47 protein-coding genes, 1 tRNA gene and 1 pseudogene (1 of these 49 only partly in view) are annotated in these 57,671 nt (G+C 71.1%); 19 read left to right on the plus strand and 30 right to left on the minus strand.

What is annotated here, in order from left to right:
• Positions 1–710: 710 nt before the first annotated feature.
• The 4 genes from uvrC to rsgA all read right to left on the minus strand — a co-directional run bounded on the left by uvrC (position 711) and on the right by rsgA (position 8,108).
• Positions 711–2,699 carry an excinuclease ABC subunit UvrC gene (gene uvrC, locus ABZU25_RS27415; protein ID WP_355032243.1) on the minus strand — a complete coding sequence of 663 codons (1,989 nt, stop codon included), beginning with the start codon at positions 2,697–2,699 and terminating at the stop codon, positions 711–713.
• Between the two features lie 156 nt (positions 2,700–2,855).
• Positions 2,856–3,347, minus strand: a complete 492-nt coding sequence (locus ABZU25_RS27420) for a Rieske (2Fe-2S) protein (RefSeq protein WP_355032244.1) — start codon at positions 3,345–3,347, stop codon at positions 2,856–2,858.
• A 358-nt stretch (positions 3,348–3,705) separates the two neighbouring features.
• Positions 3,706–6,651 carry an excinuclease ABC subunit UvrA gene (uvrA, locus tag ABZU25_RS27425; RefSeq protein WP_355032245.1) on the minus strand — a complete coding sequence of 982 codons (2,946 nt, stop codon included), beginning with the start codon at positions 6,649–6,651 and terminating at the stop codon, positions 3,706–3,708.
• Between the two features lie 386 nt (positions 6,652–7,037).
• On the minus strand, positions 7,038–8,108 hold the full coding sequence (gene rsgA, locus ABZU25_RS27430; RefSeq protein WP_355032246.1) for a ribosome small subunit-dependent GTPase A: 1,071 nt from the start codon (positions 8,106–8,108) through the stop codon (positions 7,038–7,040).
• A 179-nt stretch (positions 8,109–8,287) separates the two neighbouring features.
• Between rsgA and ABZU25_RS27435 the strand changes: the two genes are divergently transcribed.
• Together ABZU25_RS27435 and ABZU25_RS27440 are read left to right on the plus strand one after the other, a co-directional pair.
• The gene (locus tag ABZU25_RS27435; RefSeq protein ID WP_355032247.1) at positions 8,288–9,004 is read left to right on the plus strand and encodes a maleylpyruvate isomerase family mycothiol-dependent enzyme; all 717 of its coding nucleotides are present in this window, start codon (positions 8,288–8,290) and stop codon (positions 9,002–9,004) included.
• Positions 9,005–9,011: 7 nt separating this feature from the next.
• A complete protein-coding gene (locus ABZU25_RS27440; protein ID WP_355032248.1) occupies positions 9,012–9,665 on the plus strand; it encodes an MBL fold metallo-hydrolase in 654 nt (217 codons plus the stop codon).
• A gap of 138 nt (positions 9,666–9,803) precedes the next feature.
• Here ABZU25_RS27440 and ABZU25_RS27445 read toward each other — a convergent pair whose 3' ends face one another.
• Together ABZU25_RS27445 and ABZU25_RS27450 are read right to left on the minus strand one after the other, a co-directional pair.
• Complete coding sequence (locus ABZU25_RS27445) at positions 9,804–10,412, minus strand: VTT domain-containing protein (protein ID WP_355032249.1); 609 nt, start codon at positions 10,410–10,412, stop codon at positions 9,804–9,806.
• A 102-nt stretch (positions 10,413–10,514) separates the two neighbouring features.
• Entirely contained in the window at positions 10,515–11,210 is a 696-nt protein-coding gene (locus tag ABZU25_RS27450; protein WP_355032283.1) for a 50S ribosomal protein L11 methyltransferase, read from the minus strand.
• A gap of 181 nt (positions 11,211–11,391) precedes the next feature.
• Here ABZU25_RS27450 and ABZU25_RS27455 point away from each other — a divergent pair, with 181 nt between their 5' ends.
• Positions 11,392–11,595 (plus strand): cold-shock protein, encoded by a 204-nt coding sequence (locus ABZU25_RS27455; RefSeq protein WP_007462771.1) that lies wholly within the window; start codon positions 11,392–11,394, stop codon positions 11,593–11,595.
• A 49-nt stretch (positions 11,596–11,644) separates the two neighbouring features.
• Here ABZU25_RS27455 and ABZU25_RS27460 read toward each other — a convergent pair whose 3' ends face one another.
• The 5 genes from ABZU25_RS27460 to ABZU25_RS27480 form a co-directional block, all read right to left on the minus strand.
• A complete protein-coding gene (locus ABZU25_RS27460) occupies positions 11,645–12,925 on the minus strand; it encodes an MFS transporter (RefSeq protein ID WP_355032250.1) in 1,281 nt (426 codons plus the stop codon).
• The gene (locus tag ABZU25_RS27465) at positions 12,922–13,497 is read right to left on the minus strand and encodes a helix-turn-helix domain-containing protein (RefSeq protein ID WP_355032251.1); all 576 of its coding nucleotides are present in this window, start codon (positions 13,495–13,497) and stop codon (positions 12,922–12,924) included. The genes ABZU25_RS27460 and ABZU25_RS27465 overlap by 4 nt, the downstream gene beginning before the upstream one ends.
• 111 nt (positions 13,498–13,608) lie before the next feature.
• Positions 13,609–14,481 carry a hypothetical protein gene (locus tag ABZU25_RS27470; RefSeq protein WP_355032252.1) on the minus strand — a complete coding sequence of 291 codons (873 nt, stop codon included), beginning with the start codon at positions 14,479–14,481 and terminating at the stop codon, positions 13,609–13,611.
• Between the two features lie 159 nt (positions 14,482–14,640).
• Positions 14,641–16,323 (minus strand): CocE/NonD family hydrolase, encoded by a 1,683-nt coding sequence (locus ABZU25_RS27475; protein ID WP_355032253.1) that lies wholly within the window; start codon positions 16,321–16,323, stop codon positions 14,641–14,643.
• Between the two features lie 3 nt (positions 16,324–16,326).
• A complete protein-coding gene (locus tag ABZU25_RS27480) occupies positions 16,327–16,842 on the minus strand; it encodes a MarR family transcriptional regulator (protein WP_355032284.1) in 516 nt (171 codons plus the stop codon).
• Between the two features lie 123 nt (positions 16,843–16,965).
• Here ABZU25_RS27480 and ABZU25_RS27485 point away from each other — a divergent pair, with 123 nt between their 5' ends.
• Positions 16,966–19,140 (plus strand): efflux RND transporter permease subunit, encoded by a 2,175-nt coding sequence (locus ABZU25_RS27485; RefSeq protein ID WP_355032254.1) that lies wholly within the window; start codon positions 16,966–16,968, stop codon positions 19,138–19,140.
• Here ABZU25_RS27485 and ABZU25_RS27490 read toward each other — a convergent pair.
• The gene (locus ABZU25_RS27490; RefSeq protein ID WP_355032255.1) at positions 19,031–20,449 is read right to left on the minus strand and encodes a DedA family protein; all 1,419 of its coding nucleotides are present in this window, start codon (positions 20,447–20,449) and stop codon (positions 19,031–19,033) included. The two genes, ABZU25_RS27485 and ABZU25_RS27490, sit on opposite strands and share 110 nt — an antisense overlap.
• Positions 20,450–20,582: 133 nt before the next feature.
• Between ABZU25_RS27490 and typA the strand changes: the two genes are divergently transcribed.
• Both typA and ABZU25_RS27500 read left to right on the plus strand, forming a co-directional pair.
• Positions 20,583–22,451, plus strand: coding sequence for a translational GTPase TypA (typA, locus tag ABZU25_RS27495; RefSeq protein WP_355032256.1), 1,869 nt, complete (start codon positions 20,583–20,585; stop codon positions 22,449–22,451).
• 172 nt (positions 22,452–22,623) lie between these two features.
• On the plus strand, positions 22,624–23,481 hold the full coding sequence (locus tag ABZU25_RS27500; protein ID WP_355032257.1) for a serine hydrolase: 858 nt from the start codon (positions 22,624–22,626) through the stop codon (positions 23,479–23,481).
• Between the two features lie 49 nt (positions 23,482–23,530).
• On the opposite strand, the gene ABZU25_RS27505 is transcribed toward ABZU25_RS27500, so the two are convergent.
• Positions 23,531–24,328, minus strand: a complete 798-nt coding sequence (locus tag ABZU25_RS27505) for a tyrosine-protein phosphatase (RefSeq protein WP_355032285.1) — start codon at positions 24,326–24,328, stop codon at positions 23,531–23,533.
• 44 nt (positions 24,329–24,372) lie between these two features.
• On the opposite strand from ABZU25_RS27505, the gene ABZU25_RS27510 reads away from it, so the two are divergent.
• Together ABZU25_RS27510 and ABZU25_RS27515 are read left to right on the plus strand one after the other, a co-directional pair.
• A complete protein-coding gene (locus tag ABZU25_RS27510) occupies positions 24,373–25,470 on the plus strand; it encodes a dipeptide epimerase (protein WP_355032258.1) in 1,098 nt (365 codons plus the stop codon).
• A 105-nt stretch (positions 25,471–25,575) separates the two neighbouring features.
• Positions 25,576–26,454: an NlpC/P60 family protein gene (locus tag ABZU25_RS27515; RefSeq protein WP_355032259.1), complete on the plus strand. Its 879-nt coding sequence runs from the start codon at positions 25,576–25,578 to the stop codon at positions 26,452–26,454.
• Positions 26,455–26,491: 37 nt separating this feature from the next.
• Here the strand turns inward: ABZU25_RS27515 and ABZU25_RS27520 are convergent, their stop codons facing one another.
• The gene (locus ABZU25_RS27520; protein ID WP_355032260.1) at positions 26,492–27,490 is read right to left on the minus strand and encodes a TerC family protein; all 999 of its coding nucleotides are present in this window, start codon (positions 27,488–27,490) and stop codon (positions 26,492–26,494) included.
• A 355-nt stretch (positions 27,491–27,845) separates the two neighbouring features.
• Here ABZU25_RS27520 and ABZU25_RS27525 point away from each other — a divergent pair, with 355 nt between their 5' ends.
• On the plus strand, positions 27,846–28,139 hold the full coding sequence (locus ABZU25_RS27525; protein ID WP_355032261.1) for an antibiotic biosynthesis monooxygenase family protein: 294 nt from the start codon (positions 27,846–27,848) through the stop codon (positions 28,137–28,139).
• Positions 28,140–28,261: 122 nt separating this feature from the next.
• Here the strand turns inward: ABZU25_RS27525 and ABZU25_RS27530 are convergent, their stop codons facing one another.
• From ABZU25_RS27530 to uvrB, 4 genes are all read right to left on the minus strand, one after another.
• A complete protein-coding gene (locus ABZU25_RS27530; protein ID WP_355032262.1) occupies positions 28,262–29,119 on the minus strand; it encodes a helix-turn-helix transcriptional regulator in 858 nt (285 codons plus the stop codon).
• 223 nt (positions 29,120–29,342) lie between these two features.
• Positions 29,343–29,711: a VOC family protein gene (locus ABZU25_RS27535; protein WP_355032263.1), complete on the minus strand. Its 369-nt coding sequence runs from the start codon at positions 29,709–29,711 to the stop codon at positions 29,343–29,345.
• Between the two features lie 81 nt (positions 29,712–29,792).
• Positions 29,793–30,722, minus strand: coding sequence for a helix-turn-helix domain-containing protein (locus ABZU25_RS27540; protein ID WP_355032264.1), 930 nt, complete (start codon positions 30,720–30,722; stop codon positions 29,793–29,795).
• An 82-nt stretch (positions 30,723–30,804) separates the two neighbouring features.
• A complete protein-coding gene (gene uvrB, locus ABZU25_RS27545) occupies positions 30,805–32,913 on the minus strand; it encodes an excinuclease ABC subunit UvrB (protein ID WP_355032265.1) in 2,109 nt (702 codons plus the stop codon).
• A 299-nt stretch (positions 32,914–33,212) separates the two neighbouring features.
• On the opposite strand from uvrB, the gene ABZU25_RS27550 reads away from it, so the two are divergent.
• Entirely contained in the window at positions 33,213–35,174 is a 1,962-nt protein-coding gene (locus ABZU25_RS27550) for a hypothetical protein (protein WP_355032266.1), read from the plus strand.
• 9 nt (positions 35,175–35,183) lie between these two features.
• On the opposite strand, the gene coaE is transcribed toward ABZU25_RS27550, so the two are convergent.
• Both coaE and rpsA read right to left on the minus strand, forming a co-directional pair.
• Positions 35,184–36,365, minus strand: a complete 1,182-nt coding sequence (gene coaE, locus ABZU25_RS27555) for a dephospho-CoA kinase (protein ID WP_355032286.1) — start codon at positions 36,363–36,365, stop codon at positions 35,184–35,186.
• A 260-nt stretch (positions 36,366–36,625) separates the two neighbouring features.
• Entirely contained in the window at positions 36,626–38,137 is a 1,512-nt protein-coding gene (gene rpsA / locus ABZU25_RS27560) for a 30S ribosomal protein S1 (protein WP_272612601.1), read from the minus strand.
• A gap of 481 nt (positions 38,138–38,618) precedes the next feature.
• Between rpsA and ABZU25_RS27565 the strand changes: the two genes are divergently transcribed.
• The 4 genes and pseudogenes from ABZU25_RS27565 to ABZU25_RS27580 all read left to right on the plus strand — a co-directional run.
• Positions 38,619–39,425, plus strand: a complete 807-nt coding sequence (locus ABZU25_RS27565; RefSeq protein WP_355032267.1) for a class I SAM-dependent methyltransferase — start codon at positions 38,619–38,621, stop codon at positions 39,423–39,425.
• A gap of 56 nt (positions 39,426–39,481) precedes the next feature.
• Positions 39,482–40,084, plus strand: coding sequence for a Uma2 family endonuclease (locus ABZU25_RS27570; protein WP_355032268.1), 603 nt, complete (start codon positions 39,482–39,484; stop codon positions 40,082–40,084).
• A gap of 44 nt (positions 40,085–40,128) precedes the next feature.
• A complete protein-coding gene (locus ABZU25_RS27575; protein WP_355032269.1) occupies positions 40,129–40,347 on the plus strand; it encodes a DUF2945 domain-containing protein in 219 nt (72 codons plus the stop codon).
• A pseudogene (locus tag ABZU25_RS27580) lies at positions 40,334–40,672 on the plus strand (DUF3140 domain-containing protein); the annotation flags it as partial. The gene ABZU25_RS27575 and the pseudogene ABZU25_RS27580, both read left to right, overlap by 14 nt.
• A gap of 189 nt (positions 40,673–40,861) precedes the next feature.
• Here the strand turns inward: ABZU25_RS27580 and polA are convergent.
• The 8 genes from polA to ABZU25_RS27620 form a co-directional block, all read right to left on the minus strand.
• Positions 40,862–43,561, minus strand: a complete 2,700-nt coding sequence (polA, locus tag ABZU25_RS27585) for a DNA polymerase I (protein ID WP_355032270.1) — start codon at positions 43,559–43,561, stop codon at positions 40,862–40,864.
• Between the two features lie 134 nt (positions 43,562–43,695).
• Positions 43,696–44,409 (minus strand): ABC transporter ATP-binding protein, encoded by a 714-nt coding sequence (locus ABZU25_RS27590; RefSeq protein WP_355032271.1) that lies wholly within the window; start codon positions 44,407–44,409, stop codon positions 43,696–43,698.
• Complete coding sequence (locus tag ABZU25_RS27595) at positions 44,396–45,337, minus strand: ABC transporter ATP-binding protein (RefSeq protein WP_355032272.1); 942 nt, start codon at positions 45,335–45,337, stop codon at positions 44,396–44,398. Before ABZU25_RS27595 ends, ABZU25_RS27590 begins: the two co-directional genes overlap by 14 nt.
• Positions 45,330–46,487: a branched-chain amino acid ABC transporter permease gene (locus ABZU25_RS27600; protein WP_355032273.1), complete on the minus strand. Its 1,158-nt coding sequence runs from the start codon at positions 46,485–46,487 to the stop codon at positions 45,330–45,332. The genes ABZU25_RS27595 and ABZU25_RS27600 overlap by 8 nt, the downstream gene beginning before the upstream one ends.
• Positions 46,484–47,467 carry a branched-chain amino acid ABC transporter permease gene (locus ABZU25_RS27605; RefSeq protein WP_355032274.1) on the minus strand — a complete coding sequence of 328 codons (984 nt, stop codon included), beginning with the start codon at positions 47,465–47,467 and terminating at the stop codon, positions 46,484–46,486. Before ABZU25_RS27605 ends, ABZU25_RS27600 begins: the two co-directional genes overlap by 4 nt.
• Positions 47,468–47,533: 66 nt before the next feature.
• Positions 47,534–48,685, minus strand: coding sequence for a branched-chain amino acid ABC transporter substrate-binding protein (locus ABZU25_RS27610; RefSeq protein WP_355032275.1), 1,152 nt, complete (start codon positions 48,683–48,685; stop codon positions 47,534–47,536).
• Between the two features lie 365 nt (positions 48,686–49,050).
• Positions 49,051–50,238, minus strand: a complete 1,188-nt coding sequence (locus tag ABZU25_RS27615; protein ID WP_355032276.1) for a hypothetical protein — start codon at positions 50,236–50,238, stop codon at positions 49,051–49,053.
• Between the two features lie 69 nt (positions 50,239–50,307).
• Positions 50,308–50,931, minus strand: coding sequence for a response regulator (locus ABZU25_RS27620; RefSeq protein WP_088991522.1), 624 nt, complete (start codon positions 50,929–50,931; stop codon positions 50,308–50,310).
• A 105-nt stretch (positions 50,932–51,036) separates the two neighbouring features.
• Here ABZU25_RS27620 and ABZU25_RS27625 point away from each other — a divergent pair.
• The 3 genes from ABZU25_RS27625 (at position 51,037) to ABZU25_RS27635 (ending at position 52,638) form a co-directional block, all read left to right on the plus strand.
• Positions 51,037–51,113: transfer RNA gene (locus ABZU25_RS27625), tRNA-Leu, on the plus strand.
• Positions 51,086–51,895: a transcriptional regulator gene (locus ABZU25_RS27630; RefSeq protein ID WP_355032277.1), complete on the plus strand. Its 810-nt coding sequence runs from the start codon at positions 51,086–51,088 to the stop codon at positions 51,893–51,895. Before ABZU25_RS27625 ends, ABZU25_RS27630 begins: the two co-directional genes overlap by 28 nt.
• 92 nt (positions 51,896–51,987) lie before the next feature.
• Complete coding sequence (locus ABZU25_RS27635; RefSeq protein WP_355032278.1) at positions 51,988–52,638, plus strand: NAD-dependent epimerase/dehydratase family protein; 651 nt, start codon at positions 51,988–51,990, stop codon at positions 52,636–52,638.
• 11 nt (positions 52,639–52,649) lie between these two features.
• Here ABZU25_RS27635 and ABZU25_RS27640 read toward each other — a convergent pair whose 3' ends face one another.
• Positions 52,650–53,801: an aminotransferase class I/II-fold pyridoxal phosphate-dependent enzyme gene (locus tag ABZU25_RS27640; protein ID WP_355032287.1), complete on the minus strand. Its 1,152-nt coding sequence runs from the start codon at positions 53,799–53,801 to the stop codon at positions 52,650–52,652.
• Positions 53,802–53,912: 111 nt separating this feature from the next.
• Between ABZU25_RS27640 and ABZU25_RS27645 the strand changes: the two genes are divergently transcribed.
• Together ABZU25_RS27645 and ABZU25_RS27650 are read left to right on the plus strand one after the other, a co-directional pair.
• Positions 53,913–54,392 (plus strand): Lrp/AsnC family transcriptional regulator, encoded by a 480-nt coding sequence (locus ABZU25_RS27645; protein ID WP_355032279.1) that lies wholly within the window; start codon positions 53,913–53,915, stop codon positions 54,390–54,392.
• 60 nt (positions 54,393–54,452) lie between these two features.
• A complete protein-coding gene (locus tag ABZU25_RS27650) occupies positions 54,453–55,475 on the plus strand; it encodes an LLM class flavin-dependent oxidoreductase (RefSeq protein ID WP_355032280.1) in 1,023 nt (340 codons plus the stop codon).
• Positions 55,476–55,675: 200 nt separating this feature from the next.
• Here the strand turns inward: ABZU25_RS27650 and ABZU25_RS27655 are convergent, their stop codons facing one another.
• Positions 55,676–57,671 carry the 3' portion of a cellulose binding domain-containing protein gene (locus tag ABZU25_RS27655; protein ID WP_355032281.1) on the minus strand. The gene runs 320 nt beyond the window's last position, so the window shows 1,996 of its 2,316 coding nt (coding positions 321–2,316); its start codon lies off the right edge, out of view; it ends in the stop codon at positions 55,676–55,678.

Raw genomic sequence — 57,671 nt, forward strand, 5'->3', positions numbered from 1 at the left:
GACCCGGCGGGTGTTCCCGGGGGCCGACGGCCACGGGGATGTAACCGCGGCGACCCGGCGGGTGTTCCCGGGGGCCGACGGCCACGGGGATGTAACCGCGGCGACCCGGCGGGTGTTCCCGGGGGCCGACGGCCACGGGGATGTAACCGTGGTCAGCTGGCGGGTGTTCCCGGGAGCCGACGGCCACGGGATGGTGACCGCGGTGACCTGGGGGTTGCCGCACGCCACGACCCGAGGTCGCGGCGGCATGCCAGGTATAACGACCCCGCCCCACCCAAGATTCCGCGACCGGGGTAACCCCGACCACGGGACACCCCCGGCAAACCAGACACCCACCCCACAACCGCAGGCGTGAACCCGACACCACGCCCAGCAACCCACACCGAACACGATTCAAGATCTGAGCAATATCAGGGATAGTGCTGCCTCAGATCGCAGCGAGGCAGCACTTTCCCTGATGTTGCGCGGATCTTGGGACCGGGGTGGTGGTACCGGACGCCGCCACCGGCACACCCGGGATGGCGTAACCCCCAGGATCGCGCTCGATCCAGGAAACAGGTCCCTCGCCGTGCGGACGAGACCACTACAACCAGGACCGAGCACGATCATGTGCGCCGCGACTGACCGCCGAGAGACGAGGGCGACGAAAGGCAAGGGCGACGAAAGACGAGGACGGCGAGAGACTAGGACGGCGAGAGACGACGGCGACGTCAGGTGCCGGGGGTCGCTTCCGCGTTTTCGTCGGTCTTCGTGTCCTTGTCGAGGGCGGCCAGGATCGCCTCGGCGGTACGTCGACCCACCCCGGGCACCTCGGTGATCTCCTCGACTGTCGCGGCGGAGAGCCGCTTGAGGGACCCGAAGTGGCGCAGCAGTGCCTTGCGCCGCACCTCCCCGAGGCCGGGCACGTGGTCCAGCGCCGACTCGGTCATCCGCTTGGATCGGCGCTGCCGGTGGAAGGTGATGGCGAACCGGTGGGCCTCGTCGCGGACCCGTTGCAGCAGGTAGAGCCCCTCCGAGGTGCGTGGCAGGATGACCGGCAGCTCGTCGTCCGGGAGCCAGACCTCCTCCAACCGCTTGGCCAGTCCACACAGCGCCACGTCGTCGATGCCCAGGTCGGCGAGGGCCTGCGCGGCGGCGGCGACCTGTGGGGCACCGCCGTCGACGACCACCAACTGCGGCGGGTACGCGAATTTCCGCGGCCGGCCGGTGGTCGGATCGATCAGGACACCGACCTGAGGCTCCACCGCATCCTCCGGGGCGGCCGCGTCGTCGGCCGACTCCACCCCCACCTCGCCCGTCTCGGCCCTCGCGTCCAGGTATCGGGCGAAACGCCGGCGGAGCACCTCGGACATGGCGGAAAGGTCGTCGGTGGCACCCCGGACGATGAACCGCCGGTACTCGCTCTTGCGGGGCAACCCGTCCTCGAAGACCACCATGCTGGCAACCACGTCGGTGCCCTGGATCTGGGAGATGTCGAAACACTCGATGCGCAGCGGCGAGGTGCGCATGCCCAACGCCTCGCTGATCTCGTCCAACGCCTTGCCCCGGGTGGTCAGGTCACCGGAACGCTTCAGCTTGTGCCGGGCCAGCGCGTCCTTTGCGTTGCGCTCCACCGTCTCCATGAGTGAGCGTTTGTCGCCGCGCTGCGGCACGCGCAGCGACACCCGGCTGCCCCGGTGGTCGGAGAGCCACTCCGCCAGCGCGTCGGCGTCGGCGGGCAGCTCGGGGACCAGCAACTCCCGGGGCACGTCGGTCTCGCCCTGCTCGCCCCCGTACACCTGGGTGCAGAAGTGGTGCACCAGGTCGCCGGTGGTCAGGTCCTCGGTCTTCTCCACCACCCACCCCCGCTGGCCGCGGACCCGGCCGTCGCGAACGTGGAAGACCTGCACGGCCGCCTCAAGCGGATCGTCGGCGAACGCGACCACGTCGGCGTCGGTGCCGTCGCCCAGCACCACGGTCTGCTTCTCCATGGCCCGGCGGAGCGCCGCCACGTCATCCCGCAGCCGGGCGGCACGCTCGAACTCCAGCTGCTCGCTCGCCTCGGTCATCTCGCGCTCGATCTTGCGGACCATGGTGTCGGTGCGCCCGGCCATGAAGTCGCAGAACCCGTCGACGATCGCGCGGTGTTCGTCGGCGGAGACGGTGCCGACGCACGGCGCCGAGCACTTGCCGATGTAGCCGAGCAGGCAGGGACGGCCGACCTGGCCGGCCCGTTTGAACACACCGGCCGAGCACGTCCGGGCCGGGAACACCCGCAGCAACAGGTCGAGGGTCTCGCGGATGGCCCAGGCATGCGAGTACGGACCGAAGTAACGCACCCCTTTGCGCTTGGCGCCGCGCATCACCTGCAACCGGGGGTATTCCTCGTTGAGGGTGACGGCCAGGTAGGGGTACGACTTGTCGTCGCGGTAGCGGACGTTGAACCGGGGGTCGTACTGCTTGATCCAGGTGAACTCGTGCTGGAGCGCCTCGACCTCGGTGCCGACGATGATCCAGTCCACCGACTCGGCGGTGGTGACCATCTGCCGCGTGCGCTCGTGCAGATTCCAGACGTCGCCGAAGTAGGAGTTGAGCCGGCTGCGCAGGTTTTTCGCCTTGCCGACGTAGATCACCCGGCCGGTCCCGTCGCGGAAGCGGTAGACCCCCGGTGACTCCGGGATGGTGCCGGGTGCGGGACGGTAGGTCGAGGGGTCAGCCACGCCAACAAGCCTAGTCCGCACCACCGACAGCCCGTTGCAGGCGCTAGATCCACTCGGTTTTCCGGGAAGTCGGGGTGTCGGCAGCCGCGGACACCCCGACTTCCCGAAACGCGAGTCGATCATGCGGTGGGGGCGCTGGCCGCTCCCCCAGGTCGGTCAGGCCAGCGAGATCTGGTCCCCGGTGACCTTGATGTCCCTGGGGGGCAGCGGCTTGGTGGCGGGGCCGGCCTTCACCGAGCCGTCCTCGATCGAGAACTTGCTGTTGTGGCAGGTACAGTTGATGGTGCCGCCGTCGACGTTCGTGACCGGGCAGTTCTGGTGCGTGCAGATCGGGCTGAAGCCCTTGAACTGGCCGGCTACGGGCTGGGTGATGACCACACCCTGGGTGGCGAGGACCTTGCCGCCACCGACCGGGATGTCGGCGGTGGTGGCCAGCGACTGCGCGCCCTGCCGGTCGCCGCCGCCCGCGTCACCGGTGCTGGGCACCGCCGGGCCGCCACTGGTGGGGGCACCGCTGCCACTGCCGCCGTCGCCGTCGTCACTGCCGCAGGCAGCCAGGACGACGGCCGCGCCGACCGCCCCGACGCCGGTGAGCAGGGTGCGACGTGTCTGCGTACCCGGACCGGTCAGCGCCTGATCGTCACTCATGCCTCGCCTCTCTCTAGCCCGCCGCGCCGGTCAAGAGCCGGCCACACATTGTCCACACGAGCAACTGTGCCGGATGGTTCACCGTGGCATCCGTTCGAACCGGAAATGGGACGAGGCGGACCCCGGTCGATGAGCCCACCTCGTAACGGACACCACGAGCCCAATCGTGGACCCCGCGCACGGCAGCCCGACCGGACCGCGGCGCACACAAGCCGACCGGGACCGCCGCGCACGGAAGCCCGGCCCCGCGCACGGAAGCCCGGCCCCGCGCACGGCAGCCCGACCGGACCGCCGCGCACAAAAACCGGGGGGACCGCCGCGCACGAAGCCGACCGGGACCGCCCTCGGGAGATCCAGGTCAGCGCGCGGCGGCGGGCGCCTTGCGGCTCGCCCGCGCCTTGCTCACGCCGTTGGCCTTGGCCGCCCGGGTGGTGGCGGCCGCCGCGCCCTTGGCTTTGCCGTCGAGCTTGAGCACCTGGCGCAGGAACTCGCCGGTGTGGCTCTCGGCCACCTCGGCGACCTCCTCGGGGGTGCCGGTGGCGAGCACGGTGCCGCCCCGGTGACCCCCCTCCGGACCCATGTCGATCAACCAGTCAGCCGTCTTGATCACGTCGAGGTTGTGCTCGATGGTGATCACCGTGTTGCCCTTGTCGACAAGCCCTTCCAGCACCATCAGCAGCTTGCGGATGTCCTCGAAGTGCAGACCGGTGGTCGGCTCGTCGAGCACGTACACCGTCCGTCCGGTGGAGCGCTTCTGCAGCTCGGACGCGAGCTTGACCCGCTGCGCCTCGCCGCCGGAGAGGGTGGGCGCGGGCTGACCGAGGCGTACGTAGCCCAGGCCGACGTCGACCAGGGTCTTGAGGTGCCGGTGGATGGCCGGGATGGCGGAGAAGAACTCGGCGGCCTCCTCGATCGGCATCTCCAGCACGTCCGAGACGGTCTTGCCCTTGTAGTGCACCTCCAGGGTCTCCCGGTTGTACCGGGCGCCCTTGCAGACCTCGCAGGGGACGTACACGTCGGGCAGGAAGTTCATCTCGATCTTGATGGTGCCGTCGCCGGAGCACGCCTCGCAGCGCCCACCCTTGACGTTGAAGGAGAACCGACCCGGGCCGTACCCGCGAACCTTCGCCTCGGTGGTCTCGGCGAAGAGCTTGCGGACGTGGTCCCAGACCCCGGTGTAGGTGGCCGGGTTGGAGCGTGGCGTCCGGCCGATCGGCGACTGGTCCACGCCGACGACCTTGTCCACGTGCTCCAGACCGGAGACCCGCGTGTGCCGGCCCGGCACCAGTCGGGCGCCGTTGATCTGATTGGCCAGCACGGCGTACAGGATGTCGTTGACCAGCGTCGATTTGCCCGAACCGCTGACCCCGGTGACCGCGATGAGCTGGCCCAGCGGGAACGAGACGGTCAGGTTACGCAGGTTGTGCTCACGCGCGCCGTGCACCACCAGCTCCCGGGCCGCATCCTGCGGGCGGCGCGTCGACGGCGTCGGGATCGACCGACGCCCGGACAGGTACGCCCCGGTGATCGACTCCTTGTTCTTCAGCAGTGCGGGGACCGAGCCGCTGTGCACGATCTTGCCGCCGTGCTCACCCGCGCCGGGCCCGATGTCGACGATCCAGTCGGCGGTGCGGATGGTGTCCTCGTCGTGCTCCACCACGATCAGCGTGTTGCCCAGGCCACGCAGCCGGATCAGCGTCTCGATCAACCGGTGGTTGTCGCGCTGGTGCAGCCCGATCGAGGGCTCGTCGAGCACGTAGAGCACGCCCACCAGGCCGGAACCGATCTGGGTGGCCAGCCGGATGCGCTGTGCCTCGCCGCCGGAGAGTGTGCCGGCCGGCCGGTCCAGGGAGAGGTAGTCCAGACCGACGTCGAGCAGGAACCGCAGCCGGGCGTTGATCTCCTTGAGGACCCGCTCGGCGATCAGCTTCTGCCGGTCGGTCAGCTCGATGCCGGCGAGCAGGTCGGCGCACTCCCCCACGGACAGGTTGCAGACCTCGGCGATGCTCTTGCCGGCCAGGGTGACCGCGAGCACCTCGGGCTTGAGCCGGGCACCGCCGCAGGCCGCACACGGCACGTCGCGCATGTAGCCCTCGTACTTGTCGCGGGACCACTCGGACTCGGTGTCGGAGTGCCGGCGCTCGATCCACTGCACCACGCCCTCGAAGCCGGTGTAGTAGGAGCGCTCGCGGCCGTACTTGTTGCGGTAGCGCACGTGCACCTGGTCGTCGGAGCCGTGCAGGATCGTCTTCTGCGCCCGCGCCGGCAACGCCCGCCACGGGGTGTCGACGTCGAAGTGCTGGGCCTCGCCGAGAGCCTCCAGCAGGCGCAGGAAGTATTCCAGGTTGTGCCCGGTGGCCCAGGGCAGGATGGCGCCCTCGCGCAGGCTGCGCTCCGGGTCGGGGACCAGCAGCTCCGGGTCGACCTCCTTCTTGGTGCCCAGGCCGGTGCACTCCGGGCAGGCGCCGTAGGGCGCGTTGAAGGAGAAGACCCGGGGTTCGAGATCCTCGATGGCGAGCGGGTGGTCGTTGGGGCAGGCCAGGTGCTCGGAGTAGCGCCGCTCCCGGTCCGGGTCGTCCTCCGGCAGGTCGACGAAGTCGAGCAGCACCAGCCCGCTGGACAGGCCCAGGGCGGCCTCGACCGAGTCGGTCAGCCGCTGCTTGGCGCTCGCCTTGACGGTGAGGCGGTCGATCACCACCTCGATTGTGTGCTTCTCCTGCTTCTTGAGCTTCGGCGGCTCGGTCAGCGGGTGCACCACGCCGTCGACCCGGGCCCGGGCGTAGCCCTTGGCCTGCAACTCGGCGAAGAGGTCGACGTACTCGCCCTTGCGACCACGGATGACCGGCGCGAGCACCATGAACTTGGTGCCCTCGGCCATCGCGAGGACCCGGTCGACGATCTGCTGCGGGCTCTGCCGGGAGATCCGCTCGCCACAGACCGGGCAGTGCGGCTCGCCGATGCGGGCGTAGAGCAGGCGCAGGTAGTCGTAGACCTCGGTGATGGTGCCGACGGTAGAGCGCGGGTTGCGCGAGGTGGACTTCTGGTCGATGGAGACGGCGGGGCTCAGGCCCTCGATGAAGTCGACGTCTGGCTTGTCCATCTGGCCGAGGAACTGCCGGGCGTACGACGAGAGCGACTCGACGTAACGGCGCTGCCCCTCGGCGAAGATCGTGTCGAAGGCCAGGCTCGACTTGCCCGACCCGGACAGCCCGGTGAACACGATGAGTGCGTCCCGGGGCAGGTCGAGACTGACGTCACGCAGGTTGTGCTCGCGCGCGCCACGGATGATCAGTCGGTCGACCACGGTGCGTGTACTCCCGGGAGAAGACGAAGCGAAGGATCTGTCCCGCTCTGGGTGTTCTGAGCGGTCGTGCGGGCGCGGAAAACACGCCTCGGCAACTCTAGCCCCGAGGTATGACAGTTTCCCCCGCCCGCACATTCCCCCAGCTCAGCCCGGTCGGCCGCATCGGAGCACAGCCTCCCCCGCGCCGGGCACGAACGCCGCCGCACACCGCCCGCAAGCGCCGCGCACACCCCCGGCAAGCACCGCCACACGCCGCCGCCCGCAAGCACGGCCACACGCTGCGGCCGCAAGCGCAGCCACACGCTGCCGCCCGCAAGCACAGCCACACGCCGCCGCCCGCAAGCGCCGCCGCACGCCCGCCGACAAGCGCAGCCACACGCCGCCGCTCAGTACCCCCCGGGCGTCGGGGGCCGGGCAGCCCGTCGCCGGGCCGAACGCCACCCGCCGCGCCGCTCCGCCGCCACCCGCGCCTCCCGCCGCCGGCTCTCCTGGGCGACCTCGCCCTGCAGCCGCCGCCAGCTTTCCCACCGGCGGGTGGGGAGTTCGCCGGTCTGCAGCGCCTCGCGGACCGCGCAGGCGGGCTCGCCGTCGTGGCCGCAGTCGGCGTACCGGCAGCCCTCGGCCAGCCCGGCGATATCCGCGAACGCCCGGTCGAGCCCGACCGCGCCGTCCAGCAGGCCCACCGCACGTACCCCTGGCGTGTCGATCACGGCCCCACCGCCGGGGATCGGTACGAGCGCCCGCCAGGTGGTGGTGTGCCGACCCTTGCCGTCGACGCGCCGGATCGCCTGTGTGGGCATCATCACCGCCCCGACCAGGGCGTTGACCAGGCTCGACTTGCCGGCGCCGGAGGGCCCGAGCAGGCCGAGCGTGCGGCCGGGCGTCACCTCGGCGCGCAGCGGGTCCAGCCCGACGCCACGTTCGGCGCTGACCGGCAGCACCGGCACCCCGGGGGCGACCGCGGCAAGCTGGCGGGCCAGCGCGGCCGGGTCGGCCGCGAGGTCGGCCTTCGTCAGCACGACCAGTGGCCGGGCACCGGACTCGTGGGCCAGGGCGAGCAGTCGCTCGATCCGGCCCACGTCCGGCTCGGGGTGCACCGGCTCGACCACGGCGACCGCGTCGAGGTTGGCGGCCAGCACCTGGCCGCTGGCGTCCTTGCCGGCGGTACGGCGGATCAGCGCGCCCCGCCGCGGTAGTACCGCCTCCACTGTGACGCGGCGGTCCGGCCAGTGGGTGAGCAGCACCCAGTCTCCGGCGCACGGCAGCGCCGACGGGTCCCGGGCCGCGGTGGCCAGCACCGCGCCGCCCAGGCTGGCCCGGACCGGGCCGGTCGCCGTGAGCACCGTGCAGACCCCCCGGTCGACCCGGGCCACCCGGCCCGGGTGGTGCTCGCCGCGTCGCGCGGCGTACGTCGCCCGCTCGACGTCCCAGCCGAGCGCGGTCAGATCGATCGTCATGGCATCCTCATCGGTGTCGGAGCAGGTGATGGCTGAACACGCGTACCACGTCCGGCATGATCACCACCTCCGTCCGATGTCCCGGTGCCGCGTCTGCCGCTGACGGTAGGTCGCACGCCGACGCGCCGAAAGCGATTTCCCCGGCGACGGCGCGGGCGGCGGACCGCTAGGGTCGACGGGTGACCACGGATCCGCTCCTGCTGATGGGCGAGGTGGACGCGGCCACCAGCCGACTCCTGCGTACCGCAGCGTCTTTCGACGCCACCGACCTGGCCGCCGCGTCGCTGCTGCCGGGCTGGACGCGCGGCCACGTGCTGGCGCATCTGGCGCGCAACGCCGACGGCTTTGTCAATTTGCTCACGGCGGCCCGCACCGGCGAGGCGCTGCCGATGTACGCCTCGCTGGCGGCCCGCACCACGGACATCGAGACCGGCTCGGGCCGGCCACCCGCCGAGCACCTGGACGATCTGCGGCGCACCGCCGACCTGTTCGCCGAGGCGGTCGCGGCGATGCCCGCGCAGGCCTGGGCGGCGACGGTGCAGGCGCGTAAGGGCCCGTGGCCGGCCGCGCTGCTCGTGTGGGGTCGGCTGCGCGAGATTGAGGTGCACCACCTCGACCTGGCCGCCGACTACCGACCCGCGGACTGGTCGGAGACGTTCGCCCACCGGCTGCTGCGCGAGGTGGCCAGCCACCACGCCACGGGTCCGACACCGCCGTCGTTGGTGCTACGCATGGACGGCAGCGAGCACGAGGTGGTGATCGGGGACCGCGTCGGCGCTCCGATCGTCTCCGGTGCCGTGCCCGACCTCGCCGCCTGGCTGATCGGCCGTGCCGACGGCGGCCCGCTCTCCGTCACTCCCGACGGCCCCCTGCCTACTCCACCGGAATGGATATAGAAGCGCCATGACTTATAGCGGAGACGTCACCCACGGCGGCGCGCCGGCGGTGCGTGAGCTGGACGGGCTGACCATCAGCAAGCTGTCGGTGGGTCCGATGGACAACAACGCGTACCTGCTGCGCTGCACGGGCACCGGTGACCAGGTGCTTATCGACGCCGCGAACGAGGCGCCCCGGTTGCTGGACCTGATCGGCGACGGCGGGCTCACCGCCGTGGTGACGACCCACCAGCACATGGACCACTGGGTGGCCCTGGAGGAGGTGGTCGCCAAGACCGGCGCGCGGGCCCTGGTGCACGCCGACGACGCGGACGGGCTGCCGATCGAGGCGGAGCGTCTCGGCGACGGCGACACCGTGCCGGTCGGCGACTGCGCGCTGGAGGTCATCCACATCAAGGGGCACACCCCGGGCTCGATCGCACTGCTCTACCGCGACCCGGCCGGCACCCCGCACCTCTTCACCGGGGACAGCCTTTTCCCAGGTGGTGTTGGAAACACGGACCGGGACCCGGAGCGCTTCGCCGCACTGATCGACGACGTCGAGCACAAGCTGTTCGACCAACTTCCGGACGACACCTGGTTCTACCCCGGCCACGGCAGCGACAGCACCCTGGGAGCGGAACGCCCCGCCCTCCCCCAGTGGAAAGCAAGAGGCTGGTAACCCAGCACCCCACGAAATACCAAACGCCGACCGTTCACCCTGAAGATCTATTACCCAGCGGCGGGCGCGGCACGACCGCACGAGTCGGAACCACGACGGGGGCGGGGCCTGCCCCAGCCCCCGCCCAGCAACCAGAACTCAGCCAGCCACCGCGAACAACCGCCGCCGTGCCCCCAGCAGCACGACGGAAGCCAGCAGCATCCCGACTCCCATGGTCACCAACAGCGGACTGGGATCCCCCGGCAGCAGCCCGGCCAGCGATCGGGACGCGGTGCCCAGCGCGAGGTAGAGACCAGCCCAGGCGGCGGCGCCGAGCGCCGCGCAGCCGAGGAATCGCCGGTACGACATCCGTAGCCCGCCGGCGGCCAGCGGAAGCAGCGCGTTGAACACGGGCAGGAACGGCGCGACGACCATCATCCGACCGCCACCGCGACGCAGGATCCCCTCCGCGGCTGTCCAGCGCGCCTCGCCGATCCAGCCGCCGATCCGGCTGTGGCGCAGCCGCTCGGAGTAGCGCCGGCCGATCAGGAAGCTCAGCGACCAGCCGGCCAGGCAGCCGACCAGCACCGCGGTGAAGGTCGCCAGCCCGGTGGTCGGGCGGCCCACCCCGACCGCGGCCAGGATCGCCACGTCGCCGGGGACCAGGACACCCAGCAGGGGTACGGCATCGAAGAGCATGACGAGGCCGAGCGTGCCCATCAGCAGCAGAACGGGTAGTTCTCCGATCTGTGCCAGCCATTGCGTCATGCTCCGTACGCTATGGCCACGGCACCACGTCGGACATCCGGTTTCAGCCCCCAGGCCCCCCTGGTGTCGGTCTAGGGGTCGTCCCTGAGGTGGCGTCCGCACTCAGCAGGGTCGCAGCACCTGCACGCGGCGTAGCGACGAGTCGACCGAGGGTTCGGTGGTGGGCACCGGATAGTCGGCCAGGACCGTCAGGCGGTCCGCCGGTAGATGCCCCCGGCCGGGGTCGCCGACCAGCACCTCGGCGCCCCTGGCGGCGGCCCTCTGCAGGAAGGGCAGCATCTTGTCGGCCATCGCGCGGTCGTAGAAGACGTCCCCGGCGACGACCAGTTCGGCGTCCGTGTCGGTGTTGTCGAGCAGGTCGTCCCCGGTGACGTCGACGGCGACCCGGTTGGCCCGCGCGTTGAGGGTGACGGCCGCGACGGCGTACGGGTCGATGTCGTTGGCGACCACCTCCGCGGCACCGGCCAGCGCGGCGGCGATGGCCACCAGTCCCGACCCGGAGGCGAGGTCGAGCACCCGACGACCGGCGGCCAACTCCGGGTGGTCCAGGAGGTGGCGGGCCAGGGCCTGGCCGCCGGCCCAGGCGGACGCCCAGTATGGCGCCGGCAGGGCGTGCCCGGCGGCAGCCTCCATCCGAGCCCACCAGACGATCGCGTCCTCGGCCAGGTACAGCCGCACCTCGGGAACGAACGGGGTGGGCACCAACCGGAGCCGGTCCAGGCCGGCGCCGGGCGCGTCGATCTCGCGCTCCAACTCGGTCAGCACGTCGGCTGCGGCACCTCTCATCGGCGCAAGCATGCCCCAGCGGCGGGTGCTCGGGGCAGGTTTCACCTCCCGGCGCGCAGAGTTCACCCGACTTCACACAAAGACCTACGGCACTTCGGCCAGCGGATCGGGGTTTCGCCCGTTACTGTCGGACAGGTACGGGCGATCATCGGCCAGAGGCCGAGGGTCAGCCGCTTTGAACAGGGAGAGATGCATGGCAACCGGCACGGTTAAGTGGTTCAACTCGGAAAAGGGCTTCGGTTTCATCGAGCAGGACGGTGGAGGGCCGGACGTGTTCGTCCACTACTCCGCCATCGCCTCGAGCGGCTACCGGGAGCTCAACGAGGGCCAGAAGGTCGAGTTCGAGGTGACCCAGGGGCAGAAGGGTCCGCAGGCGGACAACGTCCGCCCGATGTAGCTCCGTGCCGGTGACGGCGGCTGGTTCTCCAGCCGCCGTCGCAGCGCACTCAAGACGCCGCCGGGGCGGCGGGCAGGTCCCGCCGCCTCCGGATCGGCCCGATCAACAGAATCAACGGGGTGAGCGCCAACCAGGCGGTCATCACGAATATTGCTGTCCTGACGCCGTAGCGCGCGCCGAGCGCACCGGCCAGCACGGCCGCCAGCGGAATCGTGCCGTAGTTGAGCAGATGCATGCTCACCGTCACCCGGCCGAGCAGGTGGTGCGGCGTGTAGGTCTGTCGGAAGGTGCCCTTGACGACGTTGCCGATGGCCACGCCGAGGCCGATCAGCAGGCCGCCGAGGGCTGGCCAGGCCAACCCGAGGCCGGGTGCGGCGAGCGGGATGAGCAGCGCGGGCGGGCCGGTGAACGCCGCAGCGATCAGCAGCGCCCGCGCGGTGCCGCAGCGCCGGCCCAGCGTGGTGGCGAGTAGCGCCCCGATGATCCCTCCGGCGCTCATCACGCCGACCAGCGCGCCCACCAGGCCCGGTTCGAGCCGAAGCTCCCGGACCAGGAAGACCACCAGAACGGCCTGGTAGCCGGTCAGCCCGATGTTGCTGGCCGCGCCGAAGACCGCCAGCACCCGCAGGTACGGGTCTCGGGCGACGAAGCGCAGCCCCTCGGCGATGTCCCGGCGCAGTGAGCGGGACTGGTCCGCTCGGCGTACGCGCGGTTCGACGGTGCGGATCCGCAGCAGGAGGATCGCGGAGGCCAGAAACGTGAACGCGTCCAGCACCAGCGCGGCGACGGCACCGGTGAGCTGGGCGATCAGGCCGGCGAGGCCGGGTCCGACGACGTAGCTCACGGTTTGGGTCGCCTCGAGTTTCGCGTTGCCCTCCGGCAGTTGCTCGGGTCGCAGCAGCACCGGCAGGTACACCTGGTCGGCGGTTTCGAAGAAGACCCGCGCGGCACCGGTGCCGAGGGCGACCACCAGTAGGTGCGCCACGGTGAGCCGGCCCAGCACGGCGGCCAGGGGGACGCTGAGGAAGGCCAGTGCGCAGAACAGGTCGCACACCACCATCACCGACCGCCGGGGCAGCCGGTCCACCCAGGCGCCGGCGGGCAGGCCGATCAGCAGCCAGGGCAGCCAGGCAGCGGCGGTGAGCACCGCCACCTGGAAGGTGCCGGCATCGAGCACGGCGACGGCGACCAGCGGCAGTGCGACGGTGGTGACGTTGCTGCCGATGCTGCTGACGGCCTGACCGGCCCAGAGCAGCCGAAAGTCCCGGTGTCGCAGCAGCCCGCCCCGTGGACGGACCGTCCCCGGGTCGGTAGGGGCGACAGCCGTCACGGTCGGGCCGGAATTCCGTGTGCGAACACGAACACGGGCTGTCGTTCGTGGCCGTCCTCGGGCGGCGGACGGTCGGCCCAGCGGGCCAGCAGGTCGGCCACGTCGCGGCTCAGCTCGAACAGTTCGTCGGGGGTCAGGTGCAACCACCTGTCGGTGGAGAACGGGCCGTCCTGCCAGGCGGCGTGCGCCGTGTCGTCGGCGGCGTGCCAGGCGCGGGCCAGTGCGACGTGCCGGTCGAGGTTGAGCGAGGTGGCGGCGTCGGCGACCGCTCGGGCGGCCGGGTCGGCGTCGAAGTCGCTGCTGGACCAGCTCAGCCCTCGGGTGACCAGCCTCCACCACCGCTCGCGCCGGTCCCGGGCCAGCTCGGGGGCCTCGGTGACCAGGTCGGCGGCGGCGAGGACCTTGAGGTGGTGGCTGACGTTCGCCGGCGCCTGGTCGGTGCGCTCGGCGAGCAGGCCGACGGTCGAGGGCCCGTGCACCTTGAGCACGTCCATCAGCCGGCGACGCAGCGGGTGGACCATGGCCGCCAGCACCCGCGAGTCGGTGACGTGGCGTACGTCGGGGGTCTCCATGCCGCCATGATGCCATCCGCAACAACTCTTGCGCAATAGTTGTTGCCCAAGAGTTGTTGCGGAGTGGACGCGCGGGGAGGGGCGACCCGGCGGCTACGGGCCGCCCCCCGCTCAGGCGACCAGCCGGCGGGCCAGCTCGTCGGCGACCTGTTTGGCGATGGTGGGCGGGATGGCCGCGGCGATCTTCTCCGGCGTCAGCGAGGCCAGCACACCCTGGACGATCGCCGCCTCGTCGGTGAAGTCCTCCCCGGCCAGTGCGTTGAGCGTGGTCTGCAGGGCGGTGAGCTGCTTCGTCATCGCCTGCAGGTTCCAGTTGCCGATCACCGGGGCACCGGTGTCGTCCCGACCCTCCGCCATTCGGGTGTAGATCTGTCCGATCGGGTTTCGGCCGTCCAGCACTGTGAGGTTCTTGTGGACCGTGGCCAGCCAGTTGTGCTCTTCGGGGGTCATGTCGTCGTCCTCCAGGAGTCCGATGGAGCTGAGGTAGCGGCGGAACAACGGCCGCTGGTCGCGGCCCGCCTTGATGGCGTCACGAAAGAAGCTGACGTGGGTGTGCCAGCGGTGCGAACTGTCGCCGGTGCTGCGCTTGCCGAGGCGGTCCCACCGCTTCACAGTGCTGCCGTCGGGGCTGTAGATGACCTCGCGGATGTCCCGGGTGTCGGCCGCGCTCGCGGCGCACTGGCCCACGCACCAGAGCGAGAAGCTGGCCAAGGTGTGCGTACCGCCACCGGAGCGGACCTCGAACTGGCCGACGTCCAGCGCCGCCGCGTCGAGGGTCAGTCCGGCCCGGTCCCGGGGTGACTCGACCACCGAGTAGTCGTTGGTGACCACCCGGTCCGATCCGCAGTGGTATCCGCCGCGGTGGGCCGGGTCGCCGACGATGCCGACCTCCGCCGGATCCAGGTCGTCCGGGCCGGGGGCGTTGTCGAGGTGAGTGAGGAGCAGGCTTCGGAGGGCCAACAGATTAGCCGGGGCCCGGGTCATGGGGTCCCCCTCTCAACTGGGGCGGGGACCGGGCACGACGTCACACCGCGTACGCGGTGCTGGGCTTCGGACGAGCCCGGTCTGCTGATGCACGGCGCCGGGCGTTGAACCAACCATAGCCCGCATTTCCGGTGAATGCCCAGCTCAGGGGGGCTCTGTTCAGATTGGAGGCGAGGCCGGGGCAGAGTGGACGATCGGCAACAGCAGCACCGAGAGGTGCGTCGGGTCATGCAGAACCTGCCGCCAACCGGCACACAGCGTCACCGCCGTACCGAGAGGTTCCCCGGTGCCGGGGTTGCGCGCCCACCGCGGATGGGCGCCGCCGGCTACCTGCACCCGCAGCCGGTGCCCGGTCGCGAACCGGTACGCGGTCGGCCAGAGCGCCACCGGGATCCGCAACGCCCCGGACGAGTCGGCGGGGAAGCGCTCGGGTGTCACCCGCACCAGACCGTCGCACACGTTCCACGATCGACCGCGTCGGTCCACATCGCACAGTCGCACGAAGACGTCCAGGTGTGGCAGCTCACTGCGGACGTGGAGCACGGCGCGTACCGGGCCGATCACCTCGACCGGCCCGGCCAGCGGGGCGCTGGTGTAGGTAAGTACGTCGGGGCGGGCTTCGACCTGCCGGTTGTCCACCGGACCGGCTCGCTGGGCGACCAGCAGCGGCCCACCCAGCGACGGGGTGGGGTCGGCCGGGTCGTACCGGAACTCGTCCGGGGCCGACGCGACCGGTGGGCGTACCGCCAGCTCACCTCCCGGATGCAGGTGCCAGCTGGTCTCGACCGCCGGCGGTGGCCAGTCCGGCAGGTCCCGCCAGCCACCGCCGTGCCCACCCACGTGCAGCCGGACCGGGGCGGACGCGGCGCGGCGCGACCGCCGGCCGACCGGTGGCGCAGCCGGCAGGTGCTCGTCGAGCCAGGCCAACCCCTCTCGCAGGGCAGCCACGAACAGCCCGGGGCTGCCGTGTGTCCAGGGGCCGATCACGAGGCGTGGCGGCGTGCCGGCGGCCCGCAGGGTGGCGTGATCGTCGAGTTGGGCGGGCAGGAAGATGTCGTGCCAACCGCTGACCATGACCACCGGCGCCCGCACCCGGGCCACCCGGTCGGCGAAGACGCGCTCGCGCCAGTACGCCGCCTCCGGGGTGTGGTGGCGCAGCCACTCCTGGAAGAACGGGATGGTCACCCCGGTCGCCACCCGGTCGGCATCCACGAGCGGTAGGTGCGCGAGCGCGGCGGCCAGCCGGGGCTGGCCACGCTTGAGTTCCCCCTGCCGGGCCAACCACGGCACGGTCTGCGCGTGCAGCAGCTCCGCCCAGGTCAGCACGGTGTCCAGGGCGAAGGACTCCCCCGCGTACGTCGAGTCCCGAGTGGCCGAGGCGGTCACCACCGCGACCATCGCGCGCAACTCGTCGCCGGCGTCGGCGGCCAGCGCCCACTGCGCGAACCCCTGGTAGCTGACCCCGAACATGCCCAGCTGGCCGGACCACCAGGGCTGGCGACGGAGCCAGTCCAGGGTGTCCACTCCGTCGTCGCGCTCGTGCACCAGCGGTGCGAACGTGCCACCGGACCCTCCGGTGCCCCGACAGGCCTGGATCACCGCGTGCCGGCCCCGCGCGGCGAGCAGCCGGCCGAGCAGCCGCAGCGGTCCGCCCCGCCCGTACGGGGTGCGGATCAGCACGGTCGGCGCGTCCCGCACCCCCGGGGCGTAGTGGTCGGTGCGCAGCACCACACCGTCGCGGGCCCGGATCGGGATGTCGCGGGTGACCCGCACCGGGCTGGGACGGGTCGGTGGCAACCGCAGCGCGACGCCGGCGAGGCGGGTGACGAGCCGGTCGGGCACCGCTCAGCCCGTCGGCCGGCGGGGTGCCTCGGACCGGGCGGCGCGCACCGCGTCCCGGTGCCCCCGCAGCGACTCGCTCATCTCCGCCATGAACCGGTGCACCACCTCCAGCTCGTCGTCGTCGAAGCGGGCCATCACCGTGTCGGTACGCGCGCCCAGCGGCTGGAAGAACTCCATGGCCAGGGTCGCTCCCTGGTCGGCGTAGTGCAGCAGCACCTTGCGCCGGTCGGCGGTGTCCCGGTCCCGGCGGATGTGACCGGCGCGCTCCAGCCGGTCGATCAGGGCGGTGACCGAGCCGGAGGAGAGGTTGAGTTGCTCGCCGAGGCGGCCGGGGGTGATCGGATCACCGAGCAGCTCGGCGTCCATCACCGCGATCAGGGCCTGCAGGTCGGTCGGGTTGAGGCCGTGCAGGTTGGCGAAGGCGTGACCGACGTGCTGGGCGTCCACCGCGTACCGCCGGAGGTTGCCTGTGATCTCCGCGACCAGCTGCTCGCGGAGCGTGTCGCGCCGCCGGTACATGCCGTGAGTCGCCACCTCGCGCCGCTCTTCCCGTCGTCGGTCTCTCGGGTTGCAGCATAGAACAGCCCTCGATAATCTCGGCTATCAAGATACTCGGCTGCCGAAGGACTTTGGGGTCTTCTGATGTCTCTGTTCACCACTGTCGCGCGCGGCCGGCTGACCGCCTGGCTCACCGTGGCCGCGGCGATCGTCGTCGGCGCGGTCGTCTTCGGAACGCCCCAACCGGACAACCCGGCCCCGGTCTCCGCCACCGGCCTGTCGGCGCAGTGGCAGTCGACCCAGGTGGAGCGCCTGCAGGAGCAGTTGCCGTCCAGCGAGGTCCAGCCAGCCATCGTGGTGGTGAGTCGAGGTGACGGCGGCGCGCTGAGCGAGGCCGACCGGGCCACCGTCACCGCCCGCTCCGGCGACCTGGGCCGCTTCGCGGTGGGCGGGCGGGTCAGCCCCCCGCAGCTCTCCCCGGACGGGGCGGTCGCGCTGGTCGCCGTGCCGGTCGACACCAGCGGTGGTCAGGACGAGGTCACCGACACCGTCGATCAGCTGCGCGCCGCGCTGGCCGACCTGCCCGGCGGGCTGACCGCCGAGGTGACCGGTGCCCCCGCCTTCACCGCCGACCTGTCCTCGGTGTTCGACGGGGCCGACGTCACCCTGCTCGCGGTTACCGCTGCCGTGGTGGCGGTGCTGCTGCTGATCACCTACCGCAGCCCGTTCCTGTGGATCGTGCCGCTGGTCGTGGTCGCCGCGACCGAGCAGCTCACCCTGCGCGCGGTCGACGCCATCGTGCCGGCCGTCGGTATCAACCTCCAGCAGGGCCAGGTCACCGGCATCGCCAGCGTGCTGGTCTTCGGCGCCGCCACCGACTACGCGCTGCTGCTCATCGCCCGCTACCGGGAGGAGTTGCGGCGCGAGCAGGACCGGTACGCGGCCATGCGCGCCGCGTTGCGCCGTACCGCCGAGCCCATCCTCGCCAGCGGCGGCACCGTGGTGCTCGGCGTCCTCACCCTGCTGCTCAGCGAACAGGAGACGAACCGGGCACTGGCGGTGGCCTGCGCCACCGGCGTGGTCTTCGCCATGCTCTCGGCGTTGTTCGTGCTCCCCGCCGTGCTGGTGCTCCTCGGTCGCGGCCTGTTCTGGCCGTTCGTACCCCGCGTCGGTGGCCCGGCCCGGGAGGGACGGCTCTGGGGACGGCTCGGCGCCGCCGTGCAACGCCGCCCGGTGGTGGTCGCGGTGCTGGCCACAGTGCTGCTCGGTGGCCTGGCGCTGGGTGGGCTCGGGATCCGCACCGGCCTGTCCGAGACCGAGCAGTTCCGCGCCGAGCCCGAGGCGGTGACCGGGGCGCAGACCCTGGCCCGCGCGTTCCCCGCCGGCAGCACCCAGCCGGTGGCCGTGCTCACCAACCCGGCGGCGGTGCGGGCGGTCACCGACGCCGCCACCGCCGTGGCCGGGGTCGCCTCGGCACGCCCCGGTGACGCCGGTGACGCCGTCGCCCAGGTCGACGTCGTCCTGGACGCCGAACCCGGCACCACCGCCTCGGACCGCGCGATCGAGGCGCTGCGCGACGCGGTCGCCGCCGTTGCCGATTCCGCTCCTCCGGCCGCCGCCGGCGCCGACGCGCCATCCGGGGCGATCGTCGGTGGCTCCGTGGCCGCCACCTACGACTCCGACGAGGCCAACGACCGCGACCTGCGACTGATCCTGCCGATCATCCTGTTGCTCGTCGCCGCCGTGCTCGTGCTGCTGCTCCGCGGCCTGCTCGCCCCGCTGCTGCTGGTGCTCACCGTGATCGCGTCGTTCTTCGCCAGCCTCGGCGCGGCGTGGCTGCTCTTCGACCACGTGCTGGGCTTCCCCGCACTGGACAGCGGCGTGCTGCTGCTCGCCTTCGTGTTCCTGGTGGCGCTCGGGGTGGACTACAACATCTTCCTGGTCACCCGGGCCCGGGAGGACGCGCGCAGCGCGGGCACCCGCGACGGGATGCTCTCCGCCCTGCGGGTCACCGGCGGCGTGATCACCAGTGCCGGGGTGCTGCTCGCCGCGGTCTTCGCCGTGCTCGGCGTGCTGCCACTGATCACGCTGACCCAGATCGGCATCATCGTCTGCATCGGCGTGCTGCTCGACACCCTGCTGGTCCGCACGGTCCTGGTGCCGGCGCTGGCGTTCCTGCTCGGTGACCGCTTCTGGTGGCCCGGACGGATCAACAAGGCTCCACCGGGCGGCGGCGCCCCTGCGGCGGCGTCCGCGCCTGGTCGTCCGGCTCCTCCAGATCAGCCACCGCCCGGTCCCGGGTGGCCCAGGCGACAATGAACACCACCGTCCAGAGCACTCCGAGCAGCACCGCCGCTGCGGTCCCGCTCGCCGTGTCCAGGCCGAGGTAGAGCCGCGCGCCACCGATCCCGAGCATCCCCGCGGCGGCGGCTGTCCACGCCGCCACCGCCACCGGCCACCGGGCGCTGCGCGACACCAGCCAGGCCAGGGTGCAGAAGCTCGCCGCGACCACGGCGTTCTGGGTCGAGAGCGGGGCCACCTCACCGCCGCCCGGTGTGGTGCCGTGCGCGCCGGTCACCTCGGCGGCCACGGCCAGCACCACCAGCGGCACGAACGCGCCCACCGTGCCGACGACGCTGAGCAGGTCCGCCCGCCATGGTCGGCTGCGCCACGCCAGCACCGCCGCCACCAACCCCACCAAGGTGATCAACACCGACCCGCGTACCACCGACACCACGACCATCGTGGCCTCGGCGGCGTGGGGGGTACGCCGGGCGGCGAACCACGCCGCGACGGCGTCGTCCAGCGCGGCCAACCCACTGTTGCGGATCGCCAGGGCGAGCAGGCCGGCGATGGCGAGCCCGGCGGCGAAGAGCAGCAGGAGCCCGGCGGCCAGATTGAGCAGCAGCGTCCAGGCCGGCCCGATCCGCACGGTTACCAGGAAGCACAGCACTCCGTAGCGGGCGGTGAGCCACCGCACCGGGGGTAGCGCGCCGGCCCGGGACAGCAGCGCGCGGACCGGATCGGGATTGCGACCCAACCACCGGCCGACGAGCACGACTCCCAGCAGGCCGGCCAGCAGCAGCAGCGCCACGCCGGTGGCCCGGCCGAGCAGCCGGGAGACCGTGTCGTACGACTCACCGGCGAGGTGACCGAGCAGGACCGAGCCGCCCGCCCAGGTCGCCACCCCGGCCAGGTTCCACGGCGCGAACCTCCGGTACGGCATGCCGGCCGCACCGGCCAGCCGGGGCACCAGGGTGCGGGCGAAGGCCACCCAACGGGCCAGGAACACACCCCGCCCGCCGAGCCGGGCGAGCATGGCATCGGCCCTGGCCCACCGCTCGGAACCGACCCGGTGACCCAGCCCGGCGCGCAGCCGGGGCCCGTAGCGCCGTCCGGCGCGGAAGGCCAGCCCGTCACCGAGGGCCGCCGCGACGATCATCGCGAGCAACGCCGGTCCGAGCCGCAAGGTACCGTTGTAGGTGAGGAAGCCGACGAGCAGCAGGGTAGCCTCACCCGGCACGAGCAGGCCGAAGATCACCGCGGTCTCGCCCGCCACGATCAGCGCGGCGACCAGGTAGATCCAGAGGGTGGGCAGACTCTGCACCCAGGTCAGCAGGTCGTGCACTCAGGCCCCCGGAACACGGGAGTCAGCATGCCAGCCGGGGGAACCACCCGAACAGCAGTTTCACCATAGATCAGGGGCACCTGGGGGTGACCCCGACGCGGCCTGCGCGAGCGCAGGCGGAAGGATAGAGGGTATGCAGCTTCGCACCGACCTCCGCAACGTCGCCATCATCGCTCACGTCGACCACGGCAAGACCACGCTTGTCGACGCCATGTTGCGGCAGGCCGGGGCGTACGGCGCCCGGGGCGAGAACACCGAGCGGGTGATGGACTCGGGTGACCTGGAGCGGGAAAAGGGCATCACGATCCTGGCCAAGAACACCGGCGTGCGTTACCTGCCGGCGGACGGCTCCGACCCGGTCACCATCAACATCATCGACACCCCCGGCCACGCCGACTTCGGTGGCGAGGTGGAGCGCGGCCTGACCATGGTCGACGGCGTGGTGCTGCTCGTCGACGCCAGCGAGGGCCCGCTGCCGCAGACCCGCTTCGTGCTGCGCAAGGCGCTGCAGGCGCGGATGCCGATCATCCTGGTGATCAACAAGGTGGACCGCCCCGACGCCCGGATCAAGGAGGTCGTGGACGACACCTACGAGCTCTTCCTCGACCTGGACGCCGACGAGCAGCAGATCGACTTCCCGATCGTCTACGCCTGTGCCCGCGACGGTGTCGCCTCGCTGACCCAGCCCGCCGACGGCTCGGTGCCGGACGACAGCACCTCCCTGGAGCCGCTGTTCCGCACCCTGCTGGACACCATCCCGCCGCCCTCGTACGACGACGGCGCGCCGCTTCAGGCACACGTGACAAACCTCGACGCCTCGCCGTTCCTCGGCCGGCTGGCGCTGTGCCGGGTCCGCCAGGGCACCATCACCAAGGGTCAGACGGTGGCCTGGTGCCGCACCGACGGCAGCACCCAGCGGGTCCGCATCTCCGAGATGCTGATGACCGAGGGCCTGGAGCGCAAGCCGGCCGAGAGCGCCGGCCCGGGCGACATCATCGCGGTCGCCGGCATCCCGGAGATCATGATCGGTGAGACGCTCGCCGACGCGGAGAACCCGGTCGCGCTGCCGCTGATCACGGTCGACGAGCCGGCCATCTCGATGACCATCGGCACCAACACCTCGCCACTGGTCGGCCGGGTCAAGGGCGCCAAGGTCACCGCCCGGATGGTCAAGGACCGGCTCGACAAGGAGCTGGTCGGCAACGTGTCGCTGCGGGTGCTGCCCACCGAGCGGCCGGACGCCTGGGAGGTGCAGGGCCGCGGCGAGCTGGCGCTGGCCATCCTGGTCGAGCAGATGCGCCGGGAGAGCTACGAGCTGACCGTCGGCAAGCCGCAGGTCGTGACCAAGGAGATCGACGGCAAGACCTGCGAGCCGGTCGAGCGGCTGACCATCGACGCCCCCGATGAGTACCTGGGCGCGATCACCCAGCTCCTCGCCACCCGCAAGGGTCGGATGGAGCAGCTGGTCAACCACGGCACCGGTTGGATCCGGATGGAGTGGCTCGTTCCGGCGCGTGGCCTGATCGGCTTCCGCACCGAGTTCCTCACCGACACCCGGGGCACCGGCATCCTGCACCACGTCTTCGAGTCCTACGAGCCGTGGTTCGGTGAGCTGCGGACCCGCAACAACGGCTCGCTGGTCGCCGACCGGGCCGGCGCGGTCACTGCCTTCGCGATGACCAACCTGCAGGAGCGCGGTCAGCTCTTCGTCGAGCCGACCACCGAGGTGTACGAGGGCATGATCGTCGGAGAGAACTCCCGCTCCGACGACATGGACGTCAACATCACCAAGGAGAAGAAGCTCACCAACATGCGGCAGTCGACCTCCGACGAGACCGAGAAGCTGGTCCCGCCGCGCAAGCTCACCCTGGAGCAGGCGCTGGAGTTCTGCCGCGAGGACGAGTGCGTCGAGGTCACCCCGGCCACGGTGCGCATCCGCAAGGTGGTGCTCGACCAGCAGCAGCGGGGCCGGGCCGCCGCCCGCCGCAAGCACGCCGGCTGACCGCAGCAGCACCCGACACCGGGCGCGTCGACCGCTTGCGGTCGGCGCGCCCGTCCGTTTCCGGCAGGGTACGCGGGCCGCCCCGAGCGGCAGGGGTACGCGGGCCGCCCCGAGCGGCAGGGGTACGCGGGCCGCCCCGAGCGGCCCTCGCCGATCGGCTACGGTCACCGGCATGACCTGGGATGATCTCGACGCCCACCTGGACGGGGTGCCCGGCACCGTCTCGGCGTACGTGGGACGGCTCGACGCGCCGCCGACCTGGACCCGCCACCCGGACGTCGCCCACTACGCGGCGAGCACCATGAAGGTGGCGGTGCTCGCCGCGCTGCACCGGGCCGCCGAGGCGGGCACGCTGGACCTGGACGCCCCGGTCGCCGTGGTCAACGAGTTCGACTCCGCCCAGTCCGGTGCACCCCGGTTCTCCTGCGCGCAGCCCTACGACAACGATGACGCGGTCTGGGACCGGCTGGGCGGCTCGGCGCCGCTGCGCTGGCTGGCCGAGCGGATGATCGTGCGCTCCAGCAATCTGGCCACCAACCTGGTCATCGGGCACGTCGGGCTGCCCGCGGTGGCCGAGGTGTGGGCGCTGGTCGGCGCCCGTGCCAGCGTGACGGGTCGGGGCATCGAGGACTTCGCCGCCCGCGCGGCCGGCATCACCAACACGGTCACCGCCGCCGACCTGGCCGCCCTGCTCGGCGCGCTGGCCACCGGGGCCAGCGCCCCGGGCCGGCTCGCCTCGCCGGCGGCCTGCTCGGCCATGCTGGACGTCCTGCTCGCCCAGGAGCACCGGGAGGACCTGGCCGCCGGCCTGCCCGAGGGCACCCGCATCGCGCACAAGAGCGGTTGGGTACGCGGTGTGCGCCACTGCGCCGGCGTGGTGCTGCCCGCCGACGCCCCGCCGTACCTGATCGCCGTCTGCACCACCACCGAACCGACCGACGGCAACGACGACGACGAGACCGAGGCCGACGCCTGCCTGCTGATAGCGCACCTCTCCGCGCAGGTCTGGGCCGCACGCCACCAGCTCTGACCCCGTACCCGCCGCACGCACCGGAGACCCGGGGTGGCGGGCGCGCCGGTCACTCCAGCAACCGCTCCCGCAACGCGCCGAGGGTCTCGTTGGTGAGCCCGAGTCCGTCGCGCAGGTACGCGTCGAACGACCCGTGCACCCGGCGCACCTCGTCGTAGGCGGCGTCGAGGTACTCGGCGCGGACTTCCAACACCGGCAGCACCGCGTCGACGTCCAGCTCCGGCTGCCGCCGTCGCATCGCCTCGACGATCACCACGCGCAGGCTCTCGGTGAGCTCGTTGTTGCGCAGGTAGTCGGCGCGGACCGCCGCCTCGTCCACCCCGAGCGCCGTCAACAGGATGACGGTGAGCCAACCGGTGCGGTCCTTGCCCGCGGAGCAGTGGTAGACCAACGGCAGGTTCTCCGGCTGCGCGGCGAGCCGTACCGCCTCGGCGAAGCCGACCCGAGCCGACTCCCCGGTGACGAACCACCGGTAGATGGCGGCCATCGCCCCCGCGGTGCCCTGCCGGGCCAACTCCGCGTACGCGTCCAGGTCGTGGCCCAGCAGCACCGCCGATACGTACGTGAAGACCGGGTGCTCCGGGTCGTGCACCGGGAGGCACACCACCCGTGGCTCGCCGGCCAGCCGATCCGTCGGGGCGACCGCGATCTCCGCGGGGGCGCGCAGATCCAGCACGCACGCCGGCCCCAGCTTCGCGAGCACCGGCAGGTCCTCGTCGGTCAGCCGTCCCAGCGCCGGAGTCCGGATCAGCTGCCCCACGCGAACCCGCCGGCCGTCGGCGCCGACCAGCCCGCCCAGCTCACGCGCGTTCGGTGCGCCCACCAGCTCCCAGCCCTGCCCGGTCATCCGCTCCCCCATCCTGCCGCGTGCCTGCGTATAGGGTGCCTGACATGACGATCTCGGAGGTACGCACCCACCGGGTTTCCGCCCCCCTACACACCCCGTTCGTCACCGCGCTGCGGCGTACCACCACAGTGGACACGCTTGTCGTCGAGCTGGTTGACACCGACGGTCGGTCCGGCTTCGGCGAGGCGCCCCAGGTCTGGCAGGTTACCGGTGCGTCGGTCGCCGGCGCACGGGCCTGCGTACGTGAAATGCTCGGTCCGCGGTTGATCGGTCGTGACCCGGACGACCTGGTGACCCGTTGCGCCGAGGTGCAGCGCGCCGTGGCGGGCAACGAGGCGGCAAAGGCGGCGGTGGACGTCGCCCTGCACGACCTCGCCGCCCGGCGGCTGGGCGTACCCCTGGTGCGGTTGCTCGGGGGCACCACGCTGCGGGTGCCGACGGACGTCACCCTGGCGGCGGGCGACGCGGTGGACCTGGCGGCGGCGGCGCGGCAGCGGCAGGCCGACGGGTTCGGCGTGCTCAAGTTGAAGGTCGGCACCGATGCGAGCACCGACCTGGACCGGGTACGCGCCGTCCGCGCGGCCGTCGGCCCCGGGGTCAAGATCCGGCTCGACGCCAACCAGGGCTGGACACCCCGGGAGGCGGTCCGGGTGATTCGTGGCATCGAGGACGCCGGGCTCGACGTGGAGTTGGTCGAGCAGCCGGTGGCCCGCTGGGACCTGGACGGGCTGGCCTGGGTGAGCGACCGGGTGTCAGTGCCGATCCTGGCCGACGAGGCGGTCTTCGGGGTCCGTGACCTGGTGGAGGTGATCCGCCGTCGGGCCGCCGACCTGGTCAACGTCAAGCTGGCCAAGTGTGGCGGGCTGCACCCGGCGCGTACCCTCCTCGAACTGGCCACCGCCCACGGGCTCGGCACGGTGGTCGGTTCGATGATGGAGAGTCAGGTCGGCATCGGGGCGGCGGCGAGCCTGGTCGCCGCGTACGGCACCACAGCGGTCGCCGACCTGGATGCCGCCTGGTGGCTGGCCTGGTCGCCGGTGCAGGGCGGGATACGCTACGACGGGGCGACCGTGGTGCTGCCGAACGCCCCTGGCCTGGGCATTTCCGGGCTGACTGAAGCAAAGGTGCAGGCCCATGCTTGATGAGTGTTGGTTTCTTTCATAGGGTTTCCCTGGACAACCGACCGACTCGATCTGGGGGTTGACGTGGAGCTGCAACCGGGCCGCGAGGCCGTCGTTCGAGTCGCTGTGGCAACACTGTGGACCTCGCCCGAGGCGATCCGGCCGGTCGATCGCCCGGCGCTGACCGCCGGCGCCGACATCCCGGCCTGGGTCTCCGGTCTCAGCACCGAGCAGCAGGTCGGCGACTGTGTGCTGAGCCAACTCCTGCTCGGCGAGCGGGTCCTCGTCAGCGAGTTACGACCGGACGGCTGGGCCCGGGTCGTCGCCGTCGAGCAGCCAGCCGCCAAGCTGGACCCACGCGGCTACCCGGGCTGGCTCCCCGCCGACCAACTGGCAGTTGTCGACCCGGCCACCGGCACCGACCGCCCGCTGGTGGTGGACGCCACGGTCACCGGGCTGCACGCCACCCCGGGCGGTCCGGTGGTGTTGCCCGGCGTCGTCGTCGGCACCCGCCTGGTCCCGGCCGGGCCCGCCCGCGACGGCTGGCGGCCGGTGCACGCCCCGGGGCAGGCCGCGCCGCTCTGGCTGCCCGACAGCCACCTGGTCCCGGCATCGGCGGCGTCACCGAACGCCGAGCAGGCGCTCGCGGTGGCACAGCGACTGCTGGACGTCGTCTACATCTGGGGTGGTCTCTCCGCGCACGGCATCGACTGCTCCGGCCTCGTGCACCTGGCCTGGCGACGGTTCGGGGTGCTGCTACCGCGCGACGCCGACGACCAGGCCGTCGCCACCACCCCGCTGGCGTTGGGGGCGGAACGCCCCGGTGATCTCTACTTCTTCGCCCGGCCCGGCCGCAAGATCCACCACATCGGCATCGTCACCGCCCCACCCGGGAACGGCGGCGAGCGGCGGATGCTGCACGCCTGCTACCGGCGGCGGCGGGTCATCGAGGAGCCGCTGCCGGCCGATCGGACCGCCACGCTGGTCGGCGCGCACCGGGTCTGACCGGCCGGGCGCCTCGGGGCACCCGGCCGGTGCCCGGTCAGCGTCGGGCGTCGGCCAACTCGCGGCGTCGGTCCCGGGCGGACTTGATCAGGCTGGCGGCGGTGGCGACGCCCAGCGTGCCAATGATCACCAGCAGCGACAGCCAGATCGGGATGTGCGGCGCCCAGCCAACGTGCTCACCACCGTTGATGAACGGCAGATTGTTGTCGGCCAACGCCTCCAGCACCAGCTTGACCCCGATGAAGCCGAGCACGACGGCCAGGCCGTAGCTCAGGTAGATCAGGCGGTCGAGCAGGCCACCGAGCAGGAAGTAGAGCTGACGAAGGCCCATCAGCGCGAAGACGTTCGCGGTGAAGACCAGGTAGGGCTCCTGGGTGATGCCGAAGATCGCCGGGATCGAGTCCAGGGCGAAGATCAGGTCGGTGGTGCCGATCGCGATCATCACGATCAGCATCGGGGTGAACAACCGCTTGCCGGCCGCGTGGGTGGTGAGCTTCGCGCCGTCGTACTCCTTGGAGATCGGCAGCGCCTTGCGGCTCCACCGGATCAGCAGGTTCTCGGAGAACTCGTCCTCGTCCGGCTCACCCTGCCGGGCCAGGTTGACCGCGGTGTAGATCAGGAACGCGCCGAAGATGTAGAAGACCCAGGAGAACTGCGAGATCAGCGCCGCACCGGCGGCGATGAATCCACCGCGCATCACCAGCGCCAGCACGATGCCGACGAGCAGCACCTTCTGCTGGTACTGCCGGGGCACCCCGAAGCGGGCCATGATGATCACAAAGACGAAGAGGTTGTCGACCGAGAGGCTGTACTCGGTGAGCCAGCCGGTGTAGAACTGCCCGGCCGGGCTGGCGCCGGCGGTCAACCAGACACCCGCCCCGAAGAGCAGGGCAAGCCCGACGTAGAAGGCGACCCAGAGGCTCGACTCCCGCACACTCGGCTCGTGCGGGCGCCGACCGATGATCAACAGGTCGACGAGCAGGACCGCAGTCAGTGCGACAAGCGTCCCCGCCCACACCAATCCGGACACGTCCAACGTTCATTCCTCCGGCAGACACGCGGCGTCGGGCACACCGTACGCCCCCGCTGGGGCCGGCGTGCCGCTGTCGCTCACTCTGGTGACTGTCGGAGGTCTCTTCCGCCGCCGCCCCTGCACCAGGGGTGGCGACCTACGGGGCCGGGTCGGGCCGCCGTGGTTCCGACGGTCGACCGTGCTGACGACTCCGTTGCGGGGGAATACTCCCCTCCTCGGTGACCATTGTTGCCCACCACGCCCCGTGATCACACCCCGGGCAACCGGTGTCGCAGAACACCTGCGGCCCGGGACCACGTCGACGGCGGAGCACACCCCCACCCAGGGCCGCCACCGCCCGTCGTGGGAGGCTTCCGACATGGTGCTTGAGGTCGCGCTGATCGACGTACTGCCCGGACACGAGGACGCGTTCGCCGCCGCGTACGCCGAGGGTCACCCAGTGCTCGCCGGGGCGACCGGCTGCCGGTCCGTCCGGATGACCCGGGGCATCGAGTCTCCGACGCGCTTCGTGCTGCTTGTCGAATGGGACTCGGTCGAGGCGCACGAGCAGAACTTCCGGGCCACCGAGCGGTTCGAGCAGTGGCGGGCGTTGATCGGGCCACACTTCGCCGGGCCGCCCTCGGTCGAGCACTTCCTCGACGTACCGGCCTGAGCGAATCTGTCGTACCCCGCGGTTACCGTGCTCTGCGCACGCGCCGGCCGCCGGTCCCGACGGGCTCGGGGGCGCCGGGCACGGTGGCCGCGCGGCGTGCCACCCTGCGCGCCAACCGCCCGCTACTCGCCGGCGCGACGGGCCAGCGCGGTGACCGTCTCCTCCGGTGACAGCGCAGCCACCAGCAACGCCTCGGTCATCCGCTCGTAGCGGCCGACATCGAGCACGGTGGCCAACCGGACGTCGGTGGTCAACGCCTCGATCATCACCGTCCGCGGGTCCGCCGGGTCGGGAAAGGCATAGCAGGAGTACGGCGTGAGCGGGTGCAGCCCACCACCGGCCGCCCCACGTGGCAGCAGCCGCACCGTGACATGGGACAACCCGGTCACGGTGACCAGGTGCCGCAACTGCTCACGCCACACCGCTTCCGGCAGGTCGCCTCGATCGCAGACCGCCGCGGCGAGCACCGCCGTGTAACGCGGCGGATAGGCGCGCCGCAACACCTCCTGCCGCAGCGTACGGGCGCGCACCTCGGCCTCCACATCGAGCTCCGGTGTGAACTGCGCGCCGGCCTCCACCAGCACCCGGGTGTACGCGGGTGTCTGGAGCAGCCCCGGCACGACCGTCGGCTGGTACTCGACGATGTCGGCCGCGCCCGCCTCCAACTCGGCGTAGGTGCGCTGTCGTTCGCTCATCTCGCCGAGCGTCTTCCACCAACCCCGGCTGGTCGCCGCGTCGCGAGCGATCACGATCAGCGCGTCCCGGGTAGGAGTGGGCACCTTGTAGATGTCCAGCAGATCGAGCACGTCCGCGAGGTCCGGACGACTCTGACCCAGCTCGATGCGGGACAGCTTCGACGTCGAGGCCCAGCCCAGCCGGTCGCAGACCTGCTCCAGGGTCAGCGCCTCGCGCCGACGCAGCTGGCGCAACTCAGCGCCGAGACGTGCACGTCGAATGACAGGACTCGTTGGCAGCGGCATCCCGGCCTCCCCATCGAGGGAGCGTACGCAGGACGATCACCCAGTGCAATAGCTCGCTCGCTCACCGCAATCAGGTCATTCGGCGCGGTGGGCGACCGGACTGGCGGGTTCCAGCGTCGGCTGCGAGGCGAGGCCGAGAAGTCCCCTGCGGGCCCGGGCGAGCGGTGTGCCGCGCACCGATCCTTCGCCAGCGCGGGCTGAGTCCGGGTCCGGGTGCCGCGGTTCAGGGCCGGTAGGTGCCGAAGGCCCAGACGTTGCCGGCCAGGTCACGGGCGGCGTAGTCACGGGAGCCGTAGTCGGTGTCGAACGGTTCCTGGGTGATCTCGGCCCCGGCCGCGCGGGCCTGGGCGCAGTGGGCGTCGACGTCCGGCACGGCCACGTACACCGACCAGTCGTCGTGGGCCGGCCTGGACGTCGCGTCGGCCCGACCGCCCAGCATGATCATGCCGCTGTCGAGGACGAGTTCGGCGTGCGCGACCGTACCGTCCGGTGCTTCGTGCACGGCGTGCACCTGGAAACCGAAGGCGGAGCAGAGCCAGTCGATCGCGGCGCGGGGATCGGGGTAACGGAAGACAGGGTAGAGGGTTCGCATGACCACATTCTGCCGTCGGCGGATTGGAGCCGGATTGGACGAATGTGACCTCGGCGGGTCGTCCAGCGACCGGGCGGTACGTCAGCCGGCCGGCGTCGACCGGGCCGCGAGCAGCGCGGCCGGAGTCGCCCCCGCGAACTGGTGAAAGTCCCGGATCAGGTGGGACTGGTCGTAGTAACCGCATCGCGCCGCCACCGCCGCCCAGTCGACGGCCTGCCCCCTGCTGGATGCCGCCGCCCCGGACGGTCCCGGGCCGGACGGGTCCGCGCCGGCTGCGGATTGGCCAGCGCCGGACGGCGGTCTGGCACCCGGCCCGATCACGGCGTTCGGCCCCACGTCGCTCAGCGCCGTGCACGCGTGCTGGAAGCGCAGCAACCGGGCGACCATCTTGGGTGGCAGCCCGATCTCCTGCCGGAACCGGGATGCGAGGTGCCGCCGGCTCCAGCCCAGCTCGTCGGCGAGCACACCGACGCCCTCCTGGCCACCGCTGGCCACCAGCCACCGCCACGCCCAGTCGAGCCGGGCGTCCACGGGCGGCGACGCCGCCAGGCGGCCGGCGAGCACCCTGTCGAGCAGGGCGAACCGCTCCGGCCAGGCCGCCGCCTCGGCGAGCTGGCCCCGCAGCCGATCCAGCCAACGGCCCGGGAGCTGCCCAACGCCCACGGCACGATTGGTCAGCTCACCGAGCGGCAGGCCGAGGAGCCGGCGGGCGGTCAGTGGGGCGAGCAGCAACTCGACGCCCTCCCCCACACCCATCGTGCGCGTGGCGCACCAGCCGTCGAAGGTGCCGGCCACGAACGAGTCGACCCCGCTGGCCCCGCGCTCCGCGCTGCGCGGGTCGGTCACGTCCAGCGGAGCACCCCAGCCCAGGATCAGCACCACGAAGACGCCCGCCGACTCCCGGCGGACCAGTGGGAGGTCCGCCTGTTCCCGGTAGCCGACGTACCGGTCGACGAACGGGCGCAGGCTGACCTCGGGCAGCCCGACCACCATCTCCCCGACCGGTGTCACCGCCGTCACCCTCGCCCGCCCTTCGCCCGCCCTGGTCGGCCGTGCCCCCAGCGGAGCGCAGGTCACGCCCAGCCGCTGGTCGTCACTTCACGCCGGCGGCGTCCATGCCGCGCAGCTCCTTCTTCAGGTCGGAGACCTCGTCACGGATCCGGGCCGCCAGCTCGAACTGCAACTCGCGGGCGGCGGCCAGCATCTGGTCGCTGAGTTCCTGGATGAGCTGGGCGAGGTCGGCGCGGGCCATCCCCTCCCGTGAGGTGGTCGTGGCGGTGCTCCGGCTCCGGCTGCGGGTCTCCTTGACCGGCGCCTTGCCCCGGGAGAGCTGACGCACCGCGCCGCCGACCCGGGAGTTTTCGGTGTCCTCCGCCTCGCGGTAGATGTCGTCCAGGATGTCGTGGATCTTCTTGCGCAGCGGCTCCGGGCTGATCCCGTGCGCCTCGTTGTGCGCGACCTGCTTGGCCCGACGCCGATCAGTCTCGTCGATCGCCGTCGCCATCGACGGGGTGATCTTGTCGGCGTACATGTGCACCTGACCGGAGACGTTTCGGGCGGCCCGCCCGATGGTCTGGATCAGCGAGCGCCCGCTGCGCAGGAAGCCCTCCTTGTCGGCGTCGAGGATCGCCACCAGCGACACCTCGGGCAGGTCCAGACCCTCGCGGAGCAGGTTGATGCCGACCAGCACGTCGTAGTCGCCCTTGCGCAGCTCGCGCAGCAGCTCCACCCGGCGCAACGTGTCGACCTCCGAGTGCAGGTAGCGCACCCGGATGCCGTTTTCCAGGAGGTAGTCGGACAGGTCCTCGGCCATCTTCTTGGTCAGGGTGGTGACCAGGACCCGCTCGTCACGATCGGTCCGCAGTTTGATCTCGTGCATCAGGTCGTCGATCTGACCCTTGGTCGGCTTGATCACGACCTGCGGGTCGACCAGCCCGGTGGGCCGGATGACCTGCTCGACGAACTCGCCCTGGGCCTGCTCCATCTCCCACGTGCCGGGAGTCGCGGAGAGGTAGACCAGCTGGCCGACCCGCTCCAGGAACTCGTCGAAGCGCAACGGCCGGTTGTCGGCCGCGCTGGGCAGCCGGAAGCCGTGGTCGATGAGCATCCGCTTACGGGACGCGTCGCCCTCGTACATGCCGCCGATCTGCGGGATGGTCACGTGTGACTCGTCGACAACGGTGAGGAAGTCGTCGGGGAAGTAGTCGAGCAGGGCGTGCGGCGGGCTGCCGGGCAGCCGCCCGTCCATGTGCATCGAGTAGTTCTCGATGCCGGAGCAGAAGCCCACCTGACGCATCATCTCGATGTCGTAGGTGGTACGCATGCGCAGCCGCTGCGCCTCCAGCAGCTTGCCCTGCCGCTCCAGCTCGGCCAGCCGCTCGGCCAGCTCCACCTCGATGTCACCGATCGCCCGCTCCATCCGCTCCGGACCGGCCGCGTAGTGCGTGGCGGGGAAGATCACCAGCTGGTCGACCTCGCGGACCACGTCACCGGTCAACGGGTTGAGGTAGTAGAGCTTCTCCACCTCGTCGCCGAACAGCTCGATCCGGATCGCCAGCTCCTCGTACGCCGGGATGATCTCCAGGGTGTCGCCGCGGACCCGGAAGGTGCCGCGCTGGAAGGCCATGTCGTTGCGGGTGTACTGGATGTCGACAAGCCGGCGCAGCAACTGGTCGCGGTCGAGCTCCTGGCCGACCTGCACCCGGACCGCCCGGTTGAGGTATTCCTCCGGAGTGCCCAGGCCGTAGATCGCCGAGACGGTCGCCACCACGATCACGTCGCGGCGGGTGAGCAGCGACATCGTCGCCGAGTGCCGCAGCCGCTCGACCTCCTCGTTGATCGAGGAGTCCTTCTCGATGTAGGTGTCGGTCTGCGGGATGTAGGCCTCGGGCTGGTAGTAGTCGTAGTACGAGACGAAGTATTCGACGGCATTGTGCGGCAGCAGCTCGCTGAACTCCTTGGCCAGCTGCGCGCAGAGTGTCTTGTTCGGGGCGAGCACCAGGGTCGGGCGCTGCAACCGCTCGATCAACCACGCCGTGGTGGCGCTCTTGCCGGTGCCGGTCGCGCCGAGCAGCACGGTGTTGCGGTCGCCGCGCCGCACCCGGCGCTCAAGATCGTCGATGGCCGCCGGTTGGTCGCCGGCGGGCTGGAAGTCACTGACGACCTGGAAGCGGTTGTCGAGCCGGGGAATGTCGAGCGCCATGTCATCAACGGTACGCCGGAGGTCCGACAGGAAAGGCCGTCACACCAGGTACGTGATCAGCTTCAATATCCCCATTGTGTGGCCCATGTCACCGGGACTACCCTCTCCATGTAGGCCGCTCGCGGCGGCCGACCGGGCCGGTGGCCAGGCCGTCATCACGGCCGGCCGCCCCCGGCACTGCGGTCGCAGCACCCGGCTCGTCCGGCGTGCGCACCCGTGTGGTCGCGCTCGAGGCGCAGACCGGCCGCCGCGAGCGCCCCTGCTCGTCACCCCGGCGCCTCCCCGCCCGTTTCACATCCGTGGACACCTCTGCGACCCCGCCGCCCGACACCACCAGCCCCACGGCCACGCCCCGAGCGGACGGCACCGGCCGGCGGAGCACCTCCGCGGCCACGCCCCGACCCGACGGCACCGGCCGGCAGAGCACCTCCGCGGCAGGGAAGCCCGGCACCCCGCCCGCCGGACGTCTCGACACCGGACGGCACCGCACCGGCTCGGCCGGCGCCACCGCGGCCCTCCGATCGACCGCGAGCGGGTCCACCGCGAGCGGGTCCACCGCCAGCCGACCCGTCACCGTCCAGCCCACCGCCGCCCAGCCCACCACCGTCCAGCCCACCGCTGCCCAGCCCACCGCCGCCCGACCCACCGCCGGCCGCCGAAGCGCCACCGGCCACGGCCCCGACCAGACCCCGACGACCACCCGGCCCGACGACACCGCCGACTCAGCCGCAGACACGACCGACACCGCCGGTCCGGGCCTGGCCAGCCGCCGCCAACGACGACGACGCACCGTGTTGATGTTGCTCGGTCTGACCGCGGTGACGTCCGCGACGGCGTTGGTGCTCGGGTTGCTGAGCTGGGCGCCCGACCCACCCGAGCCCGCCCGGCCGCTGACGCTCGCCGAGGGCGAGCGGCTGGCCGCGCTGCGGGTCACCAACCTGCGGGATCTGCGCGCCGGGGTCCGCGTCACCGCCGGCGTCGCCGCGGCCCGGATCGAGCTGGTGGGTTGGGTGGACTGGTCGCGGTCCCTGCTCTACGTCGACGTGGGCGGGCCCGGAGCGGGTGCCGAACGCGGGCTGGTGCAGAGGGCCGGATCGGTGCTGGTGATCCGGCCCGACCCGGCGGCGGTGCCCACCCCCGCCGCACCTCCGCTGGTGCCTCCGACGGATCGTTGGCGGCTGCACCGCCTGACGCCCGGGGCGAGCCTGGCGCCGGTGCTCGACCTGCTCCTCGGTCTCGCGGCCGACCGCCCGGACGCGGCCCCGGCGGCGCCGGGTGGCGCCGCGCGCTGGATCGCCCGGGACACCTTGGCGGGCGGCCCGGTGGACGTTCTCCAGGCCCCGCTGCTCGCCGGGACACCGCCCACAAGCAGCACCACGGCAGGCAGCACCACGGCAGGCGGCACCACGGCCGGCAGCACCACGGCTCAGGTTCCGGGTGCCGGGTCGACGGGCACCGACCAGGACGGGCAGACCCGGTACTGGCTCGACCAGGACGCTCGGCTGCACAAGCTCGTCACCCGGTTGCCCGGCGTCGGCCCGGTCACTGTGACTCTCCACCGGGCGGACCGGCCGACCCTCCGACCGGTGGACGCCCTCGGCGGCCGGCCCGGCCTCCCCCGCACGCTGAGCGACGCCGAACAGCGTCGACTGGACCGGCTGCCGACCCGGCTACGCGCCCAGGGTGGTGCGGCGGTCACGCTCACCGCGCCGACGGGCACGGACACGAACCTGCGGGGCGCCGGCTGGTTGAGCTGGACCACGCGTACCGCGTACCTCGCGGTTGCCGACCTGGGCGTACCGGATCGCCGGACCCTGCTGCGACGCGACGCCGCTGGTCTGGCCCGGACGGACCTGGCGGCGGCGGCCGCTGGTGGCGGCACGGCGGAGGCACCGGGCCGGCCACCCCTGCCGCCCCCGGCCGGCGCCTGGCGGGTCTCCCGAGCCGTCGGGGACGACGTGGGCCTGCTCGTCGACGCCGCGGTGGCCGCCGGGTCGGTCGGGCCACGCGGCGCGGCCGTGCGGGTACGCGAGGACGTCACCGCCGGACGGACAGTGGACGTCGTCGAGGTGGGCCCGGCCGCCGCGCGGCTGCGCTACTGGATCGACCGCGACGGGTCGCTGCGGCGGCTGGAGCTGCACACCAGCGGCAACGTGTGGGCCCAACTGGATCTCCACCCCGCCGCGGTGCCCCGACTTGCCCCGGTGCCCCGGCCGGCGGCGAAACCTCGTCCCTCCACCACTCGGCCCGGTGCCCGCTGAGCGGTGCGCTCAGGGCCGCCAGCCGGTCTGCGCCGCCCACTGCTCGGCCCGCAGGTACTCCTCGTCGAACCACGGGTCCCGGGCCGTGCCGGAGTCGCCGGGGGCCGGCGCCGCATCGACCAGGTCGCGCTTGAGTTGCAGGTACGCCGCCCGTTGATCCGGGTCGGCACGCAGGTAGTCGCGCATCAGCAACGCGTACCGCCAGCCTGGCGACCCCTTCAGCCGCAGGTGCAGGCGAACCGGACGAGCCGGGTCCGCGCTGCCGTGCAGCCGCTTCTCCCACCGACCGCTGCCGGCCGGGCGGGGATCGTCCCACCACTGCCCCGGCATCCGCGGGAACCCGGCGTTCGCCAGCCGGTCGGCCAGCGCCCCGTCGGCGTCGGCGAGGCTGGACACGGCCACCTGCACGTCGACGACGTCCTGGGCGGCGAGGCCGGGCACCGCTGTCGAGCCGATGTGATCGATGCGCAGGGCGTCCGAGCCCAGAGTGTGCCGAATCCTGGCGGCCAGCCGCGCGTACTGCTCGGGCCAGCTCGCGTCGGTCCCCACCGAATCGTGCCCGCCCGGCGGGACCACCCGCCGCTGACGCAGGTTGTCCTCGTAGGGCCGCAGCCGTTCCCGCCAGAGCGCGTCGACGGCGTCGTGCAACGCCGCCAGGCTTCCGTCATTGTCGAGCACCACGTCGGCAGCCGCCCCGCGGCGGGCGTCGTCGGTCTGCGCGGCGATCCGCCGCTCGGCCTCCGCGCGACCCATCCCCCGGTCGCGCACCAGCCGTTCCAGTCGGGTCGTCACGGTCGTCTGCACCACGATCACCAGGTGGTACGTGGGCGCGAGGCCCACCTCGACCAGCAGTGGTACGTCGTTGACGACGATCGCGTCGGGTGGTGCCGCGGCGGCCAACTCGGCGGTGCGGGCCCGGACCCGAGGATGGGTGATCGACTCCAGCCGACGGCGTGCGGTCTCGTCGGCGAACACCACAGCGCCCAGTGCGGCACGGTCCAGCGCGCCATCGGCGTCCAGCACCGCGTCGGAGAAGGCGGCGACGATCTCGGCCAGCCCAACGCTTCCCGGTGCGACGACCTCCCGGGCCACCCGGTCGGCGTCGATGAGCACCGCACCCCGCTCGACGAGCCGCGCCGCCACCGCGCTCTTGCCCGACCCGATTCCGCCGGTCAACCCCACCCTCAGCACCAGACCAGTCAACCGGATCACCAGCCCTGCCGCCAAACCCGCCACGACCCTGCCCCGCCGACCCGGCAGCGCAGCCACCCACCGGCCCGGCCAGATCGTGCTTGCTTCTTGTTGGTGTGGTGTCGTGGTCGCCCGGAGGCCCCCGTCGCGCACGATCGTGCCCGGCCGGCAGCAGCCGCCCGGGGTACGGCGAAGGCCCCGCCCCCGACGATCCGGAGATCGCGGGGACGGGGCCCGTCGTCGTTCAGTCGTTCAGCGGGTCACTTACCGCCGGCGAGCTTCTCCCGCAGCGCGGCGAGCGCCTCGTCGGTGGCCAGCGTGCCGGCCGGCTCCTCGGCCTGCCGGCTCGGGGCCGGGCTGGACGAGGAGGTGGTGCCACCGCCACCGCCGCCGCCTGCGGCCGGGACGACCGGAGTCGGGTTGGCGGCAGCCTCGGCGTCGGCAGCCCGAGAGGTCTGCACCTGCTTGGTGTGGGCCTCCCAGCGCACACGAGCCTCGGCGTACTGGTTCTCCCAGGTCTCGCGCTGCTTGTCGTACCCCTCGAGCCACTCGCCCGTCTCCGGGTCGAAGCCGTCCGGGTAGATGTAGTTGCCCTCGGTGTCGTACGTCGCGGCCATGCCGTAGAGGGTCGGGTCGAAGTGCTCCTCGCCCTCGACGAAGCCCTCGTTGGCCTGCTTGAGCGACAGCGAGATCCGGCGGCGCTCCAGGTCGATGTCGATGACCTTGACCATGACCTCGGAGCCGACCTGGACGACCTGCTCCGGGATCTCCACGTGGCGCTCGGCCAGCTCGGAGATGTGGACCAGGCCCTCGATGCCGTCGTCCACGCGGACGAACGCACCGAACGGGACCAGCTTGGTGACCTTACCCGGCACGATCTGCTGGATCGCGTGGGTGCGGGCGAACTGCCGCCACGGGTCCTCCTGGGTCGCCTTCAGCGACAGCGAGACGCGCTCGCGGTCCAGGTCGACGTCCAGGACCTCGACCTCGACCTCCTGGCCCACCTCGACAACCTCGGACGGGTGGTCGATGTGCTTCCAGGACAGCTCGGAGACGTGCACCAGACCGTCGACGCCGCCAAGGTCGACGAAGGCGCCGAAGTTGACGATCGAGGACACGACGCCCTTGCGGACCTGGCCCTTCTGCAGCTTGTTGAGGAACTCGGTGCGCACCTCGGACTGCGTCTGCTCCAGCCAGGCCCGGCGGGACAGGACCACGTTGTTGCGGTTCTTGTCCAGCTCGATGATCTTGGCCTCGAGCTCCCGCCCGACGTACGGCTGCAGGTCGCGCACACGACGCATCTCGACCAGGGACGCGGGCAGGAAGCCGCGCAGCCCGATGTCGAGGATGAGGCCGCCCTTGACCACCTCGATGACCGAACCGCGGACGACGCCGTCCTCGTCCTTGATCTTCTCGATCGTGCCCCAGGCCCGCTCGTACTGCGCCCGCTTCTTGGAGAGGATCAGACGACCCTCCTTGTCCTCCTTCTGGAGGACCAGGGCTTCGATGTGGTCGCCAACCGTCACAACCTCGGCGGGGTCCACGTCGTGCTTGATCGACAACTCCCGAGAGGGGATGACACCCTCGGTCTTGTAGCCGATGTCGAGCAGGACCTCGTCCCGATCGACCTTGACGACGGTGCCTTCGACAATGTCGCCGTCGTTGAAGTACTTGATGGTCTCGTCGATCGCGGCGAGGAATGCCTCCTCAGAACCGAGATCGTCGTGGGTGACCCGGGTGGCGCTCGAGGGGGCCTCGATGCTGCTCGTCATGTGGGCGGTTGCTCCGGTCGGTGGGTTGTCACAGCAGGCTGGTGTCGCAGTGACCTGTTCGCGCCAGCGGATCCGCCGCCGGGCACACCGAACGATCGCCTAGTGAGATCATGATGTGGCTCCGACGACCGCGTACCTGCTCCCTGCCGAGGCAACGCGATCCGCGAGCGCATCGTCTAGCCTACCGTGCGCATTACCACAGCGTGCAAGCCCTCCCGGCTTCTCTCCGTGCGGTGACCTGCGAAAGACGAACAATCGCCCGGAAAACACCCCTGCTGTCTCGTGCGTCACATCGGCCCCAGGAGCCGCCCTCCGCCGGCTGAGCTTGATCGCTCGGTTTCCTGAAGACCGGCGGGTTCCAACGGCCCGGAGACCACGGCGTCACGGAAACCGAGTCGATCAAGCGGCACCACCCGAGGAGTCGCACAGATTGTGGACGCGCCGCCGCACCCAACGGGCGGGCGGGGCCTAGCGTGAGCGCGTGGATGACGACAACCGGGTCACGCGGCGCCGGGTGGGTGACGCCGAGGCCCGGCGGGCCAACCGCGGCTGGTGGGACACCGACGCCGACGACTACCAGGCCGAGCACGGCGCGTTCCTCGGCGACGTGGACTTCGTCTGGTGCCCGGAGGGCCTGCGCGAGGCCGACGCCCGGCTGCTCGGTGACCTGCCCGGCCGACGAGTGCTGGAGGTCGGCTGCGGTGCGGCTGCCGCCGCCCGCTGGCTGGCCACCCAGGGCGCCCGGCCGGTCGCCTTCGACCTGTCCGCCGGCATGTTGCGGCACGCCGCCGAGACCGCCGACCGCACCGGGGTACGCGTGCCGCTGGTACAGGCCGACGCGCTCGCCCTGCCGTTCGCCGACCGGTCGATCGACGTCGCCTGCACCGCCTTCGGCGCCATCCCGTTCGTGGACGACTCGGCAGCCCTGCACGCCGAGGTACACCGGGTGTTGCGCCCCGGCGGGCGGTGGGTGTTCTCGGTGACCCACCCGATGCGATGGATCTTCCTGGACGACCCCGGCGAGGGCGGGTTGACCGCCGTGCACTCGTACTTCGACCGTTCCCCCTACGTGGAACAGAACGAGTCCGGCGTCGCCACCTACGTCGAGCAGCACCGCACCCTCGGCGACCGGATCCGGGAACTGGTCGGCGCGGGGTTCCGGCTGCTGGACCTGGTGGAGCCGGAATGGCCGGAGGGGCACGAGGGCCTCTGGGGACAGTGGAGCCCGTTGCGCGGTCGACTCTTCCCCGGCACCGCCATCTTCGTCACCGAGAAGCCCGCCGCCTGAGCGCGTCGCACCCGTAGTCCGACCTGCGTCCCATCGATCGCCGGTAGGCTCGCCGCATGAGCGCCGAGCCCATCCCGACATCACCTGGCCCCTGGTGTCCGGACCCGATGCGGCAGCAGCGTGCCGACTACACGCTGGAGGACCTGCTCGCCCTGCCGGACGACGCCCCCCGCGTCGAACTCGTCGACGGAGTAATCCAGGTGACACCCTCCCCCACCCTGGGCCATCAGGACATCTCGCTGTTACTAGCGCGCTGGCTACTGCAACACGTGCCGGCCGACCTTCGGGTCGTTCAGGCTGTCGGAGTCGGGCTGAGTCCCAATACCAGCCGACAGCCGGATGTGCTGCTGCTGCGGGCCGGCGTGGCTTCCTCCCGATCCTCGCTGCGGCCGGCTGATGTTGTCCTCGCCGTGGAGATCGTCTCGCCCGGCACGCGGCGGATTGACCGGTTCGCGAAACCGGGTGAGTACGCTGCTGCCGGCATTCCGTTCTACTGGCGCATCGAGCAGGACCCGGTGCACGTCTACGCGTACCGGATCGGCGACCGGGTGGGACCCGGCGGTGAGCGACAGTACGAACTGGTCGCCGACGGCGCCGACGTGATCGAGCTGGCCGAGCCCTTCGACATCAAGCTGCCGATCGCCGAGATCACGCCGTAGTCCGGCTGCTCGTTTCGCCGCGGCGCTGCCGGGTAGCCGGAGCTATGGCCGAACAGCGATTCCACAAGGGCGACCATGTCTCCTGGTCGGCCCACGGCAGCCGCGCGTACGGCGTGGTCCAGGAACCAATCACCGAGCGGACGCGGATCCGCGGGCGGGCGGTGAACGCGGCCCCCGATGACCCGCAGTACCGGGTCCGCAGTGACGGTACGGGCCGCGACGTGGCCCACCGACCCGAGGCGCTGCGTCATGAGCAAAAGTAACGAAGGCCGGGACACCTATCGGGAGTTCACCGACGCGGTGAACATGAAGCCCGGTGAGCTGTCCACGTGGCTGGAAACCGACGAGTCGAAGCAGGTCGGCTGGCACAAGGGCGGCCGCGCCGGCGGCGGCGAGTCCGTCGGACACGAATCCGGCCGGAAGATCATCAACCTGCTCCGTCGCAAACGGGGCGACCTGTCCGAGGGCGACTACAAGCACATGCGCAAGGTGGTCGGCTACGTACGCCGACACATGGCGCAGCGCCCCTCTGGCAGCGTCCGCGACACCAGGTGGCGCTGGTCCCTCATGAACTGGGGCCACGACCCGATGAAGTGACAAGTCCCCACCGCACTGACGCCGCAGCAAGATCCGCACAACTTCGGTGATGGTGCTGTCTCCGGCGTGCGGGAGGCAGCACCATCCCTGCTGTTGTGCGGATCTTTCCCGCCGCGGTACCTGAACCGCCCGGAGCGAGGCGAAAGGCCCCGGGACCCCCCACCGCGACCTGCGAGCACCTCAGTGGTCAGCGCTGTTCCAGTCGCGGCCTTCGCCGACCGACACCTCCAACGGCACCGACAGTGGGTACGCCCCACCCATCTCCCGCCGGACCAGTGCCTCCAACGCCTCCCGCTCACCGGGGGCGACCTCGAAGACCAGCTCGTCGTGCACCTGCAACAGCATTCGCGAGCGCAGCCCGGCCTCGTCGAGCGCGGTGTCGACGTGCAGCATCGCCACCTTGATGATGTCGGCCGCCGAGCCCTGGATCGGGGCGTTGAGGGCCATCCGCTCGGCGATGTCGCGGCGCTGCCGGTTGTCGCTGACCAGGTCGGGCAGGTAGCGGCGGCGACCCAGGATGGTGGAGGTGTAGCCGTCCTGGCGGGCCCGGGCGACGACCTGGTGCAGGTAGTCGCGCACTCCGCCGAAACCGGCGAAGTAGTTCTCCATCAGCCCACGCGCCTCGTCGGTGTTGATCCCGAGCTGCTGGGACAGACCGAACGCGCTCAACCCGTACGCCAGGCCGTAGTTCATCGCCTTGATCTTGCGGCGCTGGTCGGGGGTGACCTCGTCGAGCGGCACCCCGAAGACCGACGAAGCGGTAGCGGCGTGGAAGTCGGCGCCCGAGTTGAAGGCCTCGATCAGCGCGTCGTCCGACGACAGGTGCGCCATGATCCGCATTTCGATCTGGCTGTAGTCGGCGGTGAGCAGACACTCGTAGCCCTCCCCCACCACGAAGGCCCGACGGATCCGCCGGCCCTCCTCGGTGCGGATCGGGATGTTCTGCAGGTTGGGCTCGGTCGAGGAGAGCCGCCCGGTGGCCGCCACCGTCTGGTTGAAGGTGGTGTGGATCCGGCCGTCGTCGGAGACCGACTTGAGCAGCCCGTCGACTGTCGACTTGAGCTTGGCCACGTCCCGGTGTCGCAGCAGGTGGGCCAGCACCGGGTGCGGCTGCTGCGCGTAGAGCCACTGCAGAGCGTCGGCGTCGGTGGTGTAACCGGTCTTGATCTTCTTGGTCTTCGGTAGACCCAGCTCGGTGAAGAGGATCTCCTGCAACTGCTTGGGCGAACCGAGGTTGAACTCCCGACCCACCGCCTCGTACGCGCCCTGCGCGGCGGCCTTCACCTCGGCGGCGAAGTGCGCCTCCAACTCGGACAGGTAGTGCGTGTCGGCGGCGATGCCGATGCTCTCCATGTTGGCCAGCACCCGCATCAACGGCAGCTCCACCCCGGCCATCAGCCGGGCGGACTGCTCGCCGTCGCGGGACAACTCGGCGTCGATCGCGTCGGCCAGGTCGAGGGTGGCCCGGGCCTGGAGCATCAGGTTCTGCTCGGCCACGCCCTCGTCGCCGAGCCCGTCGAGGGTGAGCTGACCGGACTCCGGGACGTCCACCCGCAGCTCGCGGTGCAGGTAGCGCAGCGCCAGGTCGGTCAGGTCGTAGGACCGCTGGTCGGGGCGGGCCAGGTACGCGGCGATCTGGGTGTCGCGGACGATGCCGGCGAGCTGCCAGCCGTGCGCGGCGCAGGCCAGCACGGCCGGCTTGCTGTCGTGCAGCACCTTGGGCCGTTGCGCGTCGGCCAACCAGGCGGCCAGGGCGCCCTCGTCGGCGGCGTCGAGCCCGGCGGGATCGAGCCAGGCCGCCGCACCGCCGGCGGTGGCCAGCGCCAGACCGGTGATCGGGGCGGTGTGCCGGCGGTTGGGGCCGGTGTCGAGCTTGACCGCCAACCCGACCGGGGTGCCGGTCGGCGCGTGCGTGCTCAGCCAGCCGGCCAGCGCACCGGGTTCGGTGAGCACCTCGCCGGTGAGGTCGAAGCCCGACTCGGCCTCCGGCTCGACCGCCTCCAGGTACTGGTAGAGGCGGTCGCGCAGGATGCGGAACTCCAGCGTGTCGAAGACCTGGTGCACCGCCTCCCGGTCCCAACCGGTCCACCGGGCGTCCTCCGGGCGCAGCGGCAGCTCCAGGTCGGAGACCAGGCGGTTGATCTCGTAGTTGCGGATCACGTCGGCGAGCCGCTCCCGCAGGCTGTCGCCGGCCTTGCCCTTGATCTCGTCGGCGCGGGCGATGACGCCGTCCACGCCGCCGTACGTGGTGATCCACTTGGCGGCGGTCTTCGGGCCGACGCCGGGGATGCCGGGCAGGTTGTCACTGGTCTCGCCGACGAGCGCGGCCAGGTCCCGGTACTGCTGGGGAACGACGCCGTACTTCGCCTCGATCGCCGCCGGGTCCATCCGGGCCAGGTCGGAGACGCCCTTACGCGGGTAGAGGACGGTGATCTGGTCGTCGACCAGCTGGAACGCGTCGCGGTCGCCGCTGCTGATCAGCACCGTCATGCCCTGGTCGCGGGCCTGGCACGCGAGCGTGGCGATGACGTCGTCGGCCTCGAAGCCCTCCTTCTCCACGACCGGGATCTGGAGTGCGGCCAGGACCTCCTTGACCAGGCTGACCTGACCCTTGAAGTCGGTCGGGGTCTCGCTGCGGCCGGCCTTGTACTCCGCGTACTTGTCGGTGCGGAAGGAGTGGCGGGAGACGTCGAAGGCCACCACGATGTGGGTGGGCTGCTCGTCGCGCAACACGTTGATCAGCATCGAGGTGAAGCCATACACCGCGTTGGTCGGCTGACCCGTCGTGGTGGAGAAGTTTTCCACGGGCAGAGCGAAGAACGCCCGATATGCCATGGAATGTCCGTCGACGAGGAGCAGGCGCGGTGTCGTAGCTGTCACGGCAGCGACTCTAGTCCGTCGCACCGACATCCCTGGCCGGCGGCACCGGGCGACCCGGCCCGGAAACCGCCGCCGACCGGAACGCCAGCGACCGGCCACCCCGCCCAGGGATGACCGGCCGCCGCTCGGATGGCTCAGGCCACGCCGAGGTACGCCTCCTTGACCGACGGATCGTGCAGCAGGTCCTGACCGGACCCCTCCTTCACGATCTGACCGGTCTCCAGCACGTAGCCGCGGTGTGCCCGCGACAACGCCTGCTGGGCGTTCTGCTCCACCAGCAGGATCGTCATGCCCTGCTGGTTGATCTCCGTGATGATGTCGAAGATCTGCCGGATCACCAACGGGGCCAGGCCCATCGACGGCTCGTCGAGCAGCAGCAGCTTCGGTCGGCTCATCAGCGCCCGCCCGACCGCGAGCATCTGCTGCTCGCCGCCGGAGAGGGTGCCACCGGCCTGCTTGCGCCGCTCGGCCAGCCGCGGGAAGAGGGTCAGCACCCGGTCCAGGTCGGCGGCGATGCCAGCGGAGTCCCGCCGGGTGTACGCCCCCATGTCCAGGTTCTCCAGCACCGTCATGCCCGGGAAGATCTGCCGGCCCTCGGGCGACTGGCACAACCCCCGGACCACCCGCAGGTCGGCTCGGAGCTTGCTGATGTCCTCGCCGTTGAACGTGATCTTCCCGCTGGCGAGCGACCGGGTCCCGGAGATGGCCCGCATGGTGGTGGTCTTACCGGCGCCGTTCGCGCCGATCAGGGCCACCACCTCGCCCTCGTTCACCGTGAGGTTGATCCCGTGCAGCGCCTCGATCCGGCCGTACGCGACGGCGACGTTCTCCAGCTCAAGCAGCGTCATCGGCGGGCTCCCCCAGGTACGCGGCGATCACCTTCGGATCGCGGCTGACCTCCGTGGGCGCACCCTCGGCGATCTTGCGGCCGAACTCCAGCACCACGATCCGGTCGGTGACTCCCATGACCAGCCGCATGTCGTGCTCGATGAGCAGGACGGTCAGGCCCTTGTCACGAATCTGCCGGATCAGGGTGAGGAGCTCCTCCTTCTCCGCCGGGTTGAAGCCGGCGGCCGGCTCGTCCAGGCAGATCAGCTTCGGCTCGGTGGCCAGCGCTCGGGCGATCTCCAGTCGGCGCTGGTAGCCGTACGGCAGGTTGCGCGCCTCGTCGTTGGCCCGGTCGGCGATCCCGACGAAACGCAGCAACTCGAGCGCCTTGGACTCGGCCGCCCGCTCCTCCAGGATGTGCCGGGACAGACCGAAGATCTTCGCGGCCGACAGGCGCACCTGCTGCCAGGTCCGGACGATCCCGGACGCGGCGGTGACCTGCGGCAACTCCTCCGGCTTCGGCCGCACCCGGTAGAGCCGGAACAGCGCCCCGGGCACGCTCGTCTTGTGCCGCGAGTCGGTGCCGACCATCACGTTCTCGAGCGCGGTCATCTCCGGGAACAGCCGGATGTTCTGGAACGTCCGGGAGATGCCCAGTTGGCTGATCTGGTGCGGCTTGCGGCCGGTCACCCGCTGGCCGCGGAACCGGACCGCCCCCGAGGTCGGCTTGTAGACCCCCGTCATCACGTTGAAGCTGGTGGTCTTGCCGGCGCCGTTCGGCCCGATGAGGCCGAGGATCTCACCCTCGTAGATCTGGAAATTGATCTTGTCGAGGGCGACCACCCCGCCGAAGCGGAGCGTGACGTCGTCGACTTCGAGCAGCACCGTTCGAGGCCCCGGCTGAGTCGGGATCTTCGGCGTCGCGGTGCTGGTGGTCTGGTCAGACATGAGCGGGCACCTCCTCTGCCTCTGCCGCGCGGTCCTTCAACTCACGGGCACGCCGCCGGCTCGGGACCAGGCCCTGCGGACGCAGGATCATCACCAGGACCATGGCCAGGCCGAAGACCAGCCACCGGTAGTCGGCGAAGTCGCGGAACCGCTCGGGCAGGTACGCCAGCAGCACCGCGCCGAGCGAGACGCCGATCATGTTGCCGGAACCACCGACCACGACCATGGCGACGAACAGGATGGACAGGTTCGCGTTGAACTGGGTCGGGTCGATGAACGCGTTCCGGCTGCCGAACAGGAAGCCGGACAGGCCGCCGAGCGCCGCACCGATGGCGAACGCCCAGAGCTTGAACTTGAACGGGTACACGCCCATCACCGCGGCGGCGTCCTCGTCCTCCCGGACGGCCAGCCACGCCCGGCCGACCCGGCTGTGCTCCAGTCGACGCACCAGGAACACCATGAGCAGGACGAAGGTGATCGCCAACCAGTACCAGGGCTTCGCGTCGATCAGACCGAACACCTTGTTGTCCGGCGACGGCGCGCCCTCCGGGCCGGGGATGGCCGAGATGCCCACCGGGCCGTTGGTCAGCCCGGTGGCGTTGCGGGCCACGATCCGGATGATCTCCCCGAAGCCGAGCGTCACGATGGCCAGGTAGTCACCGCGCAGCCGCAGCGTCGGCCAGCCCAGCAACACCCCGGAGAGCATCGACAGCACGATCGCGATGAACAGGCAGATCGCCCAGGTCACCGCCCAGGTCGGCGGCAGGTTGAATTCCTGCTGGAACCACTTGACCACCGGCGAGTTCACCGAACCGAACAGCGCCACGCTGTACGCCCCGATGGCGAAGAAGCCGATGTAGCCCAGGTCGAGCAGGCCGGCGAGGCCGACCACCACGTTCAGGCCGATGGCGACCAGCACGTAGATGGCGCAGACGAAGAGCACACCCGCCCAGTTGTTGCCGCCCGCGATCGAGTCGGTACGCAACCAGGTCAGACCCGGGATGCCAAGCAGTGGCAGGTAGTAGAGGATCGCCACGAAGGCGGCCAGGCCGAGGGCCTGCTGCCACTTCGTGAGCGCCCGCCAGCGTTCGCCGACCGAGGTCAGCATGCCGACTCGGCGACGGTCTGCGGAACGAATCTTGTCGATCATGCGCGGGCCCTCCCGAGCGACTCACCCAACAGGCCGGTGGGCCGGAACATCAGCACCACGATCAGCACCACGAAGGCGATGACGTCCTCCCAGTTGGACGCGAAGAGCGTGGCGCCGTAGACCTCGACGATGCCGAGGAAGAGGCCACCCAGCAGCGCGCCGCGCAGGTTGCCGATACCGCCCAGAACCGCGGCGGTGAACGCCTTCAGGCCCAGCACGAAGCCGATGCTGTTCTGGGTGAAGCCGAACCGCATGCTCCACAACAGCGCGGCGGCGCCGGCCATGATGCCACCGAGCACGAAGATCAGCATGATCACGCGCTCCTGGTTGACGCCCATCAGCGCTGCGGTCTCCGGGTTCTGGGCCACCGCCCGCACACCCCGGCCGTACCGGGTGCGGTTGATGAACCAGTCGAGCACCGCCATCATCGCCACGGCCGCAACGAAGACGATCAGCTGAATGTTCGTGATCGCCGTGTTGCCGATGGTGAACAGGGTCTCCTGCTGGATGATCGTCGGCATACCGACGATCTGCCGGGGCCGGCCGAACACATCCGGCAGCACACCACCGAGCAGCTTGGGCAGCACCTGCCCGAAGAGCTCCACGAAGACCAGCGACAGGCCGATCGCGGTGATCAGGAAGATCAACGGCGGCGCGTTCTTGCGCCGCAGCGGCCGGTACGCGACTCGCTCGAGCGCCAGCGCCGTGCCACCCGACGCGGCCGCCGCGACGATCAGGCCGAGCACCAGGAACAGGATGGCCTGGCCGATCGGTGGGTTATTTTTCACCCCGAGCTGGTTCCAGAGGATCAGCACCGCGAAGGTGCCGACCATGAAGACCTCGGAGTGCGCGAAGTTGATCAGACGAAGGACGCCATAGACGAGGGTGTAGCCAAGGGCGATCAGGGCGTAGATGGCGCCCTTGGAAAGGCCGTCGACCGTGTGCTGGCCGAGATGGCCGATCAGTTCATCGAAATGCACCGGGGGTCTCCTTGAATCGAGTGCGGCCGGGGTGAAACACCCCGGCCGCACTCCATTTCGTGTGCGTCAGCTGAGCTTGAGCTCCTGCAGCGGCTCGATGGCCTCGCCCTTGATCTGGTAGGCCCAGATGACGACCTTCGACGGGTCGACGTCGCCCTTGGAGTCGAACTTGATGTACTTCGACACACCCTGCTTGTCGTACGACTTGACGAACGCCAGGATGTCGGCGCGGGTCTTCTTGCCGGCCTTGAAGGCGTCCAGGAAGACCGTCGCGCCGTCGAAGCCCTCGGCACCGTAGGAGCCCGGCGGGATGCCGAACTTCTTCTGGTAGTCGGCCGAGAAGGTGCCGCCGGCCTTGTCGGGCGGGAGGCACGGGCAGGTGATGATCGCGCCCTCGGCGCCACCGGAGGCACCCTTCGGGAACGCCGGGTCGTAGAGACCGTCCGGGCCGACGAACTTGGCCTGGACACCGGCGGCGCGCATCTGCTTTACCAGCGGAGCGGCCTCACGGGTGTAGCCGCCGTAGAAGACGAAGTCCGCCTGTGCCGACTTGATCTTGGAGATGGTGGCGTCGAACTGCGCCTGCCGCTCCTGGATCTTGTCCTTGTTGACGATCAGCGGGCCGAGCTGCTTGCCGAGCTCCTCGGTGATGCCCGCGCCGTACGCGCTGGCGTCATCGACCAGGAAGACCTTCTGCGCGTTCTGCGTCTTCAGGTAGCTCGCCACCGCGCCGGCCTGCGTGCTGTCGTTGCCGACCACGCGGTAGAAGGACGTGTTGCCCTTCTGGGTCAGGTCCGCCCGGGTCGCCGACGGGCTGACCATCGCCAGGCCAGCGGCCTGGTAGATCGGCATCGTCGCGTCCGACTCACCGGAGAAGTGACCACCGATGACACCGAGGTACGTGTTGTCCCCCGCGATCTGGTTCGCGAACGGGGTCGCCACCGCGGGGTCACCCTGGGTGTCGAACTGCTGCATGGTGACCTTGCAGTTCGGGTTCGCCGCGTTGAACTGCTCCAGGGCGAGATTCGCACCGTTGAGCGACGGGATCACCAGACCCGCGTTGTCACCCGTGAACGCGCCGAAGATCGCGATCTTGCCACCGCAGTCACCCGACGCGGCCTTATCGTCGCCGCCACCGGAATCCTGGCAACCAGCCGCGACCACCAGGGTCGCGGCGAGCGCAACAGTTCCCAGCGCCCGTACATAGCTTCGCCTCACGGCTTCCTGACCTCCTCCAGATGCGGACGCGTCTGACCCGTTGCGACGGCGACAGCAGCAGACCGCAATTCCACCCACCCCGCAGGGACTGCCCCTGCGTTACGGCTCGTGATGGCGGAGCGTACCGACACGACATACCGTCCCGGAAGGCCTGAAGGCTGGGTCTGCGAAACCGTTACGAAGACGTGGGCAATCATGTCGATGCCCGTAACAGGTGAATCCGTCAGTCGGTCCTTAAGCCCGCGTCCGGGCGGAGTCCGGGCCACGCTCACGGGGACCCCCGCCACCCGGTAAAAACCCCGCTGAACAGCGAAAACGTCTCAACATGTGGCAGCGGGGGTGGGACCTCGGGTCACCGTCGGCTTTCAGACTCCCGGGCCGGCAGCCCACCACAACCCGGCCCGCGTGCCGTCGTCCGCCGCCAACCACCACCGGTCACCCACCGCCACCAGCGTCACGTCCCGGTCGACGCCCGCCGGCACATCGAGCGGCATCGCGACCTCCCGCCACGACCCACCACGATCCGTCGACACCCACACCGAATGCCGCGCCCCGTCGGTCACCGCGGCGAACAGCCGATCCCCGGACGACACCAGCGACGCCACATTCAGCACCCCGGCACCGGCCCGCCGCGCGAACGTCCCGGCGGCCACCCAGCCCCCCGCCTCCTGCCGCCACGCGCCGAACGTCGCCCCACGCAGCCCGACCGCCACCGGCACCCCGCCGACCAGCGTCACCCGCTGCAACTCCTCGTACTCCGACCCGCCCGGCAACACCGTGCGCCGCCACGAGCGCCCGTCCGGCGACGACCACACGGCCGGGTCACGATCGATCCGGCCGGCCGGCAGCAGACCACCCACCGCCAGCCAACCCGGCGACGTCGCCACCGCGTCGAACGCCCAGGTCACCCCCGCCGCGTCACTGGCCAACTCCGGCGCACCCTCGACCAGCGCGAACTCCGCCGCGTCCGGCGACGACACCCAGGAGGCCGCCCCCGCCGAACGGTTACCGACGATCAACCAGCCCGCCGCACCGGCCGTCAGTCGCGACACGTTCACCGCCGTCGGCCCGCCGTACGTCTCGAACGACGCCTGCACCTCGACCAGCGCGCCATCGGCCACCTGCCGCCACGTGCTCACCCGCGGATACCCGTGCGCGCCGCCGACCTTGGCGCCGATCAGCGCCGCCTTCCCGTCCCGGCAGGCCACCGATAGGAACACGTTCTGCCGACCGTAGAAGGAATCCGGCCGTACCGGCTGCACCGTCCAGGTCGCACCGTCCACACTGGTCCACGCCGCGGGTCGGGTGCCGCCCTCGGCGTCGAGCACACCACCGACCAGGAACCACCGACCCGCGCACGACGTCGCGTCGCGTACCAGAAGACGGCCGGCGGCACCGGGCGGCGCCGGCAGCGCCAAGGGTTGCCAACCCGGCCGCAGCGCCGGCGCGGCAGCCGACGTCGACTCGGCGCCGCTGGGCGCCCTCGGCCCGTCGCACCCCGCAAGCAGCAGCGCGAAGAGGCCGAACACCGCGATCACCCGTCGGACGGACACCGGCCGATGCTAACCACCGGAGGTCGCGCGCGGTGGCCCGCCGCGGCCTGGTTCGCTCAGGTCGGGGACTCAGACAGTCGGCTGCTGCGACACCTCGCCGCCGGCGGTCTCCGCGAGGATCCGCTCGGCGACCTCTTTCATGGTCATCCGGTGGTCCATCGCCGTGCGCTGGATCCACTTGAATGCCTGCGGCTCGGTCATCCCGTACGTGGTCATCAACGCGCCCTTGGCGCGCTCCACCGCCTTGCGGATCTCCAGGCGGTCGGTCAGGCTCGCGACCTCCGCCTCCAGGGCCGCGACCTCGGAGTAGCGCGACAGCGCGATCTCCACCGCCGGGACCAGGTCGCTCTTCTGGAAAGGCTTCACGAGGTACGCCATCGCGCCCGCCGCCCGCGCCCGCTCCACCAGGTCACGCTGGCTGAACGCGGTCAGGATGATCACCGGAGCGATCCGGGCGCCGGCGATCCGCTCGGCGGCGGCCAGCCCATCCATGATCGGCATCTTGATGTCGAGGATGACCAGATCGGGCTTCAGCTCCTCGGCGAGGCGGACGGCGGTCTCACCGTCACCGGCCTCCCCCACCACCTCGTAACCCTCTTCGACAAGCATCTCGGCGAGGTCCAGCCGGATCAGCGCCTCGTCCTCGGCGATCAGTACGCGCCTGCGCTCGGCATCCGTCGGCATCTCAGCCACCAGCCCTACCCCCACCAGTCATAAGCCGACACCAACCCGACCGGGTGTCGCCGCCCTCAGCGTAGTAGGTAACCTATGGGAGGCCACCAGAGCGTTCGGCCAAGCGTCCCCGTATTCCAACCGGCAGAGAAGCGGAGCTCAAACCTCCGACAGTGTGGGTTCGACTCCCACCGGGGGCACCAAACTTGTCGTACGGCTGTTCCAAAATCATAGTGTGCATCCACCTGAACTGCGCATACGTGCGCGGCAGCAGCATCTCGGCGGCCTCACGGTCGCCGAGGTCGCCCGACGCATGAGACTTCCCTACCCAACCGTCCGGGGCTGGTGCAGCGAGCGGGCTGAACCAACGAGGCGCGACACCGCACTGCGCTGTTTTCGCTGCCGGCCCGACGTCAAGAATCAGACAGATCCGTCGGCTTACCTGTACCTGCTCGGCCTCTACCTGGGCGACGGCCATCTCGTCACCACAGCTCGGGTGCCGGTGCTGCGCATCGCGTGCAGCAGCAGCTGGCCGGGCTTGATCGAGGCGTGCGACGCAAGCATGCGGGAGGTGCTCGCCACGAAGGTGCAGCGCGTCCAGCAGCCAGGGTGCGTCAGCGTGCAGAGCTCCGGCAAGCATTGGCCATGTCTGCTCCCTCAGCACGGTCCCGGCAAGAAACACGAACGGCCGATAGTTCTCGCCGACTGGCAGCGCGATCTCGTTGCTGCGCACCCGGGCGACTTCCTGCGCGGCCTCTTCCACTCCGACGGCTGCCGGTTCGCCAACCGGGTGACCGTGCGCGGCAAGGCGTACGTCTATCCGCGTTACATGTTCGTCAACGAGTCGACCGACATCATGGGGCTGTGCCAGTGGGGCCTCGACCTGCTGGGCATCGCCTGGCGGATGAACCGGCGCAACTCGCTCTCGGTGGCGCGGCGAGGCGCTGTCGCCACACTGGACCGGCACGTCGGCCCGAAGTCCTGAGCGCCTGTCGCGCGGATCACGTCGATCGTGGGAGCCTGACTGACGCCCGGGCGGATGGCCGGTTGCCGGGTCGACGACAGGGGTGGAGACCGATGCGGGTTGTTGTTTTCGGCGCGACCGGGATGGTCGGTCAGGGCGTGCTGCGGGAGTGCCTGCTCGCCGACGACGTGCGGGAGGTGGTGACGGTCGGCCGGCGGCCGACCGGTCAGCAGGATCCGAAGCTGCGGGAGCTGACGGTCGCGGATGTGGGCGAGTTGGGCTCGGTGCGGGACGAGTTGACCGGTGTGGACGCCTGTTTCTACTGCCTGGGGGTGTCCTCGCTGGGTCTGGACGAGGCGGCGTACACGCGGGTCAGCTACGACTACCCGCTCGCGGCGGCGCGGCTGTTGGCCGAGGTGAGCCCGCAGGTCACGTTCGTCTACGTGTCGGGTCAGGGGACCGATTCGTCGGGTCGGGGCCGGGTGATGTGGGCGCGGGTCAAGGGTCGCGCCGAGAACGCGATAATCGATCTGCTGCCCAACGGCTACGCGGCGCGACCCGGTTTCATCCAGCCGACCTACGGGGCGGTGTCGAAGACCCGGTGGTACCGGCTCGCGTACGCGATCACGCGACCGCTCACTCCCGTGTTGCGGCGGTTGCTGCCGAACCAGGTCACCACCACCGACGGGATCGGTCGCGCCATGCTGCGGGTGGCCCGGCAGGGCTCGCCGACCCGGGTGTTGGGCAACCGCGAGCTGAGGTGACCCGGCGCCGGTCAGGCGATCGTGCCGAGGGCCTGGGCGAGGTCGGCGCGCAGGTCTTCGGGGTCTTCCAGGCCGACCGAGAGGCGCAGGAGGCCGGCCGCGGGTTTCGCGTCGCCGTCGACGGGGCGGTGGGTGAGTGACGCGGGGTGCTGGATGAGGGTGTCGACGCCGCCGAGGGACACCGCGTGCGTGATGAGGTGGCAGGCGCCGGCGACGGCGGCCGCGGCGGGTGCGCCGCCGCGTACCTCGAAGGCGAGCAGGCTTCCGGGTCCGGCCAGCTGGCGACCGACGAGCGCCGCCGGGTCGTACACCGAGGGGTGGTGCACCTGGTGTACGGCGGGGTGGCTGGCGAGCCAGCCGGCGAGCTTCTCGGCGGTGGCCTGCTGGGCGCGCACGCGCAGCGGCAGGGTCTGTAGGCCGCGGTGCAGCAGGTAGCCGCCGAGTGGGTGCAGGATCGCGCCGGTGACCGCGCGGACCTGGCGTAGTCGCGCGGCCCAGTCGGCGGAACAGGCGACGACGCCGGCGAGGACGTCGCCGTGCCCGCCGATGCTCTTGGTGGCGCTGTGCAGGACGAGGGTGGCACCGTGTCGGGCGGGTTGTTGCAGTACGGGGGTGGCGACGGTGTTGTCGACAAGCAGTGGGACGTCGCCGGCCTGGGCGGCGAGGGCGGCGATGTCGACCAGGTCGAGGGTGGGGTTGGCGGGCGTCTCGACGATGACAAGTGCGGTGTCGGGGCGGATGGCGGCGGCGACCTCGTCGGGGCGGGCCCAGGTGACGGTGGTGCCGAGCAGGCCGGTGGCGAGGACGTGGTCCGTTCCGCCGTAGAGGGGTCGGACGGCGACGACGTGCCGGCGGTCGTCGCGGGCGGCGGCGAGCAGGGTGGCGGTGAGTGCGGCCATGCCGCTGGCGAAGGCGACGGCCTGTGCGGTGCCTTCCAGCTCGGCGAGGGCGGTTTCGAAGCGGGCGACGGTGGGGTTCCAGAGCCGTTGGTAGACGGCGCTGCCGTCGGTGGGGAGGGTGCCGCCGGTGGCGAGTTGTTCGTACGCGGCGCCGCCGTCGTCGACCGAGGGCAGGGGGTTGGTGGTGGACAGGTCGATGGGCGGTACGTGCACGCCGAGGGTGCGGAGGTCGTCGCGACCGGCGTGTACGGCCCGGGTGTCCATCGTTGTCATGCCGGGTAGCGTCGAACATCTCCCGCCTGGGAGGCAATGGTTCGGCAGATGATTCTGTCCAGGGCACTGGTTTCGGTGCAGGATTCGGGCGAGGATGGCCGGATGCCTCCTGAGCCGAACGATGTGCGGCCGTATCCGGCCCTGGACGAGGTGGACCGCGCGATCCTGACCGAGCTGGCCGCCGATGGCCGCCTGCCGAACAATGCTCTCGCCGAGCGGGTGGGGGTGGCGCCGTCGACGTGTCTGACCCGTACCCGGGCGCTGCGGGAGCGGGGCGCGATTCGCGGTTACCACGCCGAGGTGGACCCGGCCGCGCTCGGCCTGCCGTTGCAGGCGCTGGTGTCGGTGCGGCTGACCGCGCACGAGCGGGCGGCGGTGGATGCCTTCCGGGCCCGGTCGGTGCGGCTGCCGGGGGTGGTGTCGGTGTTCCACGTGGCCGGTGCGGAGGATTACGTGCTGCACGTGCGGGCGGCGTCCGGTGACGCGTTGCGCGACTTCGTGCTGGACCACCTCGCTGTCGACCCGGTGGTGCAGCACACCCAGACCAGTCTGATCTTCGAGCAGGCGCGCGGGATGGGCTGAGCAGCGGGTGAGCTGGCCGACGAAAATCCGCGTGCCGGAACAAAGCCGGCCGGTGACGGGTTGGCCAAGCGTGTGATCACCGTACCGTTGTCTGTTCTTGATCTTGCCCCGGTCGCCAAGGGCACCACCGTCGGCGCGGCCCTGGAAGCCACCACCGAGTTGGCCCGCCGCACCGAGGAGTTGGGCTACCACCGGTTCTGGGTGGCCGAGCACCACAACATGCCGGCGATCGCCAGCTCCGCCCCCGCGGTGTTGCTGGCGCACCTGGCGGCGAACACGTCGACGATCCGGCTCGGGTCGGGTGGGGTGATGCTGCCCAACCACGCGCCGCTGGTGGTGGCCGAGCAGTTCGGCACGCTGGAGGCGCTGCACCCCGGTCGGATCGACCTGGGCATCGGCCGGGCCCCGGGCACCGACCAGGTGACCGCGCTGGCGTTGCGGCGCACCATGGAGGGCCTGTCCGCGGAGGGTTTCCCGCGCGAGTTGGCCGACCTGATGAACTACTTCAGCGGGGAGAAGCCGGGGCAGATCACCGCCACCCCGGGCCGCGGTGAGCAGCCGGCCGTGTGGCTGCTGGGCTCCAGCGGTTTCAGCGCCCAACTCGCCGGGCTGCTCGGTCTGCCGTTCTCCTTCGCGCACCACTTCAGCTCGGCGAACACCCTGCCGGCACTCGCCCTGTACCGGCAGAACTTCCGGCCGTCGCAGTGGTTGGACAAGCCGTACGCGATGGTGGCGGTCAACGCGGTGTGCGCGGAGACCGACGAGCGGGCCGAGTGGCTGGCGGGGCCGAGCGCGTTGTCGTTCCTGAAGCTGCGCTCCGGCCGGCCCGAGCCGCTGTCGACGCCCGACGAGGCGGCGGCGTACCCGTACTCCGAGATCGAGCGGGAGTTCGTCCTGCAGCGCCGCGACGGTCAGGCGATGGGCTCGCCGGAGACGGTGCGCCGGCAGCTCACCGAGCTGGTGGAACGCACCGGCGCGGACGAGCTGATGCTGACCACCCTCGTGTACGACGTGAAGGATCGGGTGCGGTCCTACGAGTTGATCGCCGAGCAGGTGGCGGGCGGTCTGCGCCGGGGTGCATGAAACACGATCTTCACGTCAGCGTCACCCTGTCGACCCCGATGCTGCCTAATGTTGGTGCCGGTGGTGGTACGGCATCCCCGGTCGGGACGGGTCGGGAATGCCGCGGTGTGGCGCACCGGGCCGGAGCTGAGCGGATTCCGCGGCTGCGGCCCGGTGCCTGCCACCCTAGGCGACCCCGGTCGGGACCGCCAGGGGTCAGATCAACGTAGGTAGATGTTCGGTGTGGGTGGGCTGGCCATCTGGTCGCCGATGAAGAACCCCGGGTGTGGCGGCTGGTTGTAGGCGGTGTTCTGCCACGCGATCGCCACCCGATACTGCGGGTCGTGCATCAGGGTGTGGATCCGGGTGCTGGTCGGCGTGGGCGTGCTGTAGATGCGCAGGGCCCGGCTGTCGGTGGTTCGCCAGATCACCTCCTCCCGCCAGTCACCCAGGATGTCGCCGGAGAGCGCCGGGGTGGACTTGGTGCCGTTGTTGGACGCCACCGAGCTGCCGGTGAGCAGCCGCGTCTCGCCACCGGTGCCGTACTTGTCGACAGCGGTGCCGTCGAGCAGTTCCCGCACCGGGTCACCGTCCCACCAGGCGAGGAAGTTCGCCGACGACGGCTTGCGGCCGACGTTCTGACCTCGGGTGTTGGCCAGTCCGGCGACGGCTGACGACCACGACTCCGCACCGGGACTGCCGGCCCAGATGTCCGCGGAGACCCCCCGGCCGTTGTCACCGGAGGCCGGTGTGGACCAGAGAATCTGGCCGGTACGGGCATCGGCGAACCAGGAGCTGGGTTTGCTGGCGTCCTCGTCGACCTTGAACACCTCCAGGCCGGCGCGGCCCGGGTCGAGGTCACCGACGTGCATCGCGTCGCCGTGCCCGTTTCCGGTCGAGTAGAGCAGTCGACCGTTGTCGTCGATGGTGGCGGCGCCGTAGACGATCTCCTGGCGGCCGTCGGCGTCGACGTCGGCCACGGAGAGCTGGTGGTTGCCCTGGCCGGCGGCGGCGCCGTTGCCGGAGGAGTTCGAGTCGAACGTCCAGCGCTTGGTCAGCGTGCCGTTGCGGAAGTCCCACGCGGCGATGACCGCACGGGTGTAGTAACCCCGGGCCATGATCAGCGAGGGGCGCTGCCCGTCCAGGTACGCGGTGCCGGCGAGGAACCGGTCCACCCGGTTGCCGTACGAGTCACCCCAGGACGACACCGTGCCGCGCGGCGGGTCGTAGTTGACGGTGGAGAGCACAGCGCCGGTCAGACCGTTGAACATGGTCAGGTACTCCGGGCCGGACAGCACGTAGCCGCTGGAGTTGCGGTAGTCCGCCGACGACGAGCCGATGAGCTGGCCGGTGCCGGAGCGGGTGCCGTCGGCGGTCTTCATGGCCACCTCGGCGCGGCCGTCGCCGTCGTAGTCGTACACCTGGAACTGGGTGTAGTGGGCCCCGGCGCGGATGTTGCGGCCCAGGTCGACCCGCCACAGCCGGGTGCCGGTGAGGGTGTACGCGTCGACGTAGACGTTGCCGGTGTAGCCGGACTGGGAGTTGTCCTTGGCGTTCGACGGGTCCCACTTCAGCACGATCTCGTAGGTGCCGTCGCCGTTGAGGTCCCCGACGGAGGCGTCGTTGGCGCTGTAGGTGTAGTTCTCCCCGCTGGGGGTGGTGCCACCGGCCGGGACCTGCAACGGCACGTCCAGGTAGCCCGCGCCGAACTGCAGGGCCGGTGCCGACGCCGCCTGCTCGGCGCCGCCGACAACGGCCCGCACGGTGTACGCCGAGCCGGCCGCCGCGCCGCTGTCGAGGTAGCTGGTGGCGCCGGTGATCGGGCTGGCGTTGACCCTTGTCGACCCCCGGTAGAGGTTGAACGCCACCCCTGAGGTTTCGGTGCCGAGCAGTCGCCAGGAGACCAGGTTGCCACTGCCGGAGCGGACGCTGATCAACCCTCGGTCCAGGTTCTCCATCTGTTTCGCCCCGGCCGGAGGCGTGGTGGGTGGCGGCGTGGTCGGGGGTGGCGTGGTGGGTGGCGGCGTCGTCGGCGCTGGGGTTGTCGGTGGCGGCGTTGTCGGCGCCGCGGTGGTCGGTGGCGGCGTCGTCGGCGCTGCGGTGGTCGGTCCGTCGGTGGCCGGGGCGCCGGTGCAGGTGGTGCCGTTCAGCGCGAAGCTGGTCGGCACCGGATTGCTGCCGGTCCACGAACCGTTGAAGCCGAACGCGGCGGTGCCG

It is taken from the genome of Micromonospora sp. NPDC005215 (assembly GCF_040607915.1).
Taxonomy (GTDB): Bacteria; Actinomycetota; Actinomycetes; order Mycobacteriales; family Micromonosporaceae; genus Micromonospora.

Coding starts and splice junctions, on each gene's coding strand:
- rsgA (WP_355032246.1), bottom strand. CDS start 8,108: ATGACGATCGATCTGACCGCGCTCGGCTGGGACGTCGAGCGGGCGACG.
- ABZU25_RS27525 (WP_355032261.1), top strand. CDS start 27,846: ATGGTGCTTGAGGTCGCGCTGATCGACGTACTGCCCGGACACGAGGAC.
- rpsA (WP_272612601.1), bottom strand. CDS start 38,137: ATGACGAGCAGCATCGAGGCCCCCTCGAGCGCCACCCGGGTCACCCAC.
- ABZU25_RS27510 (WP_355032258.1), top strand. CDS start 24,373: ATGACGATCTCGGAGGTACGCACCCACCGGGTTTCCGCCCCCCTACAC.
- ABZU25_RS27600 (WP_355032273.1), bottom strand. CDS start 46,487: ATGATCGACAAGATTCGTTCCGCAGACCGTCGCCGAGTCGGCATGCTG.
- typA (WP_355032256.1), top strand. CDS start 20,583: ATGCAGCTTCGCACCGACCTCCGCAACGTCGCCATCATCGCTCACGTC.
- ABZU25_RS27590 (WP_355032271.1), bottom strand. CDS start 44,409: ATGACGCTGCTTGAGCTGGAGAACGTCGCCGTCGCGTACGGCCGGATC.
- ABZU25_RS27470 (WP_355032252.1), bottom strand. CDS start 14,481: ATGACCCGGGCCCCGGCTAATCTGTTGGCCCTCCGAAGCCTGCTCCTC.
- ABZU25_RS27595 (WP_355032272.1), bottom strand. CDS start 45,337: ATGTCTGACCAGACCACCAGCACCGCGACGCCGAAGATCCCGACTCAG.
- ABZU25_RS27505 (WP_355032285.1), bottom strand. CDS start 24,328: ATGACCGGGCAGGGCTGGGAGCTGGTGGGCGCACCGAACGCGCGTGAG.
- uvrB (WP_355032265.1), bottom strand. CDS start 32,913: ATGGCGCTCGACATTCCCCGGCTCGACAACCGCTTCCAGGTCGTCAGT.
- ABZU25_RS27530 (WP_355032262.1), bottom strand. CDS start 29,119: ATGCCGCTGCCAACGAGTCCTGTCATTCGACGTGCACGTCTCGGCGCT.
- ABZU25_RS27480 (WP_355032284.1), bottom strand. CDS start 16,842: ATGTACCGGCGGCGCGACACGCTCCGCGAGCAGCTGGTCGCGGAGATC.
- ABZU25_RS27485 (WP_355032254.1), top strand. CDS start 16,966: ATGTCTCTGTTCACCACTGTCGCGCGCGGCCGGCTGACCGCCTGGCTC.
- ABZU25_RS27500 (WP_355032257.1), top strand. CDS start 22,624: ATGACCTGGGATGATCTCGACGCCCACCTGGACGGGGTGCCCGGCACC.
- ABZU25_RS27575 (WP_355032269.1), top strand. CDS start 40,129: ATGGCCGAACAGCGATTCCACAAGGGCGACCATGTCTCCTGGTCGGCC.
- ABZU25_RS27420 (WP_355032244.1), bottom strand. CDS start 3,347: ATGAGTGACGATCAGGCGCTGACCGGTCCGGGTACGCAGACACGTCGC.
- ABZU25_RS27450 (WP_355032283.1), bottom strand. CDS start 11,210: ATGCTTGCGCCGATGAGAGGTGCCGCAGCCGACGTGCTGACCGAGTTG.
- ABZU25_RS27535 (WP_355032263.1), bottom strand. CDS start 29,711: ATGCGAACCCTCTACCCTGTCTTCCGTTACCCCGATCCCCGCGCCGCG.
- ABZU25_RS27465 (WP_355032251.1), bottom strand. CDS start 13,497: ATGGAGACCCCCGACGTACGCCACGTCACCGACTCGCGGGTGCTGGCG.
- ABZU25_RS27570 (WP_355032268.1), top strand. CDS start 39,482: ATGAGCGCCGAGCCCATCCCGACATCACCTGGCCCCTGGTGTCCGGAC.
- ABZU25_RS27455 (WP_007462771.1), top strand. CDS start 11,392: ATGGCAACCGGCACGGTTAAGTGGTTCAACTCGGAAAAGGGCTTCGGT.
- ABZU25_RS27445 (WP_355032249.1), bottom strand. CDS start 10,412: ATGACGCAATGGCTGGCACAGATCGGAGAACTACCCGTTCTGCTGCTG.
- ABZU25_RS27635 (WP_355032278.1), top strand. CDS start 51,988: ATGCGGGTTGTTGTTTTCGGCGCGACCGGGATGGTCGGTCAGGGCGTG.
- ABZU25_RS27640 (WP_355032287.1), bottom strand. CDS start 53,801: ATGGACACCCGGGCCGTACACGCCGGTCGCGACGACCTCCGCACCCTC.
- ABZU25_RS27645 (WP_355032279.1), top strand. CDS start 53,913: ATGCCTCCTGAGCCGAACGATGTGCGGCCGTATCCGGCCCTGGACGAG.
- ABZU25_RS27440 (WP_355032248.1), top strand. CDS start 9,012: ATGACTTATAGCGGAGACGTCACCCACGGCGGCGCGCCGGCGGTGCGT.